Here is a 55,639-nt window from a genome sequence, read left to right on the forward strand (position 1 = left end):
CTCCCCCGCCAGCAACACGCCCCACCCCACACCTCTAAAAAACCGCAAAATCTGCAAACATCCAAAAGCTAAATTGCCCCTACCAAGGAGCAAGCATTGAAGCCCACAACGCGATCCCTCTACGCCCAACGCCTGGACCCCGTCCTACGCTGGCTAGCCGCCAACCCAGACGCCACGCCAGATCTGCACCAGCTCGCAGACCTGGCCTGCCTGTCTCCCTATCACTTCCACCGCGTCTACCGCGCCATGCTCGGAGAAACCGTCAACGCCACCGTCCAGCGCATCCGCATGCAACGCGCAGCCGCCGACCTCTCCAGCACCGATACGCCATTGAAAGACATCGCCCAACGCGCCGGCTATGAATCCGAAGCCGCCTTCAACCGCGCCTTCGGCGCTCTCTTCGGCATCCCGCCGGGCCGGTATCGCGCCGCCCGCTCCCAACCCATCACCCCTCAGGAGCTAGCCATGTACCCCATCGCCATCGAAGACTTCCCCGGCATCACCCTAGCCGTCCTGCCCCATCGCGGCAATGAACAGGAAATCGGCCCCGTCTTCTCCCGCGCCTTCATGCTCGCCGTCAGCCGGGGCATTGCAACCCCCGACGCCATAGGATTCGGCGTCTACTTCGACGACCCCGAACAGGTGCCGGAGAGCCAGTTGCGATCGCTGGCCGGGATGGCCGTCGCGCCCGATGCCGATATCGGACAAGAGCTTGAGCGATTTGAAATCCCCGCCGGCCGCTGTGCCGTCCTCAAGTACACCGGCCCCTACAACGAAATGCGCAAGCCGTACGACTGGCTCTTCTCCGAATGGCTGCCCGCCAGCGGCATGTCGCCCGCCGACTTTCCCATGTTCGAGCAATACCTGAACGACCCCGTCAACACGCCCCCCGCCGAATTGCAGACCCTGATCTGCCTGCCGCTCAAATAGCGCACGCCGCTTACCCGAGCACGCCGGCCAGATACTGCCGCAGCCAGGCGTGCGCCGGATCATCCTGATAGCGCTCGTGCCAGTAAAGCGACACCGCAATCGGCGGCAACGTCAACGGCACCTTCTGCGACACGATCCGCGCACTCCCCGCCATCGCCTTCGCAATGCTCACCGGCATCGTCGCAATCAGATCCGACCCCTCCACGATGAACGGACACACCAGATAACTCGACAGCGTCGCCACGATCTTGCGGCTCCGGTTCTGTCCCATCAGGATGCGATCGATCGCCGTGCTGAAGTAGCGCGTATGCGCCGCAAGATCCAGATGTCCATAGCTCAGGTAGGCGTCCAGATTCCAGCGCTTGCGCAAACACGGATGCCCTTCGCGCACGATGCACACCGCCGGCTCCTGGTACAGAAAGCGCGTGCGCAGATCCGGCGCCGGATCCGGGAAGTAACCCGCGATCAGCTCCACGTGATTCGTATCCAGCATGCTCAGCCCATGCTGCGGCCGCGCCGGCACGATCTGCAACTGGAAATGCGGCGCGTCCACCGCCAACCGCGGGATCAGCTTGGGCAGCAACGTGTACTGCACATAGTCGGTGGCATACAGCGACAGCGTGCGCGACGAATGCGCCGGATCGAACGCCTCGCGCGTACGCGTCGCGCGATGCCAGCCCTCCAGCAGCGGCTTGAAATTCTGGTGCAGCTCCAGCGCCCGCAACGTCGGCTGCCACGCCCCGCCCTCGCGCACCAGCAGCGGATCGCCGAACAACTGGCGCAGCCGGTTCATCGCCGCGCTCATCGCCGGCTGACTGATATTCATCGCCTCGGCCGCGCGCGACACATTGCGGCATGCCATCAACGCATCGAAATGCAGAAGCAGATTCAGGTCCGGGTTCTTCATCACCGCGCGTCCATAAATGGCATCTATACAAATATAAACCTGTAGGACTGCTGTCATTTCCGCGTGAGGCCTAGCATGACCTCGTTGTTGCAGCGAACCAAGGTTGGACACGCATGATCCGGCCATCACGAAGTTCTATCAACAAGGGGAAACCAAGCCATGAAAACAGGGCTACTACGCAGTTGCTGTCGCATTGCCGCCGGCATCACGCTCTTTGCGGCCGCCGGGGCCGCCAGCGCCGCCTGGCCGGACAAGGTCATCCGCATCGTCGTGCCCTTCGCGGCCGGCGGCTCCACCGACCTGGTGGCGCGCAAGATCGCGGAAGGCCTCGGTCAACGCCTGAATGCCAACGTCATCGTTGAAAACCGCCCCGGTGCAGGGGGCACCGTCGGCACCGAATTCGTCGCGCGCCAGCCCGCCGACGGCTACACCATCCTGATGGGATCGGTCAGCACGCACGGCAGTGCGCCCTGCATCTACTCCAAGCTGCCGTACGACGCCGTCAAGGACTTCACGCCGCTGACGGTGGTCGCCACCATTCCCAACGTCTTGTCCGTGAACCAGTCGGTCCCCGCGAACACCCTTCAGGAGTTCGTAACCCTGCTGAAGAATGAGCCCGAGAAGTACTCCTTCGCCTCCAACGGCCAAGGCACCTCCAACCACCTGGCCGCCGAACTGTTCAAGTCCACCGCCGGCGTGTCGATGGTGCACGTGCCCTACCGCGGCTCCGGCCCCGCGCTCATCGATCTGGTCGGCGGCCAGGTCAACATGATGATGGACGTGGTCATGACCTCGTACCCCTACATCAAGGACGGCAAGATCAAGGCGCTGGCCGTCACGTCGCCGCAGCGCTCGTCCATGTTGCCCGACGTGCCCACGGTGGCCGAAGCCGGTTACCCCGGCTACGAGGCCATGGTGTGGTTCGGCATGCTGGCGCCCGCCAACATGCCCGAACCGCTGCGCACCAAGCTCACCGACGGCCTCGTGCAGATCCTGCACGCGCCCGCCATGAAGACCTACCTGGAGCAACAAGGCGCGCAAGTATCGGACGTCGCGGGACCCGCGTTCGGCGCAATGATCAAGGACGAAATCAACAAGTGGTGCCAGGTCGTGAAAAAGGCCGGCATTCGGCTGGACTGATCTTCATTTTTTGGAACGAACGATATGTATCGCATAGGGATAGACGTCGGAGGCACGTTTACCGATTTCACGATGATCGACGAGGACGCCGGCGTGGTGCACTTTCACAAGGTGCCCTCCACGCCGCACGATCCCTCCGAAGCCATCGCCACGGGCATCGGCCAGATGCTCGCGGATCACGGTGTCGCGCCATCTCAGGTCTCGCACGTGGGCCACGGCACCACGGTGGCGACCAACCTCATCATCGAACGCAAGGGGGCGCGCGTCGGCCTCATCACCACGCGGGGTTTTCGCGATGTGCTGGAAATCGGCCGCCAGACGCGTCCGCACCTGTACGACTACAGCGTCGGCAAGCCGCCGGTGGCGGTACCGCGTGAATTCCGCGCCGAAGTCGACGAGCGCGTGAGTGCGGCGGGTGACGTGCTGACGGCGCTGGACGAAGCGCAGGTGCGCGATGCCGCGCGCCGCTTTGCAATAGCTGGCATCGAGGCCGTGACGATCTGCTTCCTGCACGCCTACCGCAACCCCGCGCATGAGCGCCGCGCGGCGCAGATTGTCGCGGAGGAGATGCCCGATGCCTACATCAGCCAGTCGTCCGACGTGCTGCCCGAATTCCGCGAATACGAGCGCCTGTCCACCACCGTGCTCAACGCCGCGGTCGGGCCGAAGATGGCGCGCTATCTGGAGCGCTTCCTGAACCGCGTGCGTGAATTGGACATCGGCCATGAGCCGCACACCATCCACTCCAACGGCGGCCTGATGTCGATCGCCACCGTGCGCCAGTACCCGGTCCGCACCTGCCTGTCGGGGCCGGCCGCGGGCGTGGTCGGTGCGGCCGCGGTGGGACGCGCCATCGGCACCCTGAACCTCGTGACGTTCGATGTGGGCGGCACCAGCACGGACGTCTCGCTGGTATGCGAAGGCCGTCCGCTGTTCACGTCGCACCGCCACGTCGCCGGGTACCCGGTCAAGACACCCATGGTCGACATCCACGTCATCGGCGCGGGCGGCGGCAGCATCGCCTGGCTGGACGACGCCGGTGCGCTGAAGGTCGGGCCGCACAGCGCGGGCGCGGTGCCCGGCCCCGTGGGCTACGGCCGCGGCGGCCAGGAACCCACCATCACGGACGCCGAGATTGCGCTGCAGCGGCTCAACCCGGTGGCGCTCTTGAACGGCCGCATGCCGGTGTATGCGGACGCCGCCCGCGAGGTCATCCGCAGCCGTGTCGCCGAACCGCTGGGGCTGGACATGGAGGCGGCCGCCGAAGGCATTCTGCGTATTGCCGCGGCCAACATGAGCCGTGCGATCCGCGCGGTCTCCACCGAGCGCGGCTACGACCTCTCGCGCTTCGCGTTGTATGCGTACGGCGGCGCAGGCCCGCTGCATGCGGTGGAAGTGGCCGAGGAATGCGGTATTCCCGTCGTCATTGTGCCGCAGGAGCCGGGCACGATGTGTGCGCGCGGCATCCTGCTCACGGATATCTCTTTCGACTTCGTGCAAAGTGAAATTTCGCTGGCCGATGCGGATAGCTGGCCCGCGATCTCCGCGATCTTCGATGGCCTGCGCACGCAGGCCCAAAATTGGCTGGAATCGGAACGCGTCGACCCGGCGCTGCGCGTATGCCACAGCGCCATCGACGCGCGCTACGAGGGTCAGAACTTCGAGGTGCAGGTCAGCCTGGACGACACCGGCGCAGGCGGCTACGCGGAATTCGCGCGCCGCTTCGCAGAGGCGCATGAGCGCGAATACGGCTACACCGTGGACGACCGCAAGGTGCAGATCATCAACTGCCGCATGCAGGCCGTCGGGCAGGTCGTGAAGGCGCCGCTTGCGCCAAGGCACGTGGGCGGCGCGCTGCAGGACGCGGCGCTGGGTCAGCGCAAGGCGTACTTCGGCCCGGCGCATGGCTGGCTGGAAACTCCCGTCTATGACCGGGACCGCGTGCCCACCGGCGCAACGTTCACGGGCCCCGCGTTGCTCGAGGAAATGAGCTCGACCACCGTCGTGGGCGTGGGTCATGAGGCCTGCGCCGACGAGTACGGCAACCTGATCATCCGCCTGCAAGGAGGCTCGCATGAGTAAGCCTGATTCTGTTCAATCCCGCGCCGCGGACGCCACGCCCACGCTGGCGGATCCCATCGGCATGGAGGTCTTCTGCAACCGCCTGCTGTCGATCACCGAGGACATGAACAACACGCTGGTGCGCGCGTCGTTCTCAACCAACATCAAGGAGCGCAAGGACTGCTCGGTGGCGCTGTTCGACGCCACCGGGCGGCTCGTCGCCCAGGGCACGCAGATTCCGCTGCACCTGGGATCGCTGGACGGCGCCATGCGCGCCATCCTGCGCACGTTTCCGGCTGACCAGATCCGCGACGGCGATGTGTATATCTGCAATGACCCGTACCTGGCCGACGGCAGCCACCTGCCTGACATCAACATCATCACGCCGGTGTTCTGGGACGGCGTGTTGCGCTTCTTCGCGGCCAACATCGCGCACCATTCCGACGTGGGCGGCGCGGTGCCCGGTTCGATCGCCGGGGGGCTGAAATCGATCTTCGAGGAAGGCATCCGCATCCCCGCCTGCCGCATCGCCCGCGCGGGCGAGACCGACGAGGATCTGCTGCGCCTGATCTGCGCCAATACGCGCGACCCGGAAGAACGGGTGCTCGACCTGCGCGTACAGATGGCAACCAACCGCCGTGGCGCCGCCGCGGTGCAGGGCCTGATCCGCCAGATGGGATTGGAGGCGGTGTTGCGGTCGGTGGACGACGTGATCACTTACACCCGCAAACGCCTCTTGAACCGCATCGCCGAGCTGCGCGCCGGCAGCTACACGTTCCGCAGCGATCTGGACGACGACGGCATGGGGGGTGACCCGGTGCCGATCCAGGTGACGCTGACCGTCAGCGCCGACAATCTGCACTTTGATTTCGAAGGATCCGGCAAACAGGCGCGCGGCGCGATGAACCTGCCGTTCAACGCGTTGCGCGCTTGCGTGTACTACGCGGTGAAGGCGCTGCTGGATCCGGACCTGGCGCCCAACGCGGGGTTGTTCGACCCCATCACGCTGGCGGCGCCGGTGGGCACCATCACCAATCCCGAACACCCTGCCGCGGTTGGCGCTCGCTCGATCACCGCGCAGAAGGTCGCCGGCGCGATCTTCGGTGCTTTTCGCGGCCTGTTGCCGCCGGAAAAGACCATGGCGTCCAGCAACGACTGCTGCCCCGCCATCGTGTTCTCGGGCCGCTGGCGCGAGCGCGCGGGCCATTTCGTGTATCTGGAGACGCTGGGCGGCGGCGCGGGCGCGCGCTTCGATTCGGATGGCATGGACGCAGTGCATGTGCACATGACCAACACGTCGAACCTGCCTGTGGAAGCGCTGGAGAACGAGTACCCGCTGCGGATGGACGAGTACGCAATGATCCAGGACTCCGGCGGCGCGGGCCGCACGCGCGGCGGGATGGGGATCGCCAAGCAGATCCGCGCGGTCGGGCCGGGCATCGTGTTCTCGGCCCGCTCGGACAGCCACACGGTCGGCGTGGCCGCAGGCGTGGATGGCGGGCGCGACGGGCGCCGTGCGCGGCTGATCCGCAACTTCGGCACGCCGCAACAAGAGGAGCTGTTCTCCAAGACCGCGAACATTGCCCTGGCTGCCGGCGAAAGCGTGCGCATTGAAACGCCTGGCGGCGGCGGCTACGGGGCGCCATCGGCGCGGCCGCAGCCGCGTGTGGCGCAGGACCTGGCTGATGGCAAGATCAGCGCCGAAGCGGCACGCGCGGACTATGGCTTGTCCGCGTGAGCCGCGCTGCGCATCAACTGACGTTGAGCGTCATCGAGTACTTCATCTTGTCGTGCGGGAACGTGGTGATGGTGGCAAGCAGCAGCACGCCGCCATCACCGTAGTAGCGGCGCGTGATGACGAAGCCCGGCGTACCGATGTCGACCTGGAGCTGCTTTGCGATCGCCGCGCTGATGGGCGTGGCGGAGAACTCCTGGTTGACCTCGGTGATGCGGTCGCCGAAGTGGTCTTCGATCAGGCGCAGCAGCGAGATCCGCGACTTCACGTCGACCCGCACGTCGGAATGCGCCGGATCGGCGTAGATGAGGGTGCAGGCCGCGGCGACGTCCGGGTCGTCGAGCGTCTTGATGGAGTTGATGTGCAGCCACTGCTGGCCGGGCTCGCAGCCCAGCGTTTCCGCAAGACGCTTGGTGAGCTTTACCGTGCGCACGTCGTGCACCAGCAGCGCCGCATTGCGTGCGTACTGCAGGAGGTCGGGGAACTGCGAGATGCGCTGCGTGAAGCGCGTGCTGGCGCGCGCCGTTTCCACGCGCGTGCCCACGCCCGGACGGCGCGACACCACGCCGGCAACGGTCAGCATGCGGATGGCTTCGCGGATCGTGTGACGGCTGGCGCCGAACTGTTCGCACAGTTCATGTTCAGTCGGAAGCAGCGTCATCACGGGATAGCGCCCCGAACTGATGTCCTGCGACAGCGATTGATAGATGCTCTTGTAGCGCGGTCCGCCCGCCACGTCAGCCGGGAGCGCCGCGCCAGGCCGGCCGCGCGCTTCCCGCTCCCCGCCTGGGCTGGCAGCGCGCTCGGAAGATCGGGTCATGAGGGAAGCCTCCTTGATTGGTTTTATAGGGTTTGTCCGGACAATAACCGATTGACAAGGCAGTCTTGCCGGATCCATTATTTGTCCGGACATTCATGTACGGACAAATTGTACGGCGGACATGAAGTCGCCGGGCAACAAATCAGTCGGTTCTTGCAGTTCTCTTCCAAAATTCGGGGGTTCTCATGAGCAAGGTACTTGCAGTGCTCGCGGCCGCGGCGGTCGCGGCCGGGCTGGGCGCAAACGCACAGGCGCAGCAGAAACTGGTGGTCGCCGGCTACGGCGGGTCGTTCGAAGACATCATGCGCAAGGACATCTTCCCGCCCTTCGCCAAACAGCACGGTGTCGAACTGGACTACGTCGCCGGCAACTCCACCAACACCGTCGCGCGCCTGCAGGCGCAAAAAAGCAACCAGCAGATCGACGTCGCCATCATCGACGACGGTCCCATGTACCAGGCCATTGCGCTGGGCTTTTGCGAGCCCATCAAGAACCTGCCCGCCGACGACATCTACACCACCGCCCGCTACAAGGACGACAAGGCCGTCGCCATCGGCATCGTCGCCACCGGCATCATGTACAACAAGAAGGTCTTCGACGAAAAGAAATGGGCCCCGCCCACCTCGTGGAAAGACCTGAAGGACCCCAAGTACAAAAAGCAGCTCGTCATCCCGCCGCTCAACAACACCTACGGCCTGCACACGCTGGTCGAATATGCCCGCGAAGGTGGCGGCGGCGAAAAGAAGATCGACCCGGGTTTCACCACCTTCAAGAACGAGGTTGGTCCCAACGTCCTGGTCTATGAGCCCTCGCCCGGCAAGATGACCGAACTCTTCTCCAGCGGCCAGGCCACCATCGCGGTGTGGGGCAGCGGCCGCGTCAAGGCCTTTGCCGATACGGGCTTCCCGGTGGGCTTCGTCTATCCGCAGGAAGGCGCGTACGCGCTCCTGTCGTCCGTGTGTCCGATCGCCAAGTCCAACGCCAATCCGAAGGCGCAGGCCTTCGTGGAATACCTGGTGTCGCCCGAGGTTCAGGAGAAGCTCGCCTCCGCTTACGGCTATGGCCCGGTCAACAAGAAAGCCAAGGTGGCTGACGATCCTCGCGTGCCGCTTCCTATCGGCAAGCGTGCCGCCGACCTCATCGTGATCGACTGGGACACCGTCAACCAGAACCGGGACGACTGGAACAAGCGCTGGACGCGGGAAATCGAGCGCTGACTGCGTGTGCATAAGGGCGGCGCCAGCGCCGCCCACCGGGAGCATTCATGACCTATCTCGTGCTTGACCGCCTGAGCAAGCGCTATGGCGACACCACTGCCGTTGAAAACCTGAGCCTGTCGGTAAACCAAGGCGAGTTCATCTCGCTGCTGGGCCCGTCCGGCTGCGGCAAGACCACCACGCTGCAGATGATCGCGGGCTTCGTCGAGCCGTCCGGCGGCAGCATCGTGCTGAACGGCAAGGACGTCAGCAAGGTGCCCGCCAACAAACGCGGGCTGGGCATGGTGTTCCAGAACTACGCGCTCTTTCCGCACATGACCGCCGCCGAGAACGTCTCCTTCGGCCTGGAGATGCAACGCGTCAAGAAAGACGAGCGGCTGGCCCGCGTGGCGGACGCGCTCAAGCTCGTGGGCCTGTCGCATCTGGCCGACCGCCATCCGGCGCAAATGTCGGGCGGGCAGCAGCAGCGCGTCGCGCTGGCGCGCGCGCTCGTCATCCGGCCGAGCGTGCTGCTGCTGGACGAACCGCTCTCCAACCTGGACGCCAAGCTGCGCGAAGAAATGCAGCTTGAACTGCGCAGCATTCAGCGCACCGTCGGCACCACCACCATTCTCGTCACGCACGACCAGTCCGAGGCGCTGGCGCTGTCCGATCGCATCGTGGTCATGAACCAGGGGCGCGTCGAACAGGTGGCTGAACCTTTTGCCGCGTACGAGGGACCCGCCAGCCATTTTGTCGGCGGCTTTCTGGGCAAGGCCAACGTCTTCACCCCGCAGGCCGAGCAATACGAAGGCGAAATGCGCGCCCGCATCGGCGAGGCGCATATCGGTCTGGAAGGCGCGCCGGTGCCGCAGGGCGCCGTGATCGTCCGCCCCGAAAAGATCCTGTTCTCCGAACCCGCGGCCTGTGCGTTGCCCGGCCGCATGAAGACGCGCGTCTTCCAGGGCAATCACTGGCTGTGCCAGGTGGAAACGTCAGTTGGCGAGGTCATGGTGATTCGCCAGAACGACGGCGTGCCGGTGCCCGCCGAAGGCGAACCTGTGCATCTGCGCTGGCGCGCGCAGGACATGTGCACCGTCGATCCGGCCGCTGCGCCGCAAGGCAAAGCCTCATGACCGCGCGCACCAATCCGTGGGTGCTGAGCGCGCCGGCGCTGGTGGTGTACGCCACGTTCCTCGTTGTGCCGATGGCGCTGGTGTTCCTGATCAGCTTCTTCGACTTCCAGTTTTATGGCGGCATGCAGGCCACCTTTACCTGGAAGAACTACATCGAGATCTTCTCGGACGGCTACTACTACGAGATCTACGCGCGCACCTTTGGCGTGGCCGCGGCCGTGACGGTCGCATGCCTGATTCTTGGCACGGCCGAAGCCTACGTGCTGTCTCGCATGGCCAATCCGTGGAAGGGTCTCTTCCTGATGGTGGTGCTGGGGCCGTTGCTGATATCCGTGGTGGTCCGCACGCTGGGCTGGGCGCTGCTGTTCGGATCGACCGGCCTCATCAACAAGGCGCTGATGGGCATCGGGCTGATATCAACGCCCATTGACCTCATGTACAGCAACCTGGGCGTGGGCATTGCGCTCACGCACGTGCTGGTGCCCTTCATGGTGATCTCGGTGTGGGCATCCTTGCAGCGGATCAATCCCGCCACCGAGGCCGCCGCGCTGTCGCTGGGCGCCAGCCAGTTCACCGTGATCCGGCGCGTAATCGTGCCGCAGGTGATGCCCGGCATCCTGTCCGGCGCCATCATGGTGTTCGCAATGGCGGCAAGCTCATTCGCCACGCCGGCCATCATCGGCGGACGCCGCCTGAAGAACGTGGCCACGGCCGCGTACGACGAATTCCTGAACACGCTGAACTGGCCGCTGGGCGCGGCGCTTGCCGTGGTGCTGCTGGTGGCGACCGTGGTGGTCCTGCTGTCCGCCAACCGCATCATCGAGCGCCGCTACGGCGCGGTGTTCAACCAGGCCGGAGGCTGACATGCAATTTCGCAACGGCCCCATCGGCCTCGTCTTCCACACGCTGTTCATCCTCTTCATCCTGGCGCCCATCGTCATGGTGTGCGCGGTCGCGTTCACGTCCGAAGGCTTCATCTCGCTGCCGTCGGGCGGGCTGTCTCTGCGCTGGTTCCGCGCCATCCTGGACAACCCGCGCTTTGTCGACGCGTTCTGGTTCAGCTTGGGGCTGGGCACGCTGTCGGCCACGCTCGCCATCGCACTGGCAGTGCCCAGCGCGCTGGCAATCGCGCGCAACCGCTTTCCCGGCCGCGAGGCGCTGGTGGCGTTCTTCCTGTCGCCGCTGATGATTCCGCACGTGGTGTTGGGCTTGGCGTTCCTGAAGTTCTTCACGACCGTCGATCTGGCCGGCACCTACTTCGGCCTGGTGGTGGCGCACGTAATCCTGGTCATGCCCTACGCGTTGCGGCTGGTGCTGGCGTCGGCGGCGGGCATCGACCCGGCGCTGGAACGCGCGGCGCAATCGCTGGGCGCGTCCAACTGGACGGCCTTCCGGCGCGTGGTGCTGCCGCTGCTCTTGCCGGGCGTGGTGAGCGGCTGGGTGATCGCGTTCATCACCAGCTTTGACGAACTGACGATGTCGATCTTCATCGCCTCGCCGTCCACCACAACCTTGCCGGTGCGCATCTTCCTGCATATCGAGGACACCATCGATCCGCTGGTCACAGCCGTGTCGGCGGTGCTGATCTACGTGACCATCATTGCCATATTCATCCTGGACCGCGCCGTCGGCCTGGAAAAGCTGTTTGTAGGAAAGGGACGCTGATGACGGACGAGAAACAACTGGCGCCGCGCGCGCCCACGCACCGCGGCATCTACGATGCGGCGGTGATCGGGGGCGGGCTGGTCGGATCGGCCGTGGCCTACGGGCTGCGGCGCGAGCTGGACCACGTGGCCGTGCTGGACGAGGGCGACGTGGCCTACCGGGCCTCGCGCGGAAACTTCGGGCTGGTGTGGGTGCAGAGCAAGGGCATGGGCCTGCCACGCTACGGCGTGTGGACCATGACATCGGCAAACGGCTGGCCCCGGCTTGCGGCTTTGCTGCAGGAAGAGACCGGGGTCGACGTGCATCTGGAGCAGCGCGGCGGGCTGCACGCGCTCCTGAGCGACGAAGAAGTCGAGGCGCGCACCCGCTTCATGAGCACGCTGCTCGCGCAGCCCGGCATGGCCCAGTACGACTGGAAGATGCTGGACCGCGCCGAAGTCGCCGACCTGGTCCCGGGCATCGGGCCGGACGTGCGCGGCGCGACGTGGACGCCGGTGGACGGCATCGCCAATCCGCTTAAGCTGCTGCGCGCGCTGCACATGAGTTTTGCACAGCGGGTTGTGGATTACCTGCCGCAGCGGCCGGCGCAGAGCATCCGCCTGCGTGACGGTGTGTTCGATATCGCCACGCCAAGCGGGACGGTGCGCGCGCACAAGGTGGTGCTGGCCTCTGGCCTGTCCAACAAGCAGCTTGGCGAGCAGGTGGGACTGGACGTGCCGGTGCGCCCGCAGCGCGGGCAGATCATCGTGCTGGAGCGCACGCGCCGCATGCTGGAAACCCCGCTGTCCACGCTGCGTCAGACCGATGAAGGCACCTGGCTGATCGGCGACTCGCAGGAAGAGGCCGGCTATGTGGACAACCTGGTGGGCCTGCCCATCCTCGGCACGCTGGCCGACCGCGCGGTGCGCACGTTGCCCGCGCTGCGCGATGTGCGCGTGGTCCGCAGCTGGGCGGCGCTGCGCGTCATGTCCAAGGACGGCTTTCCCATTTATCAGCAATCCGAAACGTGTCCGGGGGCGTTCGTCGCCACCTGTCACAGCGGCGTGACGCTTGCCGCCGCGCATGCGCTCAATCTGGCGCCCATGATCGCCGCCGGCAGGCTGGCCGACGACATGGCGCCCTTCTCGACCCGGAGGTTTCATGTTCAAGCGGCTTGACGAGGCGCAGCGGCAGGCGCAGGGCGCGCCGGTGCGGGTAACGGTCAATGGGGCCGAGATGCTGTGCCGTCAGGGCGACAGCGTGGCGGCCGCGCTGTTTGCGGGTGGCGTGCAGGCCTGTCGCGATACCGCGGTCAACGAGGTGCCGCGCGGGCCGTACTGCATGATGGGCGTCTGCTACGACTGCCTGGTCACCATTGACGGACAAGCGAACCAGCAGGGCTGCATGACGCCCGTGCGGGAAGGAATGAAGATCGAGCGCCAGTTGGGTGCGCGCAAGGTGCAGGCATGATCGACACGACGCAATGCGATTTGCTGGTGGTGGGCGCAGGCCCGGCGGGTCTGGCGGCCGCAACGCTGGCGGCGAACCTGGGCGTGGACACCGTGCTGCTGGATGAGCAGCCCGCGCCGGGCGGCCAGATCTACCGCGCGATCACCACCACGCCGGTTACCGACCGCGGCATTCTGGGCGAAGACTATTGGCATGGCGCGACGCTGGTGCCGCCGTTTCAGCAGTCCGGCGCGCGTTATGTGCCGGGAGCGACGGTGTGGGCCGTGGCCCAGCGCACGGCGCCCGAATCAGCGGAAGGCTTCGAGGTGGCGTATTCGGTGGCGGGCGAGGCGCGCATCGTGCACGCGCGCCGGCTGCTGCTGGCCACCGGTGCGCAGGAACGTCCCTTTCCGATTCCGGGCTGGACGCTGCCGGGCGTCATCACCGCGGGCGCGGCGCAGATTCTCTTGAAATCCTCGGGTGTCGTGCCATCCGATCGCACGGTGCTGGCCGGTTGCGGCCCGCTGCTGTATCTGGTGGCCTGGCAGTACCTGAATGCGGGCGTGAAGGTGGACGCGCTGCTGGAAACCACGCCGCCCGGCCGCATGGGCCAGGCGCTGCCCAAGGTCTGGGGTTTTCTGCGCTCGCCGTATCTGGGCAAGGGGCTGAAGCTGCTGCGCGCGGTCAAGGCCGCCGTGCCTATCGTCAAGGGCGTAACGGCGCTGGAAGCGCTGGGCGACGGCAAGCTGCAAAACGTGCGCTACACCGCCGGCGGCGTCACCAAGATTCTGCCCGCCGATCAGCTCATGCTGCACCAAGGCGTGGTGCCCAACGTGAACTTGTCGCGCGCCGTGGGCGTGGCGCATCGGTGGAACGACGCGCTGGACTGTTGGGAGCCGGAGGTCGACGAGTGGGGCACGACGGCGGTGGACGGCATCGGCATGGCCGGGGACGGCGCGGGCATCGCGGGCGCGGTGGCGGCCGAACACCGGGGCCGGCTGGCCGCGTTGCAGGCGGCGCATCTGCTGGGCCGCATCGATGCGGGCAAACGCGACAACCAGGCCGCCGCGCCGCGCGAGGCGCTGGCCCGTGCCGTGCGGGGCCGCGAGTTCTTCGACACGCTCTACAAGGCCCCTGAAGCGTTCCGGCGTCCCACCGGCGACACGATCGTGTGCCGCTGCGAGGAAGTCACCGCCGCGCAGGTGCGCGAAACCGTCAAGCTGGGTTGCAGCGGTCCGAATCAGATGAAGGCGTTCCTGCGCTGCGGCATGGGACCGTGCCAGGGCCGTTTCTGCGGCCTGACGGTGGCCGAGATCATTGCCGAGGAGCGCGGCGTGCCGACCGAGGAGGTGGGCTACTACCGGCTGCGTTTCCCGACCAAGCCGCTCACGCTGGGCGAACTGGCGTCGTTGCCCCAGACCGACGATTCGCGTCAGGCCGTCGTCCGCCTGAAGAAATGACGGGTGGACGCCATGACCGTTCAGACGCGGGCGGCTGAAGTCATCATCATCGGCGGCGGGCTGCACGGCAGCTCGGCCGCGCTGCATCTGGCGCGCGCCGGCGTGCGCGCGCTGGTCATCGAAAAGAACTACGTGGGGCGGCACGCCTCGGGCGTCAATGCGGGCGGCGTGCGCACGCTGTCGCGCCATCTGGCCGAAGTGCCGCTGGCGCTGGCCTCGCGCGAGCTTTGGTATCGCATCGGCGAGCTGGTGGACGACGACTGCGGCTTCGAGCAGCACGGGCAGGTGCGGGTTGCCGAAAATGCGGCTGACGCCGAGACACTGCGCGCGCGGCTCAAGACCATGACGGATCACGGCTATACACACGAGCAGTGGATAAGCCGTGAAGACCTGCTGGACCTGATTCCCGCGATTGCGCCCACGGTGCAAGGCGGCCTGATCGCGCGCGAGGACGCGGCGGCCGATCCCTACCGCACCACCCTCGCCTTTCGCATGAAGGCCGCGAGCCTGGGCGCGCAGTTTCTAGAAGGCGTGCGCGTGCACAGCGTGGCGCGGCACGACGGGCAGTGGCGCGTGGAGACGGACGCCGGCGTGTACACCGCGCCGCAGGTGCTGAACTGCGCGGGCGCGTGGGCCGACCGGATCGCCGAGCAATGGGGCGAGCCGGTGCCGCTGTTGCCCATCAGTCCCATGATGCTCGTGACGCTGCGCATGGACCACTTCCTGGATCCCGTGGTGCTAGGCACCGGCCGGGCGCTGTCGTTCAAGCAGCGCACCAATGGCACCGTGCTGATCGGCGGCGGCCGGCGCGCCTGGGTGGACCGCGACGCCGAGTGGACCGAACTGGATTTCCGCTCGCTGGCCGAGGGCGCGCGTACGGTGGTCGACCTGTTTCCGCACATGCGCGATGCGATCGTGAACCGCGGCTGGGCGGGCATCGAAGCGGCCATGCCCGACGAGATTCCCGTGATCGGGCGCAGCAGCCGGCACGAGACGGCCTTTCACGCCTTCGGGTTTTCGGCGCACGGCTTTGAGCTCGGGCCCATCGTCGGCCGCATCATGGCCGACCTGATCACGACTGGCGCGACAGACATGCCGATCGCCCCATTCCGGATCGAACGATTCTCGGATGCCGGCCAGGCATCCGGCTCATCCACCAAGGAGCAAGACCAATGAACGATATCGTGCGCAAGGAAACGAATGAGCGCCTGTCGCGCATCGTGATTCACGGCGACACCGTGTACGTGGCGGGCGTGACCTCGAATGCGGAAGGCGGGATCGCCGCGCAGACGCGCGACGTGCTGGCCAAGATCGACGGCTATCTGAAGCAGGCGAACACCGACAAGTCGCGCCTGTTGACCGTGCAGATCTGGCTCAAGGACATCGAGCGCGACTTTGCCGGCATGAACGCGGTGTGGGCCGAGTGGGCGCTGCCCAGAGCGATGCCCACCCGCGCCACGTGCGAGGCCAAGCTGGCGTCGCCTGATCTGCTGGTGGAGATCATCGTGACGGCCGCCGCGCAGCCGGCGTACGTCAGCGGGCCGGTGTCTGAAAGCTGACGGCGCCGGGGCGGCCCGGCAGGTTCAGGGTGGCGGTGGCTGGCGGCGTGGTTGCCACCACCTTGCCGGCGCGCAGCACCATCAGGCGCGTGGCGCGCAGGCGCAAGGCCTCGACCGCGTCGCGCGCCTGCAGCAGCACCAGGTCGGCGCGCTTGCCGACCGCCAGGCCCGTTTCGTCCAGGCCAAGAATCTTGGCAGGCGTGGTGGTGACCGCTTCGAAACAGGCGCGCATGGCGTCCTGGCCCGTCATCTGGCCGACATGCAGGCCCATGTGCGCGACTTCCAGCATGTCGCCGGAACCCAGGCTGTACCACGGGTCCATCACGCAGTCGTGGCCGAAGGCGACCGGCACGCCCGCCGCCATCAGCTCCGGCACGCGCGTCATGCCGCGGCGCTTGGGGTACGTGTCGTGGCGGCCCTGCAGCGTGATGTTGATGAGCGGATTCGCAATCGCGGACACGCCCGCCTCGCGGATCAGCGGGATCAGCTTGGACACGTAGTAGTTGTCCATCGAGTGCATGGACGTCAGGTGCGAACCCGTCACGCGGCCGTGCAGGCCAAGCCGCTGCGTGTGATACGCCAGCGTCTCGATGTGGCGCGACAGCGGATCGTCGCTTTCGTCGCAGTGCATGTCCACGCGCAGGCCGCGCTCGGCCGCCAGTTCGCACAGGATGCGCACGGATTCGGCGCCGTCCTGCATGGTGCGTTCGAAGTGCGGAATGCCGCCCACCACGTCCACGCCCATGTCCAGCGCGCGCTTCAGGTTGTCCAGCGCGCCGGGGGCGCGCAGCACGCCGTCCTGCGGGAAGGCAACGAGTTGCAGGTCCAGGTAGGGTTTGACCTTCTCGCGCACGTGCAGCAGCGCTTCCGTCGCCAGGAGGCGCGGATCACAGACGTCGACGTGCGAGCGGATCGCCAGCAGCCCGCGCGCCACGGCCCAATCGCAATAGGCCAGTGCGCGTTCCACCAGCGCTTCCTGCGTCAGCAGCGGCTTCAATTCGCCCCACAGCGCGATGCCTTCGAGCAGCGTGCCCGACTGGTTCACGCGCGGCAGCCCGAAGGACAGCGTGGAATCCATGTGGAAGTGCGCGTCGACAAAGGGCGAGGTCACCAGCTGGCCGGCGGCGTCCACGGTCTGCGCGGCTTCGGCCTTCAGCGCCGGTTCCAGCGCGGTGATGCGGCCGTCGGCCACGCCGATGTCGATGTTCTTGCGGCCGTCGGGCAGCGTGCAGTTCTTGATGATCAGATCGAGCATGTTGTTCTCAGCGGTTTAGCGTTCGCCTTTGCGATACGGTTTCATCAAGGCCTGCGGGTAGGCGGCGCGGCGCGCCATGAACACCAGGGCCAGGATGGACAGGATATAGGGCAGCATCAGGTACACCTGATACGGCAGTTCAGGCAGCCCCGGCAGCGCCGCGCCGCCCTGCTGCAGACGCAACTGCAGCGCGTCGAAGAAGGCGAAGATCAGTGCGCCCAGCAGCGCCTTGCCCGGCCGCCACGACGCAAACACCACCAGCGCCACGCAAACCCAGCCGCGGCCGTTGACCATGTTGAAGAAGAACGCATTGAACGCGGCCAGCGTCAGGAAGCTGCCGGCCACGCCCATCAGCGCCGATCCGGCCACGATAGCGCCGATACGCAGGCGCGTCACGGACAGGCCCTGGCCTTCGGCGGCGGCGGGGTTCTCGCCCACCATGCGCACGGCCAGTCCCACGGGTGTGCGGTTCAGCACCCACGCAAGAATCGGCACCGCGGCCAGCGCAATCAGCGTCATGGGCGTCTGCCCGGCCAGCACGGGGCCGATCAGCGGAATCCCGTCCAGGAACTTCATCTCGGCAAACGGCGTGATCGTCGGCGGCGTGGACACGCTGGGGAACGTGACCCGGTACGCGAAATAGCTGACGCTGGTGGCGAGCAGTGTCACGCCGAGGCCCGACACGTGCTGCGACAGGCCCAGCGGCACCGTCAGCACGGCGTGCAGCAGGCCGAACACGGCGCCGGCCAGCGCGGCGGCCAGCACGCCCACGTACAGCGGCGCGCCCAGGTACACGACCAGCCAGCCGGTGAAGGCGCCGGCCACCATGATGCCTTCGATGCCCAGGTTCAGCACCCCGGCGCGCTCGCAGAGCAGCACGCCCAGCGTGCCCAGTATCAGCGGCGTGGCCAGGCGCAGCACGGCCACCCAGAAGGCCGAGGAACTCATCAGATCCATCCATTCCATGGCGTGCTCCTCAAGCCTTGTTGCGGCGCAGGCGGTACTGCGCAAATAGCGTCGCGACCAGCATGGCGAGCAACGAGGTGGCGACGATGACGTCGGCGATGTAGTTCGGCACGGCAATGGCGCGGCTCATGCTGTCGGCGCCCACCAGCATGCCGGCCACGAAGATGCTTGCCAGGATCACGCCCAGCGGATGCAGGCCGGCCAGCATGGCGACGACGACGCCCGTGTAGCCGTAGCCCGGGGACATATCCAGCGTGACGTAGCTGGTGCGGCCCGCCACTTCGATGGCGCCGGCCAGGCCGGCCAGCGCGCCGGACAGCATGGCGGTGCCGAGCATCACGCGGTTGACCGGCAGGCCCAGAAAGCGCGACGCGTGGGCGTTGGCGCCCACCGCGCGCATCTGGAAACCGAAGACGGTGTAGCGGTTCAGCAGCCACAGGCCGAGTGCCAGGCCCGCGGCCCACAACAGGCCGGTGTGGGCGCGCGTGCGCTCGATGAGCTTGCCCAGTTCCAGGTCGCCGTTCAGCGCCACCGATTGCGGCCAGCCCATCGCCATCGGGTCCTTCATCGGGCCGTCCAGCATCATGGACACGAACAGCAGCACGATGAAGTTGCCCAGCAGCGTGGTCACGACTTCGTCGACGCCCAGGCGGGTTTTCAGGATGGCCGGAATCAGCAGGAGCAAGGCGCCGGCCAGGGCGGCCGCCAGCATCATGCCGCCGAACAGCACCGGCATCGGCAGATCGAAACCCGTGCCGCCGTGCAGGCCGCCCACGGCCACGGCCGCCAGGGCGCCCAGATACAGCTGGCCCTCGGCGCCGATGTTGTAGAAGCGCGCGCGGAACGCCACGGCACAGGCCAGGCCGGTCAGCATCAGCGGCGTGGCGCGGGTCAGGGTTTCGGACAGCGCGAAGCGCGTGCCGAACGCGCCTTCGAACAGCAGCGCGTAGGTGCGGCCGACGGGGGCGCCGGCCCAGGCCACCAGCAGTGTGCAGACCGCCAGCGTGAAGAGGATGGCCGCAATGGGCGCCAGCGCCAGCGCAAGGCGGCTGGGCTCGGGGCGGCGTTCCAGGATCAGTTTCATGGGATGCTCAATAGTGAAGAAAGCCGGGCGGAACGGTGCAAACCGTCATGCCCGGGTTCCCGTCATGGCCAGGCCGACGGTGGCGGGCGTCCACTGGGCCACCGGCTTGATCGCGACCAGCTTGCCGCCGCACAGCACGGCGATGCGGTCGGCCAGCGCGAAGATCTCTTCCAGGTCCTCGGACACCAGCAGCACGCCGGCGCCGCGCGCGCGGGCGGCCAGAAGCTGCTCGCGCACGTAGGCCACGGCGCCGATGTCCAGGCCCCATGTCGGCTGGTCGGCCACGATGAAGCGCGGCTCGCGCGCCAGTGTGCGGCCCAGGATCAGCTTCTGCATGTTGCCGCCCGACAGGCTGCGCGTGCGTACATCGAGCGAGGCGGCGCGCACGTCGAACTGCTTGGCCAGCGAGGCCGCGTACGCCTTGCCCGCGCGGGCGCGGATCAGGCCGTGACGCGCAAAGCGCTTGTCCTTCAGGTCTTCGACGATGGCGTTTTCCCACAAGGGGCTGTCGCCGATCATGCCTTCGCCGTGGCGGTCTTCCGGAATGCGGCCCACGCGCGCGGCGGTCCAGCCGGCGGGCGTGGTGGGCGCGGCGGCGTGCTCCGGTCCCAGCCGGATCGTGCCGTCCGAGGGCTGGCGCAGGCCGGTCAGCACCGACACCAGCGCCTGCTGGCCGTTGCCGGCCACGCCGGCGATGGCCACGATTTCATGCGTGTGGACCACGAGGTCAAGGCTGTCCAGGCGCGGCGCGCCGTCGCGGTTGTCGCGCACGGTGACCTGGGACAGCGTCACCACGGGGGCAGCCTGCTCGGCGGCCGTCGCGGCCTCGGCGCGCGGCATGACCACTTTGCGGCCCACCATCAGTTCGGCCAGTTCCGCGGGGTTGGTGCCCGCGGTGTCGCGTTCCGCGACCAGCTTGCCTTGCCGCAACACCGCCACGCGGCGGGACACGGCCATCACTTCGTCCAGCTTGTGCGAGATGAAGATGACCGCCAGGCCTTCGTCGACGAAGCCGCGCAGCGTCGCGAACAGATCCTGCACTTCCTGCGGCGTGAGGACTGCGGTGGGTTCGTCCAGAATCAGCACGCGGGCGCCGCGGTACAGCGCCTTCAGGATCTCGACGCGCTGCTTTTCACCTACAGAAAGCGTGCCGACGCGCGCGTCGGGGTCCACGCCCAGTCCGAAGCGCTGGCCGAGTTCCACGAGGCGCTTGCGGGCCTGGCCGCGGCCCGAGGCCAGCTTCCAGAGCGATTCGGTGCCCACCATGATGTTGTCCAGCACAGTGAGGTTGTCGGCCAGCGTGAAGTGTTGATGCACCATGCCGACGCCCGCCGCCAGCGCGGCATCGGGCCGGCCGGCGGGCAGCGGTTTGCCGAAGACTTCGATACTGCCGGCGTCGGCCACATAGTGGCCGAACAGGATCGACACCAGGGTCGATTTGCCGGCGCCGTTCTCGCCCAGCAAGGCCAACACTTCGCCCTGGCGGAGCGTAAGCGAGACATCGTCGTTGGCCGTGAGGCTGCCGAAGCGTTTGGTGATCCCCGTCAGTTGCAGGGCGAGAGGCGCTTGGTTCATCGTGCCGAGGACTTGGGTTCTTTGTCGTTGACCTTCACGGTGAAGCTGCCGTCCAGGATGGCTTTTTCCTTGGCCTGGACCTTGGCGATCAGGTCGGCGGGGATCTTCTGTTCGAACGTGCCCAGCGGCGCGAGCGACGAGCCCTTGTGCTTCATCAGCGAGTACTGGCCGAAGTCATCGGCCTTGAACGCGCCGGCCTTCACCTGCTTGAGGGCTTCTTCGATGGTCGGGATCATGCTCCACAGCGCCGAGGCCACCACCGTCTCCGGGTACTGCGGCTGCGTGTCGATCACGTTGCCGATGGCCAGCTTGCCGCGTTCCTTGGCGGCGTCCGACACGCCAAAGCGCTCGGCGTACAGCACGTCCGCGCCCTTGTCGATCATGGCGAAGGCGGCTTCCTTGGCCTTCGGGGGATCGAACCACGAGCCGATGAAGGTCACGGTGAACTCGGCCTTCGGGTTCACTTCCTTGACGCCTTCCATGAAGGCGTTCATCAGGCGGTTCACTTCGGGGATGGGGTAGCCGCCCACCAGGCCGATCTTGCCGGTCTTGCTCATGCCGCCGGCGATCATGCCGGTCAGGTAGGCCGGTTCCTGGATGTAGTTGTCGAACACCGAGAAGTTGGGCTGCTGCGGCTTGCCCGACGAACCCATCAGGAAGGCGGTCTGCGGATAGTCCTTGGCGACCTTGCGGGCCGCGGCTTCGACCGCGAAGGCTTCGCCCACGATCAGCTTGTTGCCCTGCTCGGCGTACTGGCGCAGCACGCGCTCGTAGTCGGCGTTGGTGACGTTTTCCGAGAACGTGTATTCGATCTCGCCGCGGTCGCGCGCGGCGGACAGCGCGATGTGGATGCGCGACACCCATTGCTGTTCGACCGGCACCGTGTAGACGGCGGCGACCTTGATCTTGGCGGGCGCCTGCGCCAGGGCCGCGCCCGAGAACAGCAGCGCGCCTGCGGCAGCCAGGGCCAGCTTGAGCAGGCCGCGGCGGGCGATGCCGCCGGCGGACGAAAGGGATAGGGATTTCATGCGGGTGACTCCTACGCGGGGAAGGACAGGAAATGGAGGGATGGGGGGATGCCGCCCGCCGCACGGAGGCCGCTGCCGCAGGCAGGCGTGCCGGGCAGATCGTGCGTGAACGGGGGCGTGGGATCGGTCATCGGATGGGAGCGCCAGGCGGCGCACCCGGCCAAATGGTCGAGTTCTCAGCCTGTCCTGGCGAAGCAATATGTATGCCACGGGGCGTTCCCGCGACAAGGCGGGGAAACCTGATGGCCGGGCAGGATTATAGGCACCCTCGCGGGGAAGCGTGGCACCAGTTTGGTGCGTGGTGTCCCGATAGATGGACGCGGGCAAGCCGCGCGACGCGCGGCAATGGAACGCACCGTTGCCGCGCGGCCGGCAGGGTCTATGCCCCAAGCGCGAGGCTGCGCACCTAAAATTGCGCCGATGAGCCGCGCCCGCGCGCGGCAAGCTGGAAATCCCAATGCAAGATATTCAATTGCTGCTCGAACAGTACGGCGGGTGGCTCGTGTTCGCCAACGTCCTCATCGAGCAGGCCGGCCTGCCGGTGCCCGCCTATCCCATGATGATCGCCGCCGGCGCGCTGGCCGGCGCCGCCGGCTGGCTTGTGCCGCTGCTGGCCGCCACCGCCGCGTGCATCATTGCCGACAGCCTCTGGTACTGGGCGGGGCGGCGTTACGGGTCGCGCCTGCTGGGCGTGGTCTGCAAGCTGTCGCTGTCGCAGGACTCGTGCATCCGCCAGACGCAGCGCCTGTACCTGCGCATCGGCGTGCGCGCGCTGCTGGTGTGCAAGTTCCTGCCGGGCGCGGGCGCGCTGTCCACCGTCATGGCCGGGCTGACCAACACGCCTTACCGCCGCTTCTTCCTCTATGACCTGGCCGGCGCGTTGATCTGGGTGGGATCGGCCCTGCTGCTGGGCGGCCTGTTCCACAGCGTCATCAATGACGTGCTGGACATCCTGGGCACCTACGGCCCGATGGGGCTGGCGGTGCTGGCGGCCGTGCTGGCGCTCTACATCGTGGCGCGCTTTCTGCGGCGCAAGATCCTGCTGCGCAGCCTGCGCGTCATTCCGCGTCTGTCGGTCGACGAGCTGATGCAATGGCGCCAGAACGGCCGCGAGGCGCTGGTCTTCGACGTGCGGCCCGAGGCGCAGCGCGATGCCGCACGCATTCCGGGCGCCGTGGCCGTGGACCTGAAACAGCCACTGCCCGCGCTGGATCCCGGCGCGATCGATTCCGACATCGTGGTCTATTGCGCGTGCCCGAACGAAGTGTCGGCCGCCCTGCTCGCCTCGCGGCTGCGCGCGGCCGGCTACCGCAAGATCTGGGCGTTGCGCGGCGGCTACGAGGCCTGGGTGGAGCGCGAACAGCAGGCCTGAAGCGTCCAGCGCATGATCCTTTGGCCGCAGCGGGTGCGCGGCGCCGTGGCCCGGGCGCATAATGCCCGCATCGGCCCGCGCCTGACGCGGGCAGCCAACAGGAGACAGGCATGCGGTTGTTGTTCTTGGGCGCCGGCGGCACCGGCGGATACTTTGGCGGACGCGCGGCGCAAGCCGGCGCGGACGTGACGTTCCTGGTGCGCGAGCCGCGTGCCGCGCGCATCCGCGAACACGGGCTGCGCATCCAGAGCCCGCTGGGTGACGCCACGCTGCACCCCAAGCTGGTCACGCAGCAGACGTTGCAAGAGAGCTATGACGTCGTCGTGCTGTCCTGCAAGGCCTATGACCTGGACAGCGCCATCGAGGCCATCCGCCCCGCCGTGGGACCGGACACAGCGGTGCTGCCCATCATGAACGGCGTGCTGCAGTACGACGTGCTGGACCGCGAGTTCGAGCCGCATCGCGTGCTGGGCGGCCTGTGCCAGATCAACGCCACGCTCGGCCCCGAAGGCGAAGTCGTCCACCTGGGCAAGCATGCCAACCTGGTGTTCGGCGAACGCGCCGGTCCCGCCCGCAGCGAGCGTTGCGTGGCGCTGGAGCAGGCGCTGGCGGGCGGCGAATACGTCAGCCGCCTCAGCGAAAACATCTACCAGGACATCTGGGAAAAATACGTCATGCTGACGACGCTGGCCGCCGCCACGTGTCTGATGCGCGGCTCGGTGGGCGAGATCGCGTCCACCGACGATGGCGTGGACTTCCTGCTCGGTCTGCTGCAGGAATCGCAGGCGGTGGCCGCGGCTTCGGGCCACACCGTGCGGCCGGAGGCCGATGCCACCGTGCGCAAGCTGCTGGCGGACCGCACCCAGCCCATGACCGCCTCCATGTTCCGCGACCTGCGCCAGGGCTTGCCCGTCGAGGCGGACCACATCGTCGGCGACATGGTCCGCCGCGCCCGCACGCTGGGCGTGGATGCCACGTATCTGCGCGTCGCGTATTCGCACCTGCAGGTCTATCAGGCGCAACGCGCCGCCCGCTGATCGCGGGGGCGGCCCCTGTTCAAGCGGGGCTGCCGGGCGCACACTGATTGGGCGTGCCGCCGCTGCGTGCACGTCCGGGTCAAACCTCCCGCCCCCCGCTCACGCCGGATTGGTGCACGGATTGCAAAAAACTCTTCCTCATTGACGGGTTTTTCGTTCGGATTTGACCGAATAGTATGGCTTTGCCTTGAGCCGGAGCGTGTTCCACCGCAATCGTGCGGCGGCTGTTCCCGGCCCATTCCTCCCAGGAGCAAGACCATGAAAATCGCATTGATCGGCATTACCGGACGCGTGGGTTCGCGCGTGGCAGACGAATTGCTCAAGCGCGGCCATCAGGTGACGGGCATCGCCCGCAACCCGGCCGAGGTCAACGAGCAGCCCGGCCTGACCGTCCGCCAGGGCGACGCCACCGATCCCGAAGGGCTGACCCCGATCCTGGCCGGCCATGACGCCGTCATCAGCGCCACGCGTTTCGTGTCCACCGATGCCAAGCCGCTTCTGACCGCCGTGAAGAACGCCGGCGTGCCGCGACTGCTGGTGGTAGGCGGCGCCGGTAGCCTGCTGGTCGCACCCGGCAAGATGCTCATCGACACCCCCGAATTTCCCGATGCCTACAAGCCCGAGGCCCGTGCGGGCGTCGTGTTCCTGGACACGCTGCGCCAGGAAAAGGTGCTGAACTGGACCTTCCTGTCGCCGTCCGCCATCTTCGAACCGGGCGAGCGCACCGCGACGTTCCGCGTGGGCGACGACCACCTCTTGGCCGACGACGACGGCAAGAGCTGGATTTCGATGGAAGACTACGCGATCGCCCTGGCCGACGAGGTCGAGACGCCGCAGCATTCGCGTCGCCGTTATACCGTCGGATACTGATCCTCGGCCGCGTTTGTTTGTAAACTGGCAGGCCGCCAGCCGGCGTCATCTGAGTAGTCCTGTATGCGTATGAAGTGGAAATCCTTGGCCGTCTGTCTGCTGGTTGCCTCCAGTTGTGTGGCGGCTGCGCCGGCGCTTGCGGCCGCGCCGCAGTCGAACAAGGAAATCGCCGTTGCGTTCTTCCGCATGATGTTCCAGGACCGCGATGTCGACGAGGCAGTGCGCCGGTATGTCGGCCCCAACTACACCCAGCACAATCCGTACATGCAGGACGGCGTCGGGCCGATGGTCGACTTTTTTCCGCGCTACTTCGAGCAGCATCCGCAGGCCATCGTCGAGATCAAGCGCGTCATCGCCGAGGGCGACCTCGTCATGATCCACAACCTGTGGCGCGATTCGCCGGAAGACCGCGGCCAGGCCGTGGTCGATATCTTCCGCGTCCAGGACGGCAAGATCGTCGAACACTGGGACGTCAGCCAGGAAATCCCCGAGAATCCCGCCAACAAGAACGGCATGTTCTAGGTGTCCATGATCGAACCCGTTGACCTGCCCCGCGCCTATCTCCTTCTGAACCACGGCCCGACCGTGCTGGTCACCAGCGCGCACGGCGACGCCCGCAACGTGATGGCCGCGGCCTGGGCCATGCCGCTGGACTTCAGTCCGCCCAAGATGCTGGTCGTGGTCGACAAGAACACCTGGACGCGTGAACTCATCGAAGCGTCGGGCGAGTTCGCATTGTGCATCCCGTCACGCGCGCAGGCGCGCGCCACGATGGTGGTGGGATCGCAGTCCGGGCGCGACGACGACAAGTTCCAGGCCAGCGGCCTGACGACATTTCCCGCCAGCAAGATCGGCGCACCGCTCATCGAAGGGTGCCTGGGCTGGCTGGAATGCAAGGTCATTGCCGAGCCGCACAACCAGCAGGCCTACGATCTCTTCATCGGCGAGGTCGTGGCCGCATGGGCGGCGCCAGACGTGTTTTCCGGCAACCGCTGGCACTTTCCAGACGACGAGCGCCGGTCGGTGCACTACTTGGCCGGCGGCTCCTTCTTCGCCACCGGCGAAGCCTTCAACGTCGCCGATCCGGAGTAAGGGCCATGCGCAGTGTGTACCTGGCGGGTTTCGATGTCTTTCTGCCTGATGCCGTGGCGCACGGCGAACGGCTCAAGACCCTGTGCGCCACCTATGGTTTCGAGGGCGTGTTTCCGCTGGACAACGCCGCGCCGCCGGAACTCGCCGGGCAGGCGCTTGCGGAATGGATCTATCGCGCGAACGTCGCGCTGATCCGCCGCGCCGACATGGTGATGGCGAACCTGAATCCGTTTCGCGGCGCCGAGCCCGATTCGGGCACGGCCTTTGAAGTGGGCTACGCCATCGCCTGCGGCAAGCCCGTGTGGGGCTACACCGGCCAGGCCGGCTCGCTGATCGATCAGGTGGCGGTGGGGGCGGCGGCTGACGACGGTGTGTCGCGCATGGTCGACGCGCAGGGCCACACCGTCGAGGATTTCGGGTTGAACCTGAACCTGATGCTGGCATGCAGCGCGCGCATCGTGACGGGCGGCCCAGCGGACTGCCTGGCCAGGATGGCGCGCGAGCGCGCCTGAACACCGGCCGCTAGGCGCGCGCTGGCTTGGCCGTCTTGGCCGTTTTTACTGCCGCCTTGACCGCCTTGCTCACCTTGCCCGGCGCGGCGCTTCCGGACGCGCCCAGGTATCCCATCACCGCATCGACCACCGCGCCCTCCAATTGCTTGGGCGTGAAGCCCGCGGGCGGCTTCAGTGCGGCTGCATGCACCAGCGACTCCATGATCCGCAGCACCACATAGGTCGCCAGATCCCGGTCCGCCTGCGCGATCTCGGCGCGGTGCAGTTCAAGCAGATGCCGCATGCGGCGGTGGATGTCCTGGTCCGCGCGGCTGTGCTCGTGCGGTTGGTCGAACAGCGGAAACTCTCTTTCCAGCACGCGGTGCAGCGCGGGCTCCAACAGATGCGCGTGCAACATGGCCTGCACGATCGCGGCCACGCGCTCGCGCAGCGTGGCCGCCGGGTTGCCGTTCAGCACGTCGTCGATCACGTCCAGCATCTGGTTGTCGTGCCGGTCGTGCAGCGCGGCGATCAGCGCGTTCTTGTTCGGAAAGTACTGGTAGAGCGAGCCCACGCTCACGCCCGCCGTTTCCGCGATCAGATTGGTGTTGGTGCCGGCATACCCGTGCGCGGCCAAAACGCGAGCCGTGGCCTGAAGAATGGTGTCGACGGTGTGCTGGGATCTGAGCTGGCGCGGCGATTTCCGGGGCTGGGGAATGGCGGTCATGAGTCTGGCAAAAGGCGAGTATCAAACGTGAGCAATGGCTCATGGAATGTGCGGCAGGCGATTGCAGGCCAACGGGCCGTGGTCCGGCGGCGCCGCAGCCAGGCGGCCCACCGCAACGCGCTGCAACGCTTCGCGCGAATTATGCCATTCGCTCATGCACGCGATGGCCGCGCCCGCGACTGCCGCGGGCGCAACCTTGCCAGCGCTCAGACAGTAGCTGCCATCTCCAGCACCTCGTCGTCGATCGCTTCGGCCTGACCATCCTTCAACTTTTGCAGATGGTCGGCCAGTTCCGCGATGGTCAGCGCCACCAGCCCATGCTCGGCGGCGTAGCGATCCAACGCCGCGCCGCGCATCATCGTGCCGTCGGCATTCATCAGTTCGCACAGCACGCCCGCCGGGCGCATGCCGGCCAGCACGGCCAGATCCACCGAGCCTTCGGTGTGGCCACGGCGCGTCAGCACGCCGCCCGGTTGGGCGCGCAGCGGAAACACGTGGCCGGGGCTGACGATGTCATCGGGCTGCGCCGACGGCGAGATGGCGGCGCGGATCGTGGTGACGCGGTCGACGGCGGACACGCCGGTGCTCACGCCTTCGCGCGCCTCGATCGACACGGTGAAGGCCGTGGCAAAGCGGCTCTGGTTGCGTTGGACCATCGGCGGCAATTCCAGGCGATCCAGCGTGTCGCCGGGCAGGCATAAGCAGACGATGCCGCTGCCGTCGCGGATGAGTTGCGCCATGACGGGCACGGTCAGCTTGTCGGCCGCGACGATCAGGTCCGCTTCGTTCTCGCGGTCGAAGTCGTCCATGAGGATGACGGGACGGCCCAGGCGCAGGTGATGCAGCGCGCGCGACAGGCGCACGGCAAAGGGCTGCGAAGCCAGGCTGGGGATGGGGGACTGCTGGGTGAAGGCAACGTTGGACATTGAAACGCTCTCGCAAAAGGATGGGGCGAAAAACGTTTCAGGGCTAATCGACAGCCGAACGCAACGCGGCCAGGCAAGGCGCAAACGCGCCCGGCGCAGCCGAGTATGTGCCGGCACATCTTCTCTCATCCGGACTATGACCGTCGGCCCTGGCATCTCACCAGGTCTGCTGACCCCGGCCAAAGCATGGCCGGGCGCTCGCGGGCTCGCCACATTGCATGGCATACCGCCGGTGGGGAATTGCACCCCGCCCTGAAGACGTACTGCATGTCGTGTTAACGACCGGTCGATTGTACGCCTGTCCGCAGAGCGGGGCTGAATATGCTTATTGCGGTTGTGGTCTTGGGAAATGGGGCGACGGGCCCCGTTTTCCGTCAGGCGGCCTTGGCGGCCTTCGACGCATCGGCCTTCTTGGCATTGGGCGTGGCGTCCTTCTTGGCCTTCTTCGCGGGCAGCGCCAGCATCGTGCCGCGGCAAGGCGGAGTGCCGCAGAGGCACTTGTAGCCCTCTTTCAGCGCCTTCGTGATGCGGTCGTCCAGGACCAGGCCGTAGTCGTACGACAGTTCCGTGCCGCGCGGAATGTCCTGCAGCGCCACGATGTAGACGCGCTTGCCGTGCTTGCCTTCCTGCGCCTCGCAGTTGGGCTGGCAGGAATGGTTGATCCAGCGCGCGTCGTTGCCTTCGTCGCCGCCGTCGATGACGCGGCCGGTGCTGAGCGCAAAGAAGAACGTGTGGAAGGGATCGTCCGGATTGGTCGGGTGGCGGCGGTCGGCTTCCTTGGCACTGATGCGCGTGCCGCCGTACTCGATGATGCGCGTACCTGCCGGAATCTTGCGGGCGGCGAAGACGCCGTTGCCGTGCAGCTTGGAGCGGCGGACGACATGCCAGGGCTTGATCGGGGTGTCTTCGTTGGTCATTGAGAATCGAGTGTGGCGGTGAGACGAAACAGAATTATATCGGCGGCTTTATTGCGCGATGACAGGCGTATAGTGAGCGCCGCCTTGTCCCTTGCTTGATATTCATCATGATCGTCCGTCCGCGGCCCTCCGCGCTGGCTTTGTTCTTTGTACTGCGCGGTTCCATCATCCCGCGCATCCTCAGCAGGATCATCGTCATCACGGTGCTCTCCTGCGTGGTGGTGTGGATGTACCACCGCCAGTTCTTCTCGCCCGCGCACCTGACCGCGGTGCCGTTCTCGCTTTTCGGCCTGGCCCTGTCCGTCTTCATGGGCTTTCGCAACAACGTCTGCTATGACCGCTGGTGGGAAGCCCGCAAGCAGTGGGGCGACCTCGTTGTGCAGGCGCGCAGCCTGGCGCGCGAAAGCGCGGTGCTGCTGGCGGCCAGCACCGCCAATCCCGTGCAGGAACGGCTGGTGCGGCGCTGCATCGGTTTTGCCTACGGCCTGGCGGCGCGGCTGCGCGGGCAGGACATGGTCGAGGCGGTGCGCCCGTGGGTGCAGCAGGACGAGCTCGACACGCTGGCCGGCTGCCGCAACGTGCCCGATGCGCTGCTCATGTCCATCAACCGTGACCTGGCGGTGTGTCTGCGGCGTGGTGAACTGACTGACATCCTGTACCAGGGCCTGACCCAGCGCGTGGCGCAGTGCGCCGCGATCCAGGCGGCCTGCGAGCGCATCAAGTTCACGCCCTGTCCGTTCGCGTATTCCTTGTTGCTGCACCGCACGGCGTGGCTCTTCTGCCTGCTGCTGCCCTTCGGCCTGGTGGGCACGCTGGAGTTTCTGACGCCGCTTGCGGTGACCATCGTCGCCTACACCTTCTTCGGCCTGGACGCGCTGGGCGACGAGCTGGAGGATCCATTTGGTGCCGACGAGAACGACCTGCCGCTGTCGGCGCTGGCCCGCGTGATCGAGATCGACCTGCTCGAAGGCTTGGGCGTGCGGCCCCTGCCGGAACCGGCGGAGCCGGTGGACTACGTGCTGCGCTAAGGACGTTGGCATGCTGGCCGTGGCGCCTGCGCCGGCCTACGCCGCCAGCCCGGGCCCCGTCAGCGGCAGCTTGGTCTCCTTCAGCCGGCGCAGCACGAAGCAGGACTTGCTGTGCCGGATGCCGGGGATGCGGTAGAGTTGTTCGCGCAGCAATCGCTCGTAGTCGCGGGTGTCGCGCACGGCGATGCGGATGTAATAGTCGTAGTCGCCCGACACCAGAAACGCCTCCAGCACCTCCGGGATTTGCGCCAGTGCGCGCCCGAATTCGTACAGCGTCTCTTCGCTGTGGCTTTCCAGCGTCACGTGGACAATGACCGTATCCATGAAGCCCAGGCTGGCCGGATCGATGTCCACCGTGTAACCGCGGATGACCCCGGCGCTTTCCATGCGCTTGATGCGGTTCCAGCACGGCGTGGACGACAAACCGACCGCCGCGCCGATGTCGTTCAGGCTGGCGCGCGCGTTGTCCTGCAGCACCTTCAAAATGGCCAAGTCGAACTTGTCGAGGTTCATTTTCTTTGATTCCTCCAAATCAAAGATGAATTTACTCCGTTCGCCTGCTATCCGTGGAAAAGAAGATAAAAATTCTTCGGATCTACCAATAAGATGGATAGCATGAACGATCGCCTGCACCCCACCGCCGCCGCCGCGCTTGCCGCCACCGAAACCGCCCCTGAAAACGGGGCGAAGATTTTGCTCGACACGCTGATTGCGCACGGTGTCGACACGGTCTTCGGGTATCCGGGCGGGGCGGTCCTGCCCCTGTACGACGCCCTGTACGCCGAGCCGCGGCTGCGCCACGTGCTGGTGCGCCACGAGCAGGCCGCCGTGCATGCCGCCGAGGGCTATGCCCGCACCACCGGCCGCACGGGCGTGGTGTTCGTGACTTCCGGCCCCGGCATGGCGAACACGACCTCGGGCCTCCTGGACGCCATGTGCGATTCGATCCCGGTGCTGTGCATCAGCGGTCAGGTGGCCACGGCGGCCATCGGCACCGACGCCTTCCAGGAATGCGACGCCATCGGCATCTCGCGTTCCGTCACCAAGTGGAACACCCAGATCCGTGCGGTGGACGACGTGGCCAGCGTGACGGCCCGTGCGTTTGAACTGACGCGCCAGGGCCGCCCCGGCCCGGTGCTGGTGGACTTTCCCAAGGACGTGCAGCTTGCCGTGCCGCGCGACAGCGATGGCCTGGACGCGCCGTCGCAGCACAAGCTGGCCGCGCTGCGCGCGCGCCGCCAGTCCGGCAAGCTGGCGGCCAAGCTGCCGCAGTCGGCCGTGCGCCGCGCCGCCGCGCTGATCGCGCAGGCCAAGCGGCCCATCTTCTACGGCGGCGGCGGCCTGGTGAACGCTGGCCCCGAGGCCTGCGAGGCGTTCACGGATCTGGTGCGCCACACCGGCGCGCCCTGCACGCTGACGCTGATGGGCCTGGGCGCCTTCCCCGCGTCCGACCCGCAATTCGTGGGCATGCTGGGCATGCACGGCACGGTCGAGGCCAATCTCGCCATGCACAACTCGGATCTCGTCGTCTGCATCGGCGCGCGCTTTGACGACCGCATCACCGGCAAGCTGTCGGAGTTCTGCCCGCACGCCCGCAAGATCCATATCGACATCGACCCCGCCTCGATCAACAAGGTCGTGCGCGTGGATGTGGCGCTGGTTGGCGACTGCCTGCCGCTGGTGCGCGCGCTGCGCGCCGAGCTGGGCGACACGCCGCTGGAGGCCGCGCGCCTGGCGCCCTGGTTCAAGCGCATCGACGCCTGGCGCGCGCAGGACTGCCTGGGCTATACCCCCGCGCCCGACGCCATCCTGCCGCAACACCTGATGTCGCGCCTGAACGCCGCGCTGGCGGATCGCGATGCCATCGTGTCGACGGACGTGGGTCAGCATCAGATGTGGGCCGCGCAATACCTGCGCTTTGACCGGCCGAACCGCTGGCTGACGTCGGGCGGTGCAGGCACCATGGGCTACGGCGTGCCCGCCGCCATCGGCGCGCAGGTCGCGCATCCGGACAAGACCGTGGTCTGCGTCAGCGGCGACGCGTCGGTGCTGATGAACATCCAGGAACTGTCCACCGCGATGCAGCATGAGACGCCCGTGAAGGTCGTGCTGTGCAATAACGGCTACATGGGCATGGTGCGTCAATGGCAGGAACTGATCCACGGCGGCCGCTACAGCCACAGCTACAACGCGTCCTTGCCGGACTTCGTGGCGCTGGCACGCGCTTTCGGCTGGGGGGCGGCACGTGTGGATGACCCCGCCAAGCTGGATGCGGCGCTGGCCGAATGCCTGGCGCATGACGGCCCGTATTTCCTGGACGTGGCGGTCACGGCGCAGGAAAACTGCTTCCCGATGATGCCTGCGGGGCATGGTCACCAGAAGATGATGCTGGCCGAAGGTGTCTGGTATCAGGACGAGACGACCTGAGAACTTGCCGGAGCGGGTGTCTGCCAACGTAGGTGTCTGACACCCGCTGAGACGCTGCTGCAGGCTGGAGATCATCTTCCCAGGGTGTCAGACACCGCTGAACAAGTCGGTGTCAGACACCCATGACACGGCCGCGTCATATGCAGAGCTGCTCATGCGGGTGTCAGACACCTGGCGGCGGCTCCACGCGATCCTCCTTGCCTAGAGGTATCTGACCCCCGTCGAGCCGTTGCGCTTCCCTAGGTGTCTGACACCCGCTGAGACGCTGCTGCAGGCTGGAGATCATCTCCCCAGGGTGTCAGACACCGGCGCCAGCGCGCTTCATGACGATTTCAGACACCCGCACCGTCTTCAAAACTGAATCGACAGCCCGCCGTCCACCACCAGCACGTGGCCATTCACATACGACGCCGCAGGCGAAGCCAGGAACACCGCCGCGCCCGCGATTTCCTCCGGCTCTCCCCAGCGACCCGTCGGATTGCGTGCAGCCACGCGCGGCCCGAACTGCGGGTCCGCGACCATCTCCGCATTGGTCTCCGTGGCAAACGTCCCCGGCGCGATGGCGTTGCTGGTGATGTGATGCCCGCCGAACTCCGCCGCCAGCGCCCGCACCATGCCGGTCAGGCCCTGTTTGGCTGCGGGATACACCGCATCGCCCGCGCGCGCCAGTTCGCCCACCACTGAGGTAATCGCGATCAGCCGCCCGCCGCCCTGGCGCATCATGCGCTCGGCCGCGAACTTGGCCAGCAGCATGCCGGCCACCAGATCCGTATCGATCAGCTCGCGGATTTCAGCCGGGGTAGTGTCGCGCAGCGTCTTGCGATTGCGCGCGCCCACGTTGTTCACCAGAATGTCCAGGCGCTCGTGCTCGCTGTCGATGCGTTCGAAGGCCTCTGCCATCGCCGCGTCGTTGCTCACATCGAACGGCAGCGGATGCGCGTCCAGTCCCGCGCCGGTGAGTTCAGCCACCGCCGCGTTGACCGCGTCGGTATTGCGGCCGTTGATCAGCACGCGCGCGCCGCAGCCGGCCAGCGCCCGTGCGATGCAAAAGCCCAGCCCGCGGGCCGAGCCGGTCACCAGCGCCACCTGTCCCGTCAGGTCGAAATTGCGCAGATATGGAAGTGTCTTCATCAATGGGCCTCGCTCATTCCCGGAACTCCGGCGCCCAGTGCAGGAGCCGCCGTTCAATCCACGTCACACAATAAACCAGCGCGATGCCGACGATCGACAGCAGCGTCACCGCCGCGAACATGTCGGTGGCGTTCAGTGTCGCCAGCGCGGTGATCATCAGGTAGCCCATGCCCGTGGTCGATCCCACGAACTCGGCCAGCACCACGCCGATCAGCGCGAAGCTGATGGCATTGGGCAGCGCGGCGAACGTCCACGCCGCCGCCGTCGGAATACGCACGCGCCACAGGATCTGGCGCGGCGAGCCGCCCAGCGTGCGGCAGAAGTCGACCAGTTCCCGTTCCACGCTGCGCCCGCCCTTGTAGGTGTTGAAGAACACCAGAAAGAACACGACGAACCACGACGTGACCACCTTGGACGCCAGCCCAAGCCCGAAGAACATCGTGATGAGCGGCACGAACGCGATCCGCGGCATGGAGTTGAACGCCACGATGAACGGGTTGAACACGTCGGCCAGAAAGCGGCTGCGGCTGAGCGTCATGCCCACCACGAAGCCGCTGCCCACGCCCACGACCAGACCAACAAGAGTGGCCTGCAGCGTCAGCCAAAGATGCGGCCAGACCGAGCGCGGCCCGGGCTGCAGCCATTCCCACAGGCGCACGGCCACGCGCGAGGGCTGGCTGATGAAAAAGGGATCGAAGAGCGTGTTCTGGGTGAACCACGGGATGCGCGTCAGCGTTTCCCACGAGCCCAGGATGACGGCAAGGATCAGGACCTGCCACAAGGTGATGCGCACACGGCGCGCGACGGCGGCGCGGCGGTCCAGGCGTAGCTGGTCCTGCAGGGAGTCGGCGGTATCAATCGAGGTCATGACGCGTATCGGTTCAGGCGGCGGCGCGGAACTGCTGGCCCAGCACGCTCCAGAGGCTTTGCACATGGGAGACGAACTGCGGCGTTTCGCGCAGCGTGAAGACGTCGCGCGGATGCGGGATCTGAATGCGCTCGTCCAGCAGCACGCGGCTGGGCGGGCCAGACAGCACCACCACGCGATCGGACAGCAGGATGGCTTCGTCCAGATCGTGGGTGACCATCACGATGGTCTGGCCCAGCTTGCGCCAGATCTCCATCAGCTCGCGATGCAGGTGCGTTTTGGTATGCGTGTCCAGCGCGCCGAAGGGCTCGTCCAGCAGCAGGATGCGCGGCTCGACCGCCAGGCTCATCAGCAGCGCCACGCGCCGCCGCATGCCGCCGGACAACTGATGCGGAAAGGCGTCGGCGAAGGCGCTCAGGTGGCCGAGTTCCAGCAGTTCGGCGACACGCTTTGCGATGCGGTCGGCCGGCACGCCCTGAAACTTCAAACCCAGCGCCACGTTCTTCCTGACGCTGAACCACGGCAGCAGCGTGTCCTTCTGGAAGATGTAGCCCAGCGCCGGCGGCACCTGCCCATCCACCACACGCCCGTCCACCGTGATGGTGCCCGTGGTGGGACGCAGAAATCCCGCCATCATGTTCAGCAGCGTGCTCTTGCCGCAGCCTGACGGCCCGACGATGGACACGAATTCGCCCTCGTTGATGGTCAGGCTGACCTCGCCGACGGCGTGTGTCGTGCCTTGGCGCGACTGGTACGCCTTGCCTACCTTGTCCAGCGTGATCATCAAAGGCCCCGGGCTTTTCGCACGAAGCTCATGTTCACGCACTTGGCGTAGGGCACGGTCTTGATTTCTTCATTCGAGAATTGGCGGCCGTCGCCCATGATGGCCGTCATGCGGTTGTACGCGTCCTCGGTGATGATGTTGTCCTTCAGGAACACCGTCTCCTTGTAGACGCCCAGCGTCTTCTCGATGGCGGCGCGCGGGAAGGCGCTCAGGTAATCGTCGTAGATCACGTCCGTGATGGCGGCTGCGCTGTTGGCCGTGATGAAGTCCTGCGCCTTGACCATCGCAGTCACAAAGGCCTGCACGACCTCGGGGCGCTTCTGAATGGTGTCCTGCAGCGTCAGCGCCGCGATGCCCGGCACGTCGCCGCCCATGAACTCGTTCCACGACGCTTCCGTGGTGGCATCGAAGATCGGCACGCCCCAGCCTTCCTGGCGCGCCTGCTCCATCATCGACATGGTGGCCATGCTGGCGGCGACCGAGCCGGTCTTGAGCGCGCCCAGCATCGTTGCCAGATCGCCCAGGGGGCGGATGTCGACCTTGTCGGCCACACCGGCCTTCTGCATCAGGTACAGCGCCATCAGCCACGTGCTGGACTGCGGCTGCGTCGCGCCGACGCGCTTGCCCGCCAAGTCCTTCATCGACTTGATCTTGCCGCTTTCAAAGTCTTCGCGGCGCACGATGACATTGGCATACGTCAGCTTGCGGTCAAAGCCGAACACCAGCGCGGCGGGCTTGCCCGCGATGGTCAGCGCGGGCGCGGCGGTGGCCGCCGTGGCGCCGAACACGATCTGGCCGGCGGCCAGCAGCTGGTTGGTGCGCGGGCCGCTCTGCGAATTCAGGTACTCGACCTCCAGCCCGCCTTCTCCGAAGAAGCCCTTCTTCAGCGCCACGTAGCCGGCCGCGAAAAAGGGGTCGATGCTGCCCTGGCCGTACACGACCTTGCCCAGCTTGGGCTGTGCGAAAACGACGCGCCCGTTGAGCAGGCTGATGCCGGCAAAGGCGGACGCGGCAGCCAGCACGCGGCGGCGGGTGGTGAAGTCGGAGCTACGGGTCATGTCGTCCTCGAAGTGTCTGGGTTGCAGCTGTTTGGCGTCAACAATACCCCAGCGATTGCTGCCCAACAATGGAAAACGCCCGGTTTCCCGGGCGTTCGGTCGTACGGCGCAGCGCGGATTACGCGGCGGTCTTCTTCGGCGCAGCCTTTTTCACGGCCTTCTTGGCGGCGGTCTTGGTGGCCGTTTTGGTTGCCGTCTTAGTGGCCGTTTTGGTAGCCGTCTTGGCAGCCGCCTTCTTGGCCGGCGCCTTCTTCGCAGCCGTCTTGGCCGCTGTCTTGGTCGCCGTCTTGGCCGGCGCACGCGCGCGGCCCGGCTTCTCGGGACGGGGCTCGAACTCGAATCCCACCTTGCCGTCGGGCTGACGCACCAGGAACGCCTTGAACTTGCGATTCGTGCGGCTGGAGACGAAGCCGTCCAGCAGATCGGTGCGGCCGTTGGTCAGCAGCTTTTCCATCTGCTCGCGCGAGATCTCCTGCTGCAGGATGACCTTGCCCGACCGGAAATCGCACGACTTCTCGGGACCGACGGACTTTTCGCAGACGTAGCTCATGCCGTGCTCGAACACGCGCGACTGGCATTTCGGGCATGGACCCACCGGCGTGTGGCCGGAGAAGTCCACCGCTTCGTTGTCGTCTTCGTCGTTCTGGCCGAAGTCGAACTCCAGCTTGTACTCATCGCTGATGCGCAGAATGGCCGCAAACGGCCGGCCCATCTTGCTGATGAAGCCTTGCAGCGGACCGATCTCGCGCTTGGCCAGCAGTTCTTCGACTTCCGGCAGCTCGAACGTGCGGCCGCCCGGGTGCTTGCCGATCGAGAAGTCGCAGGCCGTGCAGGCAAAGCGGCGGTAGTTTTCCTTGACCACCGCGCCGCACTTGGGGCACGGCGTGGTCAGCGTGGCGTAGTCGCCCGGCACCGTGTCGCGCTCGTATTCCTTGGCGCGCTTGACGATGACCTGCGTCATCTGCGCGATCTCGCGCATGAAGGCCTCGCGGCCCAGTCCGCCCTGCTCGATCTGCTTGAGCTTGTGCTCCCATTCGCCGGTGAGTTCGGGCGAGGTCAGTTCGGCCACATCCAGGCCCGACAGCAGCGTCATCAGCTGGCGCGCCTTGGCGGTGGGCACCAGATCGCGGCCTTCGCGGCGCAGGTAGCTTTCGTTGAGCAGGCCTTCGATGATGGCCGCGCGCGTGGCCGGGGTGCCCAGGCCGCGCTCGGACATGGCCTCGCGCAGTTCCTCGTCGTCCACCAGCTTGCCGGCGCCTTCCATGGCCGACAGCAGCGTGCCTTCGTTAAAGCGCGCCGGCGGCTTGGTCGACAGGCCGACGGCTTCGATGTCTTCCGTGCGCACGGTCTCGCCGTCCGCCACCGGCACCAGGTTGGCGTCTTCGCCCTGGGCTTCCTTGCCGTACACGGCCAGCCAGCCCGGATTGACCAGCACCTTGCCGTCCGTGCGGAAGCGATGCCCCTGCACTTCGGTCAGGCGCGTCGTGACGCGGTATTCCGCAGCGGGGAAGAACACCGCCAGGAAGCGCTTGAGCACCAGGTCGTAGAGCTTGGCTTCGGCTTCGCTCAGGTCGTGCGGGATCTGCAGCGTGGGGATGATCGCAAAGTGATCCGACACCTTCTTGTTGTCGAAGATGCGGCGGTTCGGCTTGACCCACTGCTGGCTGACGACAGTGTCGGCATGGCGCGACAGGCCGCCCACGGCGTTGGAACCGCCCTTGGCCAGCGCGCGCATGGTCTCCTGCACCGTGCTGATGTAATCCTCGGGCAGGTAGCGCGAATCGGTACGCGGATAGGTCAGCGCCTTGTGGCGTTCGTACAGCGTCTGCGCGAGCGACAGCGTGGTCTTGGCCGAGAAGCCGAAGCGGCCGTTGGCCTCGCGCTGCAGCGACGTCAGGTCGTACAGGGCCGGCGACATCTGGCTCGACGGCTTGGATTCTTCGGTCACGCTGCCGGGCTGCTCGCGGCAGGCGGCCACCACGCTTTGCGCGGCGGCGGCCGACCACAGGCGCGATTCGCGCTTTTCGGGATCTTTGTCGTCTTTCTTGAATTGCGGGTCGATCCAGCGGCCTTCGTACAGGCCGGCGGCCGCGACGAAGGTGGCGCGCACTTCCCAGTAATCGCGCGGCACGAAGCGGCGGATGCGCTCTTCGCGTTCGGCCACGATGGCCAGCGTGGGCGTCTGCACCCGGCCGACCGGTGTCTTGAAGAAGCCGCCGTCCTTGCTGTTGAAGGCGGTCATGGCGCGCGTGCCGTTGATGCCGACCAGCCAGTCGGCTTCGGCGCGCGAGCGCGCCGCCGCTTCCAGCGGCTTCATCTGCGTATCGTCGCGCAGGTTGGCGAAGGCCTCGCGGATGGCGGCCTGGGTCATCGACTGCAACCACAGGCGCTGAATCGGCTTCTTCACGCCCGCGTATTGAACGATGTAGCGGAAGATCAGTTCGCCTTCACGTCCCGCGTCACAGGCGTTGATGATGGCGTCCACGTCCTTGCGCTTGGCCAGGCGGACAAGCAGCTTCAGACGTTCGGCGGACTTCTTGTCGGTCGGGCCCAATTCGAACGCGGGCGGAATCACGGGCAGGTGCGTGAAGCTCCACTTTCCCTTGACCGGATCGTTGGGCGCGACCAAGCTGAGCAAATGGCCGATGCTGGAAGCGAGAACGTAACGTTCGCTTTCAAAATAGTCGCCCTCGCGCGCAAAGCCTCCCAAGGCGCGTGATATATCAAGGGCCACCGAGGGCTTCTCGGCAATAATCAGCGTTTTATTCATGTGTATCCAGTGGCGGTAGTCCCGCCGTATCAGCGCGGATAATAAGATCGGAGATTCGCCAGATGCAAGTCGGCACTGAAAGACAAGCGGGATCCGAACTGCACGCTTGGCGTCAATTTTTGTCGCGAAGCACCTTGTGGCTAGGGGTTTTGCTGCTAGGCAGCGCCGCCGTCTGCTGGGTTGCCGCCAATTGGCAGGACATGACAAAAATGCAGCGCTTTGCCGGTGTGCAGGGTCTTCTGGCCGTGTGCGCGCTGGCCGCCGCGTGGTCCGGATTGCGCTTGCGCGCCCGGCCCGGGGTGCGACGCAGCATACCTGGCGCGCTGCTGGCGCTGGCCGGCATTCTGCTCGGCGCCCTGCTCGCGCTATTGGGTCAAACATATCAGACGGGTGCCGATACCTGGGAATTGTTCGCCTGGTGGGCAGTGCTGCTGCTGCCATGGGCGCTTGCCGCGGGCAGCCAGGCGGTGTGGCTGCTGTGGGCGCTGGTGCTCAATCTTGCGGCCGCGCTGTGGCTGGGCGAACGCGTCTTCACCTGGCTGATGATCTTCGGCGGCCCGGGCCTGCCCAGCCTCGTCATGGCCGCCCTGAACCTGCTGATGCTGTTTGGCTGGGAAATGGCCGCGCGCCGCTGGCGCGCCAGCACGGTCTTCGGACCGCGCATCCTGGCCGCCATCGCGATCAGCGTGCTGGTCCTGGCCCTGATGTTCGGCGATTCCATCGTCGGCGGCCTGGGCACCTACAACGGCGTTGCGTGGGTCGCCGCCACGCTGGGCCTGGGTCTTTACTATCAGCGCGGCCGGCGCGATCTCGTCATCCTGGCCATGCTGGCTGCCGGCGTCATCTGCGTGTCGCTGCGGGTGGTGGGCGAATGGCTGTGGCGGCTGGAGCCCGGCGTGTGGGCGGCGCTGCCGCTGGCCGCACTGCTCATGGCCGAGGCCGTCGTGGCCGCCCGCTGGCTGCGTGGCCTCAGCAACGAAGCGCCTGTCCCCATACCCGCCGCTGACGCCGAACCTGCCGGCGCGTCGGCAGGCAATGCCGTGGACCCCGCCGACTCCAGCGCGCCCGTCGCGCAGCTTGCCCCCGCCGCCGTGCCGCGCGCCGAGCCCCCCTGGTACGTGCAGTGCCTGCTGGGCTTGTCCGCCTGGCTGGCCACTCTGCTCCTGCTGCTGTTCGTCGCGTTTTCCAATCTGATCACTACCGAAGGCGGCGCGCTGGTCGCCGGGCTGGTGCTGTGCGCCGCGGGCGTGGCGGTGCTGCGCAGCGACGCCGGTCCATTCTGGCGGCAATGCGGCACGGCCATGGCCTTCACGGGGCAGATCCTCATCATTTTCGGGCTGTCCGATTCGACCTCGTTCGCCAGCGCCAGCTTCTTCGTGCTGCTGATGGCGGCCGCGGTCTATGCGCTGGGTCCCGACGTGATCCTGCGGTTCCTAAGCGGCCTCTTGATCGCCCTGGCCAGCGCCGCGTTGATCTGGCGCGGCCTGTCGCCCGACCTCATGCAGGAAGACCTGATGGACGCGTGGATCCGCTTCGACGCGACCCGTGCCACCTTCCTCTGGTTGCCCATCGGCGTGATCGGCGCGTGGGCCACCGCCGTCATCCTTACCGTCAGCCACCGCGTGGGCGCGCGGCGCGGCCATGCGCTGCAGCCGCTGGCGTGGGCCTTCCTGCTTTCCGTGCAGGGCATGGTCTGGCTGGCGAGCGGCATCTCCGTCATTGAATTGCCCGCCATCTGGCAGTTGGCGCCGCGAACCGCTGTGCTGATCGTCGCGGGCGCGCTGCTGCCCGTGGCCGCCGCGCTGGCCGTCCTGTGGCCGCGCCGCCGCCTGCTGACGGGGGGCGTCACATGGGGCGTGCCGATCGGTCTGCTGCTGCTGGCGCTGTTCTGGCTGCCCAGTCCGGGCGTTGGATTCGCCCTGACCTGGCTGCTGCTGGGCTTCGGCCTGAACCAGTCGCGCGTCATGATCTTTGGCGCGGCCAGCTTGCTGGCTTACCTGGGCGTCTATTACTACCAGTTGGAGCTGCCGCTGCTGCAAAAGGCGCTGTGGCTCAGCGGCGCGGCGGTCCTGCTGTTCGTGCTGCGGGCCGCGGTGTGGCTGGTGCCGCGCCTGATGCGCACGCAGACGCCCGCGCAGCTGCGCCCGATGCCACCGGTGTCCCCCGCCCTGCGCTGGCGCACGGCGGCCATCCTGGGCGGTCTGGCGCTGGTGCTTGCGGCGGCCAACTTTGGCATCTGGGAGCGCGAGAAGCTGTTGGCCTCGGGCAAGGTGGTCATTCTTGAGCTGGCCCCGGTCGATCCGCGTTCGCTCATGCAGGGCGACTACATGGCGCTGAATTTCGCGGCCGGACGCGAGGTGACCCGCCTGCGGCTGGGCGGCGACCGCCCCGACGTGGACGGCGTCATGGGGTACGAGCCCGACGGCTACGTGATGCTGACCCAGGACGCGCGCGGCGTCGCGCAAGCCGTGCGCATCCAATCCGACGTGCATCCGCACGCTGAAACCGAAGTGCCGCTGCGCTATCGCGTCCGCGGCAATGGCGTGCGCATCGTGACCAATGCGTGGTTCTTCCCGGAAGGCGAAGCGGCGCGTTATGAGGTTGCGCGTTTCGGCGAACTGCGCGTGGCCGACGACGGGGAAGCGTTGCTGGTGCGAATGCTGGGGGCGGATCTGCAGCCCTTGTAAACGGCCCGGCCGGCTCAGGCCGGCGGGGCATGCAGTCCGCGAATCGTGCGGACGCCGGAATCAGCCCGGAAACCGCGCAGCCCAGCGCGCGGTGGCGTCCTGCAGGAATGACGCGACATCCGCAGCGGGCAGCGGCGCAAATCCCAATGCCGCCCACGCGGCTTGCAGGGTCGGCAGGGGCGCGCGGGTATCGATCGCCGGGGCCCCATTCTGCTTGGACAGCTTCAAACCGCTGGCGGGATCAAGTATCAACGGCACGTGCAGGTAGCGCAACGGCGGCAATCCCAAGAGGCGCCCCAGCACGCGCTGACGCGCCGTGGAACTGAGCAGGTCGGCCCCGCGCACCACATCCGTCACGCCCTGCACGGCATCGTCCACCACGACAGCCAACTGATACGCCCACAACCCATCGGCCCGCCGCAGGGCAAAATCCCCGACGGCCTGCGCCACATCCTGCTCCTGCGGCCCGAGCCAGCGGTCGTCAAAGTGTTCCACGCCTTCGGGCACGCGCAACCGCCACGCCCGCGCCTCACGCCCGGGCGGCAGACCGTGGCGGCAGGTGCCGGGATAAGGTCTTTCGCCATCGGCGCCCGGTGCGGTCTGGCCGCGCAGCGCAGAATCCGCAATTTCGCGCCGCGTGCAGCCGCAGCCATAGATCAGGCCCTGCGCGGCAAGCGCGTCGAACGCGGCCTGGTAGGCCTCGTTTCGTTGAGACTGCCAGACGATCTCACCGTCCCAGACAAGCCCTAGCGCCTGCAACTGCCCCATGATGACGTCCGCCGCGCCCGCCACCGTGCGGGGCGTGTCCACGTCTTCAATGCGCAGCAGCCAGCGCCCGCGCTGCGCGCGCGCGTCCAGCCAGCTTGCCAGCGCGGTCGCCAGCGAGCCCGCATGCAGCGGTCCGCTGGGACTGGGAGCGAAGCGGCCAACGTAATTCAAGGGGACGTAGACAAGACTTCAGCCCGCACGATCAGGCGCGGGCTGAGGGGTGGAAAAGCGTGGCGCGGGAACGCGTGCTCAATGCAGCAGGCGCCCGCCTTCTTCGTCGAGCAGCTCTTCGAGGACCAGATTGTCGATCTCGGCTTCCTGGCTCCAGAGAACCATGAGGGCAATGATCTTGATCTTGGAGAGCGGCACGGGCGTTTCCGGCGAGGCCAGGCCCCGATCGATAACGATCTCGCGCAGGGGCGCGGGCAGCACGCCGGCCGATTCCAAAAAGGCGATGAAGCCGATGGACTCGGTGCCGAGCTGTTGGTATTCGTTATCGGTGTAGATCCGGGTTCCGGACGTGGGAGCCTGGGCCAGGTCGACGCACCGTTCGGTGGTCTCGGCAAGGCCATACAGCCAACCGAGCGCGTCGTCGATGTCCTCGTGCTCGAAACCGGCAGCGGCGAGCCGCTTGGCGAGCACATCGGCAGCAGGACAGGCCTGAGGCGTGTAGTAATTCTCGAACAGATAGACCAGGATATCGAACATATGGCGCAGTTTGTGCCTGTTTGCACAGTCGGCCCGCATATCGGCAGACCAGCAAACATGAATTTTACTTTACGCCGATTTAATTTGCCGGGCAACCGACTAAAAGGCGGGTGTTGTACTACGTCACCTTCCGCGCAAGGACGCCTATTTTGCACCCAAATGCGGGCAAAATGGCTGATTCAGCAAAAAGGGGCGTTCCCGCGTGGGTCCGCCCCTTTTTTTTGTTCCAGGCGTCCTGCGTTACGCCACCTTGGGCGCGTTCTCCAGTTTCAGGCCCGCCAGCTGGCGGATGAAGACCGGGATGCAGATCACCAACCCGATGATGCCGCTGGCCAGTCCCGGGATGATCGTCAGCAGCGCGCCGATCGTGCACAGCCACCGCTCCCAGCTCTTCATGCCGACCAGCATGAAACGCGACAGGGCCGCCGACAGCAACACCAGCCCGACCATGCAGCCAAGCAGGGTCACGAAGAACTCGTACCAGGTGAACCCCTGCACCGAAATCAGCAGCGACGGCGAGAACACAAAGACGAACGGCACGATCAGCTTGGTGATGCCCAGCCGGAACGCCGTGTTCCCGGTCTTGAAGGGATCGCTGCCCGCCATGCCCGCCGCCGCGTACGCGGCCAGCGCCACCGGGGGCGTAATGTCCGCCAGGATGCCGAAATAGAACACGAAGAAGTGTGCCGCGATGGGCTGCACCCCCAGCTGCACCAGCGTCGGCGCCGCGACGGCCACCATGATGAGGTAGTTGGCGGTCGTGGGCACGCCGCAGCCCATCAGGATGCAGACGATGCCGGTCATCACCAAGGCCGCGATCAGCGTCAGCGACTGCATGTCCGTCAACGCCTCGGGCAGGAAGAATGCCGCGCCTGCTGCCAGCGCCTGCGAGGCGGCGATCACGATGTACGAGATCTTGAATCCCACGCCCGTCAGCGTCACCACGCCGATCACGATGCCCACCGTGCCGGCAGCCGCGCCGACCGCCAGCGCGTACTTCGCGCCAGTTTCAAAGGCTTCGTACAGGTCGCGCAACCGCAGCCGCGTGTAGGGATTGAGGATGCCCACCACGATGCAGCCCGTGATGCCCGCGAAGGCCGCCAGATACGGCGTGCGGCCGCTGGCCAGCATGCCGATCAGCATCGCCAGCGGAATCAGCGTCGGCCAGCGCATCTTGAACGACTGCTTGAGCTTGGGCATTTCCTCGGCGGTCAGTCCGCGCAGGCCTTCGCGCTTGGCCTCGAAGTGCACCTGCATGAACATGCCGAAGAAGTACAGGAACGCCGGAAAAATGCCCGCGATGGCGATCTGCTGGTACGGAATGCCCAGAAACTCGATCATCAGGAACGCGGCCGCGCCCATGATGGGCGGCGTGATCTGCCCGCCCGTGCTGCTGGCGGCTTCCACGCCTGCCGCGAAATGGCGCGGATAGCCCACGCGGATCATCGCCGGGATGGTCAGCGACCCTACCGTCACGGCGTTGGCCACCGAAGACCCCGAAATCATGCCGAACATCGCCGAGCCGAACACCGACACCTTGGCCGGCCCGCCCGCGTAACGCCCCGCCACGGTCGAGGCCACGTCCAGGAATAACTGGCCCAGCCCGATGCGGGTGGCCAGCACGCCAAACAGCACGAAGTGGAACACGTAGGTCGCCACCACGCCCACCGCCACGCCGTACACGCCCTGGCTGGTCAGATACATATGGTTGACGACCTGCGACCACGTATTGCCCGCGTGCTTGAGCAGTCCGGGGAAGTACGGCCCGAACATCGCGTACGCCATGAACACCAGCGCGATGATCGGCAGCGGCCATCCCATGGCGCGCCGCGTGGCTTCCAGGAGGCCGATCAGCAGGATCGAGCCCATCAGCACGTCCTGCGGCAGCGGATTGCCCACGCGGAACGCCAGGTCCTCGAAGATGTACGGGATGTACAGCACCGACAGGGCCAGCGCGATTGCGATGATCCAGTCGTACAGCGGAATGCCGCCCGGCGCATACCAGGTCGACTTGGGTTCGCGCTGGTAATGCGACTTGGAAAAGCCGAAGACCAGGAAGATCAGGCTCAGCACGAAGGCCAGGTGCACGCCGCGGTGCGTCGCCTCGCGCAGCAGGCCGAAGCCGGCGGTGTAGTAATGAAAGATCGAGAGGCTGACAAGCAGGCCCGAGACGATCCACGTGGCAGTCTTGTCCAGCGGCCGGAAGCGGATTTCCGAATCGTACTTTTCCGCCAGCTTCTGGGTTTTCTCGTGATCGATTTCCATCGCGGTGATTCTCAAGATGATTCAACAAGCAGGGCCGCACAACGGCGGCCCTGCTCAGATGCGGCGCCAACAGTAGGCGCCGCAGACGCGTCGGGGTCGAGTTATTTGATCAAACCGATTTCTTTGTAGAACTTCTCGGCGCCGGGATGGAACGGAATGCCCGCGCCCTTCGTCGCGTTTTCACGCGTGATCAGCTTGCCCTTGGCGTGGCCGGCGTCCAGCGTCTTGCGCGTGGCGTCGCTGTACAGCGCCTTGGTCACGTCGTACACCGTCTGCTCGGGAATCTTGGCGGACGTCACCATCTGCGCATTCACCGAGATGGTCTTGACCTCGGGGATGTTCTGGTACGTGTTCGCGGTGATGACATCCGGCGTAAAGAACTCTTGCTTGGCGCGCAGCGCGTCGATTTCCGGACCCACCAGCGACACGAGCTCGATGTTGCCCGTGGAGGCCAGTTCAGCGATGGCGCCGGCAGGCGCGCCGCCCACGAAGAAGAACGCGTCCAGGCCGCCGTCCTTCAGTTTGTCGCCCGCCTGGTTGGGTTTCAGGTATTCGGCCTTCACGTCCTTGTCGGTCATGCCGTACGCGCCCAGGATCAGGCGCACGTCGACCAGCGTGCCGGAACCCGGCTCGTCCATCGACACGCGCTTGCCCTTCAGGTCGGCGACGCCCTTGATGCCGGAACCCTTGCGCGTCACCAGATGGATGCTTTCCGGATACAGCGTGGAGATCAGGCGCAGGTCTTGCGCCTTGGGCTTGCCTTCGAACGTGCCGGTGCCGCTGTAGGCCCAGAACGCCACGTCCGACTGCGTGAAGCCGGCTTCAAACGAGCCGCCCATGATGCCGTTGATGTTGGCGACCGACCCGTTGGAGGCGACCGCGGTGGCGATCAGCTTGCCGGGTTGCGACACGGCGTTGCCGATGATGCCGCCGATCGGGTAGTACGTGCCCGCCGTGCCGCCCGTGCCGATGCGGAAAAACTGCTGGGCTTGTGCCGAACTGGTGGCGCCGACGGCGGCGACCGCGACGGTCAGGGCGGTGATCCAGTGCTTGAGTTTCATGCGAGCTTCTCCGGTACTTGTTGACAGGTCTGTCGGGTGACGTGGGTCGTCTTGTCATCGCCGGCGCGGCAGCATTGCCACGCCGGAAATGGGCCTCCCCTTGGGGGCCGTTTTCATGATGAAATTCTGTCATGCCGCCCACTGGTAGCCAATGGTTACGGGGCTATCGTTTACCTGGGGGTGCATCGCCCGTTTGGTTATGGGTGGTCCCGCTTTGGTTATGCGCGTGTTACCTCTCAAGCAGTCAGACTACGGAGTCATCAGGATGTCCCAGGAAGTCATACGCGGCATTGCGCTGCCCCCGCCCGCGCAGCCGGGCGATCCCTTGGCCCGCGTCGATACGCCCAGCCTCGTGCTGGACCTGACGCCCTTCGAGGCCAACCTGCGCGCGATGCAGGCCTGGGCCGACCGCCACGACGTTGCGCTGCGGCCGCACGCCAAGGCGCACAAGTGTCCGCAGATCGCCCTGCGCCAGCTTGAACTGGGCGCGCGCGGCATCTGCTGCCAAAAGGTCAGCGAGGCCCTGCCCTTTGTGGCTGCCGGCATCCAGGACATCCACATCAGCAACGAAGTCGTCGGCCCCGCCAAGCTGGCGCTGCTGGGTCAGCTGGCGCGCGTGGCGAAGGTCAGCGTGTGCGTGGACAACGCGCACAACCTGGCGCAGGTGTCGCAAGCCATGGTGCAGGCGGGCGCGCAGATCGACGTGCTGGTGGAAGTGGACGTCGGCCAGGGCCGGTGCGGCGTGTCGGACGACGCCCTCGTGCTGGCGCTGGCGCAGCAGGCGCGCGACCTGCCCGGCGTGAACTTCGCCGGTTTGCAGGCTTATCACGGGTCGGTGCAGCACTACCGCACACGCGAAGAGCGCGCCGAGGTCTGCCGCCAGGCGGCGCGCATTGCGGCGTCTTACGCGCAGTTGCTGCGCGAAAGCGGCATCGCCTGCGACACCATCACGGGCGGCGGCACGGGCAGCGCCGAATTCGATGCGGCCAGCGGCGTCTACACCGAATTGCAGGCCGGTTCCTATGCCTTCATGGATGGGGACTACGGCGCGAACGAATGGGACGGCCCGCTGGCGTTTGAAAACAGCCTGTTCGTGCTGGCCACCGTGATGAGCAAGCCGGCGCCCGACCGGGTGATCCTCGATGCGGGCCTGAAATCCACCACCGCCGAATGCGGCCCGCCCGCCATCTTTGGCGAACCCGGGTTGACCTACACCGCCATCAACGACGAACACGGCGTGGTCCGCGTGGAGCCGGGGGCGCAGGCGCCTGATCTGGGTGCGGTGCTGCGACTGGTGCCGTCGCATGTCGATCCCACGTTCAACCTGCATGACGGGCTGGTGGTCGTGCGCGATGGCGTGGTGGAAGATATCTGGGAAATCGCGGCGCGCGGGTTTTCGCGCTAACGAAAAAAGGCCGGCGCGCCGTCAACGCGCCGACCCTTCGATGCAGGCAGCCAGCCCCTACTTGGCCTGGTTCTGGATCTTCTCCCCGCCACGTTCGATGTCCTTACCGGCACCTTCCATCGTGTTGCAGCCGGCGGTCACGGCGGAGATCGCAAGCAGCATCGCAAGCCAAATACGGTGGGTCATTTTCTTCTCCTTCGGGCGTTTCGTTGGACGTTGCGGGTCGTGCCAATTGGCAGCCGCGATTACTTGTCCAGCAAGTCCCGTGCCTGATCCTTGGCCTCGCCCACATTGCGCTGCACTTTGCCCTCGGTTTTCTCAATCTTCCCTTCTGCCTCGGTCTTGGTGCTGCCGGTCACCTTGCCGGCCGTTTCCTTCACGGCGCCCTTCACTTCCTTGACGGCGCCCTTGATGCGGTCCTTATCCATGTCATCGCTCCTTATCGCTCAGGTTGCGTGAAACCGCGCCGGAGAAAAACTACAAATCGGCTGCGGACAGCCCCAATATAGGAACCGCGCCCAACCCGCGATAGAGGCGCATGCACCGGGTCAGGTGGTGCATTTTTACCGGTCGGCCGCCAGATCTGTCATCCCTAAAAATTGCCGCAGCTCTGGCGTGGCCGGCGCGGTAAAGAGCTCATCCGGCGGTCCGATCTCGTGGACCCGGCCCTGGTGCATGAACACCACCCGGTCGCAGACCTCCCGCGCAAAACGCATCTCATGCGTCACCATCAACAGCGTCATCCCGTCGGCGGCCAATTCCCGAACCACCGCCAGCACTTCGTTGACCAGCTCCGGATCCAGCGCCGACGTGATCTCATCGCACAGTAGCGCCAGCGGCTGCATCGCCAGCGCGCGCGCAATCGCCACCCGCTGCTGCTGTCCGCCCGATAATTCGTCCGGCCACGCGTCGAACTTGTGCGCCAGTCCCACCCGGGTCAGCATGGCGCGCGCCATGTCCTCGGCGTCGCGCTCGCGCACACGCTTGGCCACCATGGGCGATAGCATCACGTTGCGCCCCACGGTCAGGTGCGGAAACAGGTTGAACTGCTGAAAGATCATGCCCACCTTCAGCCGCAGCGCCCGCAGCCGCAGCTCGTCATCGCCCAGCTGCGCGTCGGCTACCATGATCGCGCCGCCGTCGATCTGCTCCAGCCCGTTGATGCATCGCAGCAGCGTGCTCTTGCCCGAACCGCTCTTGCCGATGATGGCAATCACCTCGCCAGGATCAACGCGCAGCGTCACGCCTTTCAGCACTTCGTTGTCGCCGAACCGCTTGCGGACGTCTTCAAGGGCGATGAGGGGCATGCAACTTCCTTTCCAGCCGGAGGCTGAGGCGCGACAGGGGCCAGCACAGCGCGAAGTAGATCAGCGCCGCGCAGGCATAGACGGTGAAGGGGCTGAAGGTGGCGTTGGTGATCACCGTGGCCGCCTTCGACAGTTCCGTGAAGCCGATGATGGACGTCAGCGCCGTGCTCTTGACGATCTGCACCGCAAAGCCCACGGTCGGCGCCACCGCAATGCGTAGCGCCTGCGGCAGCACGACATAGCGCATCTGCTGCACGTAGCCCAGCGCCAGGCTGGCCGACGCTTCCCACTGTCCCTTCGGTATGGCCTCCACGCAGCCACGCCAGATCTCGGCCAGAAACGCGCCCGACCACAACGTCAGCGCCGCGCCCGCGGCCAGCCACGGCGGCACCTCCACGCCGATCAGCGACAGCCCAAAAAACGCCAGGAACAGCTGCATCAACAGCGGCGTTCCCTGAAAAAGTTCGATGTACGCCCAACTGATGCGCCGCATCGCGGCCACGCGCGACGTGCGCATCATGAGCGCCAGCACGCCCATCAACGCCCCGCCCGCAAAGGCCGCCAGCGACAGCACGATCGTCCAGCGCGCAGCCAGCAGCAGGTTGCGCACGATGTCCCAGGTGGAAAATTCAATCATCGTGCCGCCTTGCGGAACAGCCGCCGCCCAGTCATGCGCAGGATCTGCCGCAGCAGCACCGCCAGCGCCAGATAGATGCCGGTCGTCACGAGATACACCTCGAACGCCCGGAAATTGCGCGACTGGATGAAGTTCGCGGCAAACGTCAGGTCCTCGGCCGCGATCTGCGAGCACACCGCCGATCCCAGCATCACGATCACGATCTGCGACGACAGCGCCGGCCAGATCCGCATCAGCGCAGGCATCAGCACGATGTGCCGGAACACCTGCAGCCGCGACAGCGCCAGGCTCGCGCCCGCCTCGTACTGCCCGCGCGGCGTGGCGTCGATGCCGGCGCGGATGATCTCGGTGCTGTAGGCGCCCAGGTTCAATGCCATCGCCAGGCACGCCGCCTGCATTTCGCCAAGCTGGATGCCCAGCGACGGCAGGCCGAAGAACACGAAAAAGAGCTGGATCAGAAACGGCGTGTTCCGGATCAGCTCGACATACGCGGTGACTGGCGCGCGCAGCCACGCCGGGCCCTGCGTGCGCACCCAGGCGCACGCGATGCCGATCGCCACGCCCGCCACCGCGCCGAACGCAATCAGTTCGATCGTCACGCCGATGCCTTTGAGCAGCACCGGCGTGTACTCGAAAACCGAGGCGAAGTCGTACTGGTAAGCCATGACGGCCGCGCTCAGGCTACAGATCCTTGGGCAGCGCGGCGCCCAGCCATTTCTGCGAGATCGCCGACAGCGAGCCGTCCTGCTTGGCGGCCGCCAGAATGTCGTTCACGCGGGCGCGCAGCTTCGGTTCGTCCTTGTTCAGGCCGATGTAGCACGGCGAGTTCTTGATCAGGAATTTCGTTTCGGGCTTCTTGGGCGGATTGCGCGCCAGGATCGCCGCGGCCACCACGTTGCCCGTCGCAATCATCGGCACCTGTCCCGACAGAAAGGCGGTGATCGTGCCGTTGTTGTCCTCATACCGCTTGACCGTGGCGGACTCGGGCGCAATTTTGGTCAGCTCGATGTCCTCCACCGCGCCGCGCGTCACGCCGATGGTCTTGCCGGCCAAATCCGCGGCGGACGACACCTTCAGGTCCGCCGGGCCGAACACGCCGTTGAAGAACGGCGCGTAGGCGTCAGAGAAGTCGATAGCCTTCTCGCGCTCGGCATTCTTACCCATGCTGGAGATCACCAGATCCACCTTCTTGGTCTGCAGGTATGGCACGCGGTTCGCGCTGGTGACCGGCACCAGTTCCAGCTTCACGCCCAACTGTTTGGCGATGAGCTGGGCCGTGTCGATGTCATAGCCCAGCGGCTTCATGTCCGAGCCCACCGACCCGAACGGCGGAAAGTCCTGCGGCACGGCGATCTTGATGACGCCGGCCTTGACGATATCGTCCAGCGCGTCGGCGTGCGACACAGGGGCGGCCAGCAGCGTGGCGGCGGCGCAAAGGGACAGCAACAGGGATCTGCGTTTCATGAGGAACTCTCCAGGGCCCGCACTGCCCGGCCGGGTCAATGCGTTGCACACCAAGTCGGTATACAAAGCGAGGAGATGCAAGTTCTGTGCCATGCAGGCTGCGCGGGGAAGCGGCGGGGGCGGTGCGTGTTTTGCCCCGTTCTGGTGCCCCTGATGCGCCGTCGGCGGGCGCGGCGGCACTGGTTTGGATCGCGCCGGCCACGGGGGACTATTCGAAAACCAGGTGTCTGACACCCGGCAAGCGCGGCGGCAGACTCAAGGCCGTCTCACTGGGTGTCAGACACCTGCCAAGCGGAGCGTCTCAGCAGGAAGGTGTCTGCTCAGCAGGAAGGTGTCTGACACCCCATAAGCAACTCGCCAGGCTCAAGCTGCCCCCACACGGGTGTCTGACACCTGGCAAGATGCCGCCCACCCACACAAGAACCGCGGTGTCCAACCCCCGCCAAGCGTCACCGCACCCCCCAACAAAAAAAGCCGCCCCTATCCAGGGACGGCTTCCAACAACATCAATCGCAACCCGCGCTCAATCCACCTGTGCGCCCGACTGCTTGACCGCCTTGCCCCACTTCTCCACTTCCGAGGCGATAAACGTCCCGGTAGCCTCAGGCGTCAGCGGCATCGGTTCCGCACCACGATCGCGGAAGAACTTCTGCATCTCCGGCGTATTCAACACCTGCCCGATCTGCTTGCTAAGCGCATTGGTTATCTCCGCAGGCGTCCCCTTCGGCGCCAACACCGCCGCCCAGCCGATCGCCTCAAACCCCGGATAACCCGACTCGGCCACCGTCGGCACGTTAGGCAACTGCGGCAACCGCTTGGCCGTCGTCACCGCCAGCGCCACGGCCTTTTTGCTCTGCACGTGCGGCAAACCCGCCGTTACCGAGTCCACCATCAGCGGCACCTGATGCCCCAGAAAATCCGCCTGCGCCGGACCGCTGCCCTTGTACGGAATATGGCGAATATCAATATCCGCCGCCGCCTTGAACATCTCGGCCGACAAATGCTGCGTGCCGCCAATCCCCGCGCTGGCATACGCCAGTTCGCCCGGATTCGCGCGCGCCTGCGTCACCAGTTGCTGCAGCGACGAAATGCCCGAAGCCGGCGTTGCCAGGAACATCAGCGGCACCGAGAACACGCCCGACACCGGCGCAAAGTCCTTAGTCAGGCTGTAATTGATGGTCTTGTACAGCGTCTGATTCACCGCCGCCGCGCTACCCGCGATCACCAGCGTGTAACCGTCCGGCGCAGCGCGCGTGGCCTGCTCCATCCCGATATTGCTGCCCGCACCCGCGCGGTTCTCCACCACGATCGGCTGCTTGACCGCCGCGCCCAGCTTCTCGGCCAGCGCGCGCGCAAAGATGTCGGTCGCCTGCCCCGGCGGGAACGGCACGATCAGGCGGATGGGACGGTCGGGAAATTCCGCGTGGGCGGGCGTCATGGCGGCGGCCAACGCCAGGCCGGCGGCAAGACTGGAAAGAATACGTTTCATGATTGGTCAGTAAAAAGCGACGGCGGACGGCGCGCGAGGGGCGCATCGCCTGCATAAAATAGAGCGCCCGCGCTGGCAGCCCTTGTGAGGCCGGCCCGGGGCAGATCGGAGGGGTAGCGTCACGATAGCATCCCCCCGTCGGTGCTACATTTGCCTTTTCGCGCTTCCCCCGGGGAAGTTCCCCGAAATTCCCTTCATCCCCTGTCCTTACATCCCGCAGGAACCGCCATGGAATTCAGCCAGTTCAACGTCAACACCCTCATGGAGATCACCTCCCGCCCGGACCTCGTGTTCGTCAGCGGCAAGGGATCCTGGCTGGAGGATCACGCGGGCAAGCGATATCTGGACTTCGTGCAGGGCTGGGCGGTGAACACCCTGGGCCACTCCGCGCCCGAAATGCAGCGCGCGCTGGTCGAACAGTCGCAAAAGCTGATGAACCCGTCGCCGGCGTTCTACAACATCCCCTCGATTGAGCTGGCCCAGCGCCTGACCGGCGCGTCCGACTTTGACCGCGTCTTCTTCGCCAACAGCGGCGGCGAAGCCAACGAAGGCGCCATCAAGCTCGCGCGCAAGTGGGGCCAGGTCAAGAAGAACGGCGCCTTCAAGATCATCACCATGAACCACGGCTTCCACGGCCGCACCCTGGCCACCATGTCCGCATCGGGCAAGCCGGGCTGGGACAAGATGTTCGCGCCGCAGGTCGAAGGCTTCCCCAAGGCCGAACTGAACGACCTGGAATCCGTGCGCAAGCTGATCGACGACAAGACCGTCGCCATCATGCTGGAACCCGTCCAGGGCGAAGGCGGCGTGCTGCCCGCCACCAAGGAATTCATGCAAGGCCTGCGCAAGCTGGCCGATGAAAACCAGCTGCTGCTGATCGTCGACGAAGTCCAGACCGGCATGGGCCGCACCGGCAAGATGTTCGCCTACCAGCACTTTGACGTCGTCCCCGACATCATGACGCTGGCCAAGGGCATCGGCGGCGGCGTGCCGCTGGCCGCCCTGCTGGCCCGTCAGGAAGTCAGCGTGTTCCAGCACGGCGACCAAGGCGGCACCTACAACGGCAACCCCCTGACCACCGCCGTCGGCGTCGCCGTCTTCGACGCGCTGGTCGCGCCGGGCTTCATGGACGCGGTCAACGCCCGCGCCAAGCAACTCTCCGAAGGCCTGCTGGCCATCTCGGCCAAGTACGGCATGAAGGGCGAACGCGGCATGGGCCTGCTGCGCGCGCTGGTGATGGATCGTGATGATGGTCCGGCGATTGTCGAAGCTGCGCGTAATCAGGCGCCGGAAGGTCTGCTGCTGAATGCCCCGCGTCCGAATCTGCTGCGCTTCATGCCCGCGCTGAATGTGACGGCTGAGGAAGTGGATTCGATGCTGAAGCAGCTGGATGCGCTGATTGCGCAGGTGCGTAAGGCTTGATGAGGTTTTAGAAAGTAGTGAATGCAGGGGCCGCGATTATGCGGCCCTTGTTTTTTGGTTGATTGGATCGCGGTTGGGATTGGGTATGCGGCCGCGGGTTGGGACATATCAAGGGAATCGAATGGACGCGAAGGAATTTGTCGGCAACTGGAATGCGCTGCGGGGTGAGCTGTTGGAGACGTTCATGGCGGCGGACGGCGGGTGTGCCGTCGCGGCCAAGGTGCGGGGGCTGGGGTTGTCGGCGGAACAGCTTGAGGGTGTGCATGGCGTTTTGGATCTGGCGCTGCGGGACACGATGTATGCGCTGCTGCTGGGGTTGGATGGGGCGGCGAGTATTGGCGATAGCCAGGAGCAGTTCACCATCGCGGGTGAGGATGGGGTGGTGATTGAGGATATTGAGTCGGAGGCTTGGGAGTGCTTCCATGGGGATTCGGGCGTTTGCGGTTGATTCGCTCGCCAAGGGTTTGGATTTTGGTCGCCGTTACGGGAGTTTGAAGATGTCCAAGTCGCCTGCTGATGACGTGGTGTCGATCTATCGGGAGCATGCCGACGCGTTTGTGCGGATGCGTGGGACTGGGCTGATTGAGCGCGCGTGGCTGGATGCGTTTCTGGCGCTGTTGCCGGGGGCGAGTCCGCGGGTGCTGGATATTGGGTGTGGGTTTGGCGTGCCGATTGCTCAGTATCTGATTGAGCGTGGTTGCCGCGTTACGGGTGTGGATACGTCGGTGCCGTTATTGAAGCGGGCGAAGGCGGCGTTTCCTGAGCATCAGTGGGTTGCTGCGGATATGCGGCAGATGCCGGTCGCTAAGTCGTTTGATGGGTTGATCGCTTGGCATAGCTTTTTTCATTTGTCGCCCGAGGATCAGCGGGGGATGTTTGGGGAGTTTGGGCGGTTGGCTGCGCCGGGGGCGGTGTTGATGTTTACGAGCGGGCCGGGGTTGGGTGAGGCGATTGGGAAGTTTGAAGGGAGGCCGCTGTATCAC

53 protein-coding genes and 1 riboswitch are annotated in these 55,639 nt (G+C 66.2%); of the genes, 26 read left to right on the forward strand and 27 right to left on the reverse strand.

Going from position 1 to position 55,639, the window contains the following annotated elements:
• The first annotated feature begins 96 nt into the window (after positions 1-96).
• On the forward strand, positions 97-930 hold the full coding sequence (locus tag AC6LJW_RS20385; RefSeq protein WP_498088142.1) for an AraC family transcriptional regulator: 834 nt from the start codon (positions 97-99) through the stop codon (positions 928-930).
• A 10-nt stretch (positions 931-940) separates the two neighbouring features.
• Here AC6LJW_RS20385 and AC6LJW_RS20390 read toward each other — a convergent pair whose 3' ends face one another.
• Positions 941-1,837, reverse strand: coding sequence for a LysR family transcriptional regulator (locus tag AC6LJW_RS20390; RefSeq protein WP_175125851.1), 897 nt, complete (start codon positions 1,835-1,837; stop codon positions 941-943).
• Between the two features lie 159 nt (positions 1,838-1,996).
• On the opposite strand from AC6LJW_RS20390, the gene AC6LJW_RS20395 reads away from it, so the two are divergent.
• From AC6LJW_RS20395 to AC6LJW_RS20405, 3 genes are read left to right on the forward strand one after another with little or no spacing between them, the layout of a single operon-like run.
• Positions 1,997-2,977, forward strand: coding sequence for a Bug family tripartite tricarboxylate transporter substrate binding protein (locus AC6LJW_RS20395; protein WP_498088143.1), 981 nt, complete (start codon positions 1,997-1,999; stop codon positions 2,975-2,977).
• Positions 2,978-3,001: 24 nt separating this feature from the next.
• Positions 3,002-5,059, forward strand: coding sequence for a hydantoinase/oxoprolinase family protein (locus tag AC6LJW_RS20400; protein WP_498088144.1), 2,058 nt, complete (start codon positions 3,002-3,004; stop codon positions 5,057-5,059).
• A complete protein-coding gene (locus tag AC6LJW_RS20405) occupies positions 5,052-6,776 on the forward strand; it encodes a hydantoinase B/oxoprolinase family protein (protein WP_498088146.1) in 1,725 nt (574 codons plus the stop codon). The genes AC6LJW_RS20400 and AC6LJW_RS20405 overlap by 8 nt, the downstream gene beginning before the upstream one ends.
• A 13-nt stretch (positions 6,777-6,789) precedes the next feature.
• On the opposite strand, the gene AC6LJW_RS20410 is transcribed toward AC6LJW_RS20405, so the two are convergent.
• Positions 6,790-7,593: a GntR family transcriptional regulator gene (locus AC6LJW_RS20410; protein ID WP_498088147.1), complete on the reverse strand. Its 804-nt coding sequence runs from the start codon at positions 7,591-7,593 to the stop codon at positions 6,790-6,792.
• 185 nt (positions 7,594-7,778) lie between these two features.
• Here AC6LJW_RS20410 and AC6LJW_RS20415 point away from each other — a divergent pair, with 185 nt between their 5' ends.
• Genes AC6LJW_RS20415 through AC6LJW_RS20455 form a run of 9 tightly spaced genes read left to right on the forward strand, consistent with a single transcriptional unit; the run spans position 7,779 to position 16,037 of the window.
• Entirely contained in the window at positions 7,779-8,810 is a 1,032-nt protein-coding gene (locus AC6LJW_RS20415; protein ID WP_056565933.1) for an ABC transporter substrate-binding protein, read from the forward strand.
• Positions 8,811-8,857: 47 nt separating this feature from the next.
• Positions 8,858-9,925 (forward strand): ABC transporter ATP-binding protein, encoded by a 1,068-nt coding sequence (locus AC6LJW_RS20420; RefSeq protein ID WP_056565930.1) that lies wholly within the window; start codon positions 8,858-8,860, stop codon positions 9,923-9,925.
• The gene (locus AC6LJW_RS20425) at positions 9,922-10,788 is read left to right on the forward strand and encodes an ABC transporter permease (RefSeq protein WP_056565928.1); all 867 of its coding nucleotides are present in this window, start codon (positions 9,922-9,924) and stop codon (positions 10,786-10,788) included. Before AC6LJW_RS20420 ends, AC6LJW_RS20425 begins: the two co-directional genes overlap by 4 nt.
• Position 10,789: 1 nt before the next feature.
• Entirely contained in the window at positions 10,790-11,590 is an 801-nt protein-coding gene (locus AC6LJW_RS20430; protein WP_105236818.1) for an ABC transporter permease, read from the forward strand.
• A complete protein-coding gene (locus AC6LJW_RS20435) occupies positions 11,590-12,747 on the forward strand; it encodes an NAD(P)/FAD-dependent oxidoreductase (RefSeq protein WP_498088148.1) in 1,158 nt (385 codons plus the stop codon). The genes AC6LJW_RS20430 and AC6LJW_RS20435 overlap by 1 nt, the downstream gene beginning before the upstream one ends.
• Positions 12,731-13,039, forward strand: a complete 309-nt coding sequence (locus AC6LJW_RS20440; protein ID WP_056327675.1) for a (2Fe-2S)-binding protein — start codon at positions 12,731-12,733, stop codon at positions 13,037-13,039. Before AC6LJW_RS20435 ends, AC6LJW_RS20440 begins: the two co-directional genes overlap by 17 nt.
• Positions 13,036-14,478 carry an FAD/NAD(P)-dependent oxidoreductase gene (locus AC6LJW_RS20445; RefSeq protein ID WP_056565920.1) on the forward strand — a complete coding sequence of 481 codons (1,443 nt, stop codon included), beginning with the start codon at positions 13,036-13,038 and terminating at the stop codon, positions 14,476-14,478. Before AC6LJW_RS20440 ends, AC6LJW_RS20445 begins: the two co-directional genes overlap by 4 nt.
• Before the next feature lie 12 nt (positions 14,479-14,490).
• Entirely contained in the window at positions 14,491-15,654 is a 1,164-nt protein-coding gene (locus AC6LJW_RS20450) for an NAD(P)/FAD-dependent oxidoreductase (RefSeq protein ID WP_498088149.1), read from the forward strand.
• Positions 15,651-16,037 carry a RidA family protein gene (locus AC6LJW_RS20455; protein WP_056565915.1) on the forward strand — a complete coding sequence of 129 codons (387 nt, stop codon included), beginning with the start codon at positions 15,651-15,653 and terminating at the stop codon, positions 16,035-16,037. The genes AC6LJW_RS20450 and AC6LJW_RS20455 overlap by 4 nt, the downstream gene beginning before the upstream one ends.
• Here AC6LJW_RS20455 and AC6LJW_RS20460 read toward each other — a convergent pair.
• From AC6LJW_RS20460 to AC6LJW_RS20480, 5 genes are read right to left on the reverse strand one after another with little or no spacing between them, the layout of a single operon-like run.
• Positions 16,012-17,292 carry an amidohydrolase family protein gene (locus tag AC6LJW_RS20460; RefSeq protein WP_286938037.1) on the reverse strand — a complete coding sequence of 427 codons (1,281 nt, stop codon included), beginning with the start codon at positions 17,290-17,292 and terminating at the stop codon, positions 16,012-16,014. The two genes, AC6LJW_RS20455 and AC6LJW_RS20460, sit on opposite strands and share 26 nt — an antisense overlap.
• A gap of 15 nt (positions 17,293-17,307) precedes the next feature.
• On the reverse strand, positions 17,308-18,258 hold the full coding sequence (locus AC6LJW_RS20465) for an ABC transporter permease (RefSeq protein ID WP_056565907.1): 951 nt from the start codon (positions 18,256-18,258) through the stop codon (positions 17,308-17,310).
• Positions 18,259-18,268: 10 nt separating this feature from the next.
• Positions 18,269-19,342: an ABC transporter permease gene (locus AC6LJW_RS20470; protein WP_056565904.1), complete on the reverse strand. Its 1,074-nt coding sequence runs from the start codon at positions 19,340-19,342 to the stop codon at positions 18,269-18,271.
• 45 nt (positions 19,343-19,387) lie between these two features.
• Complete coding sequence (locus tag AC6LJW_RS20475; RefSeq protein ID WP_498088151.1) at positions 19,388-20,917, reverse strand: ABC transporter ATP-binding protein; 1,530 nt, start codon at positions 20,915-20,917, stop codon at positions 19,388-19,390.
• Entirely contained in the window at positions 20,914-21,945 is a 1,032-nt protein-coding gene (locus tag AC6LJW_RS20480; RefSeq protein ID WP_082578918.1) for a BMP family protein, read from the reverse strand. The genes AC6LJW_RS20475 and AC6LJW_RS20480 overlap by 4 nt, the downstream gene beginning before the upstream one ends.
• Positions 21,946-22,402: 457 nt before the next feature.
• Between AC6LJW_RS20480 and AC6LJW_RS20485 the strand changes: the two genes are divergently transcribed.
• From AC6LJW_RS20485 to AC6LJW_RS20510, 6 genes are all read left to right on the forward strand, one after another.
• Complete coding sequence (locus AC6LJW_RS20485) at positions 22,403-23,317, forward strand: DedA family protein/thiosulfate sulfurtransferase GlpE (RefSeq protein WP_056565897.1); 915 nt, start codon at positions 22,403-22,405, stop codon at positions 23,315-23,317.
• A 110-nt stretch (positions 23,318-23,427) separates the two neighbouring features.
• Entirely contained in the window at positions 23,428-24,354 is a 927-nt protein-coding gene (gene panE, locus AC6LJW_RS20490; protein WP_498088152.1) for a 2-dehydropantoate 2-reductase, read from the forward strand.
• Positions 24,355-24,612: 258 nt separating this feature from the next.
• Entirely contained in the window at positions 24,613-25,224 is a 612-nt protein-coding gene (locus AC6LJW_RS20495; protein WP_056565891.1) for an NAD(P)-dependent oxidoreductase, read from the forward strand.
• 63 nt (positions 25,225-25,287) lie between these two features.
• A complete protein-coding gene (locus AC6LJW_RS20500) occupies positions 25,288-25,746 on the forward strand; it encodes a nuclear transport factor 2 family protein (protein WP_498088153.1) in 459 nt (152 codons plus the stop codon).
• The gene (locus tag AC6LJW_RS20505; protein WP_082578917.1) at positions 25,747-26,316 is read left to right on the forward strand and encodes a flavin reductase family protein; all 570 of its coding nucleotides are present in this window, start codon (positions 25,747-25,749) and stop codon (positions 26,314-26,316) included.
• A 5-nt stretch (positions 26,317-26,321) separates the two neighbouring features.
• Positions 26,322-26,828 (forward strand): nucleoside 2-deoxyribosyltransferase, encoded by a 507-nt coding sequence (locus tag AC6LJW_RS20510; RefSeq protein ID WP_056565885.1) that lies wholly within the window; start codon positions 26,322-26,324, stop codon positions 26,826-26,828.
• A gap of 10 nt (positions 26,829-26,838) precedes the next feature.
• Here the strand turns inward: AC6LJW_RS20510 and AC6LJW_RS20515 are convergent, their stop codons facing one another.
• From AC6LJW_RS20515 to AC6LJW_RS20525, 3 genes are all read right to left on the reverse strand, one after another.
• Positions 26,839-27,534 carry a TetR/AcrR family transcriptional regulator gene (locus AC6LJW_RS20515; protein WP_498088154.1) on the reverse strand — a complete coding sequence of 232 codons (696 nt, stop codon included), beginning with the start codon at positions 27,532-27,534 and terminating at the stop codon, positions 26,839-26,841.
• Positions 27,535-27,740: 206 nt separating this feature from the next.
• On the reverse strand, positions 27,741-28,460 hold the full coding sequence (gene ribB / locus AC6LJW_RS20520) for a 3,4-dihydroxy-2-butanone-4-phosphate synthase (protein WP_056565879.1): 720 nt from the start codon (positions 28,458-28,460) through the stop codon (positions 27,741-27,743).
• A 113-nt stretch (positions 28,461-28,573) separates the two neighbouring features.
• Positions 28,574-28,724, reverse strand: a riboswitch (FMN riboswitch).
• 110 nt (positions 28,725-28,834) lie between these two features.
• The gene (locus AC6LJW_RS20525; protein WP_056565876.1) at positions 28,835-29,377 is read right to left on the reverse strand and encodes an SET domain-containing protein; all 543 of its coding nucleotides are present in this window, start codon (positions 29,375-29,377) and stop codon (positions 28,835-28,837) included.
• Between the two features lie 107 nt (positions 29,378-29,484).
• Here AC6LJW_RS20525 and AC6LJW_RS20530 point away from each other — a divergent pair, with 107 nt between their 5' ends.
• Positions 29,485-30,405 carry a bestrophin family protein gene (locus AC6LJW_RS20530; protein WP_056565873.1) on the forward strand — a complete coding sequence of 307 codons (921 nt, stop codon included), beginning with the start codon at positions 29,485-29,487 and terminating at the stop codon, positions 30,403-30,405.
• A 36-nt stretch (positions 30,406-30,441) separates the two neighbouring features.
• Here the strand turns inward: AC6LJW_RS20530 and AC6LJW_RS20535 are convergent, their stop codons facing one another.
• On the reverse strand, positions 30,442-30,918 hold the full coding sequence (locus AC6LJW_RS20535; RefSeq protein WP_056565870.1) for an Lrp/AsnC family transcriptional regulator: 477 nt from the start codon (positions 30,916-30,918) through the stop codon (positions 30,442-30,444).
• A 93-nt stretch (positions 30,919-31,011) separates the two neighbouring features.
• Here AC6LJW_RS20535 and ilvB point away from each other — a divergent pair, with 93 nt between their 5' ends.
• Positions 31,012-32,832, forward strand: coding sequence for a biosynthetic-type acetolactate synthase large subunit (gene ilvB / locus AC6LJW_RS20540; protein ID WP_498088155.1), 1,821 nt, complete (start codon positions 31,012-31,014; stop codon positions 32,830-32,832).
• A gap of 351 nt (positions 32,833-33,183) precedes the next feature.
• On the opposite strand, the gene AC6LJW_RS20545 is transcribed toward ilvB, so the two are convergent.
• From AC6LJW_RS20545 to AC6LJW_RS20565, 5 genes are all read right to left on the reverse strand, one after another.
• The gene (locus tag AC6LJW_RS20545; protein WP_498088156.1) at positions 33,184-33,963 is read right to left on the reverse strand and encodes an SDR family oxidoreductase; all 780 of its coding nucleotides are present in this window, start codon (positions 33,961-33,963) and stop codon (positions 33,184-33,186) included.
• A gap of 13 nt (positions 33,964-33,976) precedes the next feature.
• Positions 33,977-34,831 (reverse strand): ABC transporter permease, encoded by an 855-nt coding sequence (locus tag AC6LJW_RS20550; protein ID WP_056565864.1) that lies wholly within the window; start codon positions 34,829-34,831, stop codon positions 33,977-33,979.
• A 13-nt stretch (positions 34,832-34,844) separates the two neighbouring features.
• A complete protein-coding gene (locus AC6LJW_RS20555; protein WP_199778220.1) occupies positions 34,845-35,615 on the reverse strand; it encodes an ABC transporter ATP-binding protein in 771 nt (256 codons plus the stop codon).
• On the reverse strand, positions 35,615-36,673 hold the full coding sequence (locus tag AC6LJW_RS20560) for an ABC transporter substrate-binding protein (RefSeq protein WP_056565859.1): 1,059 nt from the start codon (positions 36,671-36,673) through the stop codon (positions 35,615-35,617). The genes AC6LJW_RS20555 and AC6LJW_RS20560 overlap by 1 nt, the downstream gene beginning before the upstream one ends.
• Before the next feature lie 118 nt (positions 36,674-36,791).
• The gene (locus tag AC6LJW_RS20565; RefSeq protein ID WP_498088157.1) at positions 36,792-39,443 is read right to left on the reverse strand and encodes a DNA topoisomerase III; all 2,652 of its coding nucleotides are present in this window, start codon (positions 39,441-39,443) and stop codon (positions 36,792-36,794) included.
• A gap of 62 nt (positions 39,444-39,505) precedes the next feature.
• On the opposite strand from AC6LJW_RS20565, the gene AC6LJW_RS20570 reads away from it, so the two are divergent.
• Positions 39,506-42,130: a GDYXXLXY domain-containing protein gene (locus tag AC6LJW_RS20570; protein WP_498088158.1), complete on the forward strand. Its 2,625-nt coding sequence runs from the start codon at positions 39,506-39,508 to the stop codon at positions 42,128-42,130.
• 60 nt (positions 42,131-42,190) lie between these two features.
• Here the strand turns inward: AC6LJW_RS20570 and gluQRS are convergent, their stop codons facing one another.
• The 4 genes from gluQRS to AC6LJW_RS20590 all read right to left on the reverse strand — a co-directional run bounded on the left by gluQRS (position 42,191) and on the right by AC6LJW_RS20590 (position 46,932).
• Positions 42,191-43,069, reverse strand: coding sequence for a tRNA glutamyl-Q(34) synthetase GluQRS (gene gluQRS / locus AC6LJW_RS20575; RefSeq protein WP_056565851.1), 879 nt, complete (start codon positions 43,067-43,069; stop codon positions 42,191-42,193).
• Between the two features lie 78 nt (positions 43,070-43,147).
• Positions 43,148-43,606: a Smg family protein gene (locus AC6LJW_RS20580; RefSeq protein ID WP_056565848.1), complete on the reverse strand. Its 459-nt coding sequence runs from the start codon at positions 43,604-43,606 to the stop codon at positions 43,148-43,150.
• A 240-nt stretch (positions 43,607-43,846) separates the two neighbouring features.
• The gene (locus AC6LJW_RS20585) at positions 43,847-45,871 is read right to left on the reverse strand and encodes a TRAP transporter permease (protein WP_056565846.1); all 2,025 of its coding nucleotides are present in this window, start codon (positions 45,869-45,871) and stop codon (positions 43,847-43,849) included.
• 101 nt (positions 45,872-45,972) lie between these two features.
• A complete protein-coding gene (locus AC6LJW_RS20590) occupies positions 45,973-46,932 on the reverse strand; it encodes a TAXI family TRAP transporter solute-binding subunit (RefSeq protein ID WP_056565843.1) in 960 nt (319 codons plus the stop codon).
• A 265-nt stretch (positions 46,933-47,197) separates the two neighbouring features.
• On the opposite strand from AC6LJW_RS20590, the gene AC6LJW_RS20595 reads away from it, so the two are divergent.
• Positions 47,198-48,337, forward strand: a complete 1,140-nt coding sequence (locus tag AC6LJW_RS20595; RefSeq protein ID WP_056565842.1) for a DSD1 family PLP-dependent enzyme — start codon at positions 47,198-47,200, stop codon at positions 48,335-48,337.
• A 57-nt stretch (positions 48,338-48,394) separates the two neighbouring features.
• Here the strand turns inward: AC6LJW_RS20595 and AC6LJW_RS20600 are convergent, their stop codons facing one another.
• The 7 genes from AC6LJW_RS20600 to AC6LJW_RS20630 form a co-directional block, all read right to left on the reverse strand.
• A complete protein-coding gene (locus AC6LJW_RS20600) occupies positions 48,395-48,523 on the reverse strand; it encodes an entericidin A/B family lipoprotein (RefSeq protein ID WP_056565839.1) in 129 nt (42 codons plus the stop codon).
• A 59-nt stretch (positions 48,524-48,582) separates the two neighbouring features.
• The gene (locus AC6LJW_RS20605) at positions 48,583-48,765 is read right to left on the reverse strand and encodes a CsbD family protein (RefSeq protein ID WP_056565837.1); all 183 of its coding nucleotides are present in this window, start codon (positions 48,763-48,765) and stop codon (positions 48,583-48,585) included.
• Between the two features lie 135 nt (positions 48,766-48,900).
• A complete protein-coding gene (locus tag AC6LJW_RS20610; RefSeq protein WP_056565836.1) occupies positions 48,901-49,644 on the reverse strand; it encodes an amino acid ABC transporter ATP-binding protein in 744 nt (247 codons plus the stop codon).
• A complete protein-coding gene (locus tag AC6LJW_RS20615; protein WP_056565834.1) occupies positions 49,625-50,281 on the reverse strand; it encodes an amino acid ABC transporter permease in 657 nt (218 codons plus the stop codon). The genes AC6LJW_RS20610 and AC6LJW_RS20615 overlap by 20 nt, the downstream gene beginning before the upstream one ends.
• Entirely contained in the window at positions 50,278-50,946 is a 669-nt protein-coding gene (locus tag AC6LJW_RS20620; RefSeq protein ID WP_286938077.1) for an amino acid ABC transporter permease, read from the reverse strand. Before AC6LJW_RS20620 ends, AC6LJW_RS20615 begins: the two co-directional genes overlap by 4 nt.
• A 16-nt stretch (positions 50,947-50,962) precedes the next feature.
• Positions 50,963-51,745, reverse strand: a complete 783-nt coding sequence (locus AC6LJW_RS20625) for a transporter substrate-binding domain-containing protein (protein WP_175185516.1) — start codon at positions 51,743-51,745, stop codon at positions 50,963-50,965.
• A 523-nt stretch (positions 51,746-52,268) separates the two neighbouring features.
• Positions 52,269-53,234 carry a Bug family tripartite tricarboxylate transporter substrate binding protein gene (locus tag AC6LJW_RS20630; protein ID WP_498088159.1) on the reverse strand — a complete coding sequence of 322 codons (966 nt, stop codon included), beginning with the start codon at positions 53,232-53,234 and terminating at the stop codon, positions 52,269-52,271.
• A 228-nt stretch (positions 53,235-53,462) separates the two neighbouring features.
• Here AC6LJW_RS20630 and AC6LJW_RS20635 point away from each other — a divergent pair, with 228 nt between their 5' ends.
• From AC6LJW_RS20635 to AC6LJW_RS20645, 3 genes are all read left to right on the forward strand, one after another.
• On the forward strand, positions 53,463-54,656 hold the full coding sequence (locus AC6LJW_RS20635) for an acetylornithine transaminase (RefSeq protein WP_498088160.1): 1,194 nt from the start codon (positions 53,463-53,465) through the stop codon (positions 54,654-54,656).
• 121 nt (positions 54,657-54,777) lie between these two features.
• The gene (locus tag AC6LJW_RS20640) at positions 54,778-55,104 is read left to right on the forward strand and encodes a hypothetical protein (RefSeq protein WP_498088161.1); all 327 of its coding nucleotides are present in this window, start codon (positions 54,778-54,780) and stop codon (positions 55,102-55,104) included.
• Positions 55,105-55,153: 49 nt separating this feature from the next.
• The coding region (locus AC6LJW_RS20645) for a class I SAM-dependent methyltransferase (protein ID WP_498088162.1) at positions 55,154-55,639 on the forward strand (486 nt) is incomplete at its 3' end.

The sequence above is a fragment of the Achromobacter sp. 1012554356 genome (genome assembly GCF_059760815.1).

Bases quoted from the DNA above. Each gene is read 5' to 3' on its own strand.
- AC6LJW_RS20415 (WP_056565933.1), top strand. From the start codon at position 7,779: ATGAGCAAGGTACTTGCAGTGCTCGCGGCCGCGGCGGTCGCGGCCGGG.
- AC6LJW_RS20465 (WP_056565907.1), bottom strand. From the start codon at position 18,258: ATGGAATGGATGGATCTGATGAGTTCCTCGGCCTTCTGGGTGGCCGTG.
- AC6LJW_RS20600 (WP_056565839.1), bottom strand. From the start codon at position 48,523: ATGACCCACCGTATTTGGCTTGCGATGCTGCTTGCGATCTCCGCCGTG.
- AC6LJW_RS20485 (WP_056565897.1), top strand. From the start codon at position 22,403: ATGCAAGATATTCAATTGCTGCTCGAACAGTACGGCGGGTGGCTCGTG.
- AC6LJW_RS20425 (WP_056565928.1), top strand. From the start codon at position 9,922: ATGACCGCGCGCACCAATCCGTGGGTGCTGAGCGCGCCGGCGCTGGTG.
- AC6LJW_RS20610 (WP_056565836.1), bottom strand. From the start codon at position 49,644: ATGCCCCTCATCGCCCTTGAAGACGTCCGCAAGCGGTTCGGCGACAAC.
- AC6LJW_RS20435 (WP_498088148.1), top strand. From the start codon at position 11,590: ATGACGGACGAGAAACAACTGGCGCCGCGCGCGCCCACGCACCGCGGC.
- AC6LJW_RS20420 (WP_056565930.1), top strand. From the start codon at position 8,858: ATGACCTATCTCGTGCTTGACCGCCTGAGCAAGCGCTATGGCGACACC.
- AC6LJW_RS20580 (WP_056565848.1), bottom strand. From the start codon at position 43,606: ATGTTCGATATCCTGGTCTATCTGTTCGAGAATTACTACACGCCTCAG.
- AC6LJW_RS20430 (WP_105236818.1), top strand. From the start codon at position 10,790: ATGCAATTTCGCAACGGCCCCATCGGCCTCGTCTTCCACACGCTGTTC.
- AC6LJW_RS20510 (WP_056565885.1), top strand. From the start codon at position 26,322: ATGCGCAGTGTGTACCTGGCGGGTTTCGATGTCTTTCTGCCTGATGCC.
- ribB (WP_056565879.1), bottom strand. From the start codon at position 28,460: ATGTCCAACGTTGCCTTCACCCAGCAGTCCCCCATCCCCAGCCTGGCT.
- AC6LJW_RS20635 (WP_498088160.1), top strand. From the start codon at position 53,463: ATGGAATTCAGCCAGTTCAACGTCAACACCCTCATGGAGATCACCTCC.
- AC6LJW_RS20475 (WP_498088151.1), bottom strand. From the start codon at position 20,917: ATGAACCAAGCGCCTCTCGCCCTGCAACTGACGGGGATCACCAAACGC.
- AC6LJW_RS20555 (WP_199778220.1), bottom strand. From the start codon at position 35,615: ATGATCACGCTGGACAAGGTAGGCAAGGCGTACCAGTCGCGCCAAGGC.
- AC6LJW_RS20630 (WP_498088159.1), bottom strand. From the start codon at position 53,234: ATGAAACGTATTCTTTCCAGTCTTGCCGCCGGCCTGGCGTTGGCCGCC.
- AC6LJW_RS20565 (WP_498088157.1), bottom strand. From the start codon at position 39,443: ATGAATAAAACGCTGATTATTGCCGAGAAGCCCTCGGTGGCCCTTGAT.
- panE (WP_498088152.1), top strand. From the start codon at position 23,428: ATGCGGTTGTTGTTCTTGGGCGCCGGCGGCACCGGCGGATACTTTGGC.
- AC6LJW_RS20525 (WP_056565876.1), bottom strand. From the start codon at position 29,377: ATGACCAACGAAGACACCCCGATCAAGCCCTGGCATGTCGTCCGCCGC.
- AC6LJW_RS20595 (WP_056565842.1), top strand. From the start codon at position 47,198: ATGTCCCAGGAAGTCATACGCGGCATTGCGCTGCCCCCGCCCGCGCAG.
- AC6LJW_RS20390 (WP_175125851.1), bottom strand. From the start codon at position 1,837: ATGAAGAACCCGGACCTGAATCTGCTTCTGCATTTCGATGCGTTGATG.
- AC6LJW_RS20570 (WP_498088158.1), top strand. From the start codon at position 39,506: ATGCAAGTCGGCACTGAAAGACAAGCGGGATCCGAACTGCACGCTTGG.
- AC6LJW_RS20480 (WP_082578918.1), bottom strand. From the start codon at position 21,945: ATGAAATCCCTATCCCTTTCGTCCGCCGGCGGCATCGCCCGCCGCGGC.
- AC6LJW_RS20615 (WP_056565834.1), bottom strand. From the start codon at position 50,281: ATGATTGAATTTTCCACCTGGGACATCGTGCGCAACCTGCTGCTGGCT.
- AC6LJW_RS20500 (WP_498088153.1), top strand. From the start codon at position 25,288: ATGCGTATGAAGTGGAAATCCTTGGCCGTCTGTCTGCTGGTTGCCTCC.
- AC6LJW_RS20605 (WP_056565837.1), bottom strand. From the start codon at position 48,765: ATGGATAAGGACCGCATCAAGGGCGCCGTCAAGGAAGTGAAGGGCGCC.
- AC6LJW_RS20640 (WP_498088161.1), top strand. From the start codon at position 54,778: ATGGACGCGAAGGAATTTGTCGGCAACTGGAATGCGCTGCGGGGTGAG.
- AC6LJW_RS20530 (WP_056565873.1), top strand. From the start codon at position 29,485: ATGATCGTCCGTCCGCGGCCCTCCGCGCTGGCTTTGTTCTTTGTACTG.
- AC6LJW_RS20545 (WP_498088156.1), bottom strand. From the start codon at position 33,963: ATGAAGACACTTCCATATCTGCGCAATTTCGACCTGACGGGACAGGTG.
- AC6LJW_RS20550 (WP_056565864.1), bottom strand. From the start codon at position 34,831: ATGACCTCGATTGATACCGCCGACTCCCTGCAGGACCAGCTACGCCTG.
- AC6LJW_RS20450 (WP_498088149.1), top strand. From the start codon at position 14,491: ATGACCGTTCAGACGCGGGCGGCTGAAGTCATCATCATCGGCGGCGGG.
- AC6LJW_RS20470 (WP_056565904.1), bottom strand. From the start codon at position 19,342: ATGAAACTGATCCTGGAACGCCGCCCCGAGCCCAGCCGCCTTGCGCTG.
- AC6LJW_RS20460 (WP_286938037.1), bottom strand. From the start codon at position 17,292: ATGCTCGATCTGATCATCAAGAACTGCACGCTGCCCGACGGCCGCAAG.
- AC6LJW_RS20445 (WP_056565920.1), top strand. From the start codon at position 13,036: ATGATCGACACGACGCAATGCGATTTGCTGGTGGTGGGCGCAGGCCCG.
- AC6LJW_RS20560 (WP_056565859.1), bottom strand. From the start codon at position 36,673: ATGACCCGTAGCTCCGACTTCACCACCCGCCGCCGCGTGCTGGCTGCC.
- AC6LJW_RS20515 (WP_498088154.1), bottom strand. From the start codon at position 27,534: ATGACCGCCATTCCCCAGCCCCGGAAATCGCCGCGCCAGCTCAGATCC.
- AC6LJW_RS20625 (WP_175185516.1), bottom strand. From the start codon at position 51,745: ATGAAACGCAGATCCCTGTTGCTGTCCCTTTGCGCCGCCGCCACGCTG.
- AC6LJW_RS20620 (WP_286938077.1), bottom strand. From the start codon at position 50,946: ATGGCTTACCAGTACGACTTCGCCTCGGTTTTCGAGTACACGCCGGTG.
- AC6LJW_RS20405 (WP_498088146.1), top strand. From the start codon at position 5,052: ATGAGTAAGCCTGATTCTGTTCAATCCCGCGCCGCGGACGCCACGCCC.
- AC6LJW_RS20400 (WP_498088144.1), top strand. From the start codon at position 3,002: ATGTATCGCATAGGGATAGACGTCGGAGGCACGTTTACCGATTTCACG.
- AC6LJW_RS20590 (WP_056565843.1), bottom strand. From the start codon at position 46,932: ATGAAACTCAAGCACTGGATCACCGCCCTGACCGTCGCGGTCGCCGCC.
- AC6LJW_RS20585 (WP_056565846.1), bottom strand. From the start codon at position 45,871: ATGGAAATCGATCACGAGAAAACCCAGAAGCTGGCGGAAAAGTACGAT.
- AC6LJW_RS20410 (WP_498088147.1), bottom strand. From the start codon at position 7,593: ATGACCCGATCTTCCGAGCGCGCTGCCAGCCCAGGCGGGGAGCGGGAA.
- AC6LJW_RS20395 (WP_498088143.1), top strand. From the start codon at position 1,997: ATGAAAACAGGGCTACTACGCAGTTGCTGTCGCATTGCCGCCGGCATC.
- AC6LJW_RS20535 (WP_056565870.1), bottom strand. From the start codon at position 30,918: ATGAACCTCGACAAGTTCGACTTGGCCATTTTGAAGGTGCTGCAGGAC.
- ilvB (WP_498088155.1), top strand. From the start codon at position 31,012: ATGGATAGCATGAACGATCGCCTGCACCCCACCGCCGCCGCCGCGCTT.
- AC6LJW_RS20495 (WP_056565891.1), top strand. From the start codon at position 24,613: ATGAAAATCGCATTGATCGGCATTACCGGACGCGTGGGTTCGCGCGTG.
- AC6LJW_RS20440 (WP_056327675.1), top strand. From the start codon at position 12,731: ATGTTCAAGCGGCTTGACGAGGCGCAGCGGCAGGCGCAGGGCGCGCCG.
- AC6LJW_RS20455 (WP_056565915.1), top strand. From the start codon at position 15,651: ATGAACGATATCGTGCGCAAGGAAACGAATGAGCGCCTGTCGCGCATC.